At 45.2% G+C, this 57,671-nt stretch carries 54 protein-coding genes and 1 pseudogene (2 of these 55 running past the window's edge); 18 read left to right on the top strand and 37 right to left on the bottom strand.

Annotation, left to right across the window (positions count from 1 at the left end; translation table 11 throughout):
• Both NDI42_RS01125 and NDI42_RS01120 read right to left on the bottom strand, forming a co-directional pair.
• Positions 1-796 carry the 5' portion of a tetratricopeptide repeat protein gene (locus NDI42_RS01125; RefSeq protein WP_242017611.1) on the bottom strand. The gene continues 8 nt to the left of window position 1, outside the view, so only the first 796 of its 804 coding nucleotides appear in the window; the start codon lies at positions 794-796; its stop codon lies beyond the left edge, outside the window.
• Positions 797-992: 196 nt separating this feature from the next.
• Positions 993-2,126, bottom strand: coding sequence for a geranylgeranyl reductase family protein (locus NDI42_RS01120; protein WP_190437170.1), 1,134 nt, complete (start codon positions 2,124-2,126; stop codon positions 993-995).
• Positions 2,127-2,696: 570 nt separating this feature from the next.
• Between NDI42_RS01120 and NDI42_RS01115 the strand changes: the two genes are divergently transcribed.
• A complete protein-coding gene (locus NDI42_RS01115) occupies positions 2,697-2,873 on the top strand; it encodes a family 2 glycosyl transferase (RefSeq protein WP_190454277.1) in 177 nt (58 codons plus the stop codon).
• A 98-nt stretch (positions 2,874-2,971) separates the two neighbouring features.
• Here NDI42_RS01115 and frr read toward each other — a convergent pair whose 3' ends face one another.
• From frr to NDI42_RS01090, 5 genes and pseudogenes are all read right to left on the bottom strand, one after another.
• Positions 2,972-3,520: a ribosome recycling factor gene (frr, locus tag NDI42_RS01110; RefSeq protein WP_190419021.1), complete on the bottom strand. Its 549-nt coding sequence runs from the start codon at positions 3,518-3,520 to the stop codon at positions 2,972-2,974.
• The gene (gene pyrH / locus NDI42_RS01105; RefSeq protein ID WP_190419023.1) at positions 3,507-4,235 is read right to left on the bottom strand and encodes a UMP kinase; all 729 of its coding nucleotides are present in this window, start codon (positions 4,233-4,235) and stop codon (positions 3,507-3,509) included. The genes frr and pyrH overlap by 14 nt, the downstream gene beginning before the upstream one ends.
• A 122-nt stretch (positions 4,236-4,357) precedes the next feature.
• Positions 4,358-4,909 (bottom strand): thioredoxin family protein, encoded by a 552-nt coding sequence (locus NDI42_RS01100; RefSeq protein ID WP_190454273.1) that lies wholly within the window; start codon positions 4,907-4,909, stop codon positions 4,358-4,360.
• Between the two features lie 138 nt (positions 4,910-5,047).
• Positions 5,048-5,392, bottom strand: a pseudogene (locus NDI42_RS01095) (arginase family protein); the annotation flags it as partial.
• 327 nt (positions 5,393-5,719) lie between these two features.
• Positions 5,720-6,925, bottom strand: a complete 1,206-nt coding sequence (locus NDI42_RS01090; RefSeq protein WP_190454270.1) for an RNA-guided endonuclease InsQ/TnpB family protein — start codon at positions 6,923-6,925, stop codon at positions 5,720-5,722.
• A 159-nt stretch (positions 6,926-7,084) separates the two neighbouring features.
• Here NDI42_RS01090 and NDI42_RS01085 point away from each other — a divergent pair, with 159 nt between their 5' ends.
• Positions 7,085-8,002: an alpha/beta fold hydrolase gene (locus NDI42_RS01085; protein ID WP_190454267.1), complete on the top strand. Its 918-nt coding sequence runs from the start codon at positions 7,085-7,087 to the stop codon at positions 8,000-8,002.
• Between the two features lie 93 nt (positions 8,003-8,095).
• Here NDI42_RS01085 and NDI42_RS01080 read toward each other — a convergent pair whose 3' ends face one another.
• The 4 genes from NDI42_RS01080 to NDI42_RS01065 form a co-directional block, all read right to left on the bottom strand.
• A complete protein-coding gene (locus NDI42_RS01080) occupies positions 8,096-9,502 on the bottom strand; it encodes an LCP family protein (protein WP_313930989.1) in 1,407 nt (468 codons plus the stop codon).
• A gap of 341 nt (positions 9,503-9,843) precedes the next feature.
• Positions 9,844-10,242, bottom strand: coding sequence for a hypothetical protein (locus NDI42_RS01075; protein WP_190419031.1), 399 nt, complete (start codon positions 10,240-10,242; stop codon positions 9,844-9,846).
• The gene (locus tag NDI42_RS01070; protein ID WP_190454263.1) at positions 10,239-11,507 is read right to left on the bottom strand and encodes a serpin family protein; all 1,269 of its coding nucleotides are present in this window, start codon (positions 11,505-11,507) and stop codon (positions 10,239-10,241) included. The genes NDI42_RS01075 and NDI42_RS01070 overlap by 4 nt, the downstream gene beginning before the upstream one ends.
• 270 nt (positions 11,508-11,777) lie before the next feature.
• A complete protein-coding gene (locus NDI42_RS01065) occupies positions 11,778-13,370 on the bottom strand; it encodes a S8 family serine peptidase (protein WP_190454431.1) in 1,593 nt (530 codons plus the stop codon).
• A gap of 419 nt (positions 13,371-13,789) precedes the next feature.
• Here NDI42_RS01065 and rpe point away from each other — a divergent pair, with 419 nt between their 5' ends.
• The 3 genes from rpe to NDI42_RS01050 all read left to right on the top strand — a co-directional run bounded on the left by rpe (position 13,790) and on the right by NDI42_RS01050 (position 16,784).
• Positions 13,790-14,485 carry a ribulose-phosphate 3-epimerase gene (gene rpe / locus NDI42_RS01060; RefSeq protein WP_190437181.1) on the top strand — a complete coding sequence of 232 codons (696 nt, stop codon included), beginning with the start codon at positions 13,790-13,792 and terminating at the stop codon, positions 14,483-14,485.
• Between the two features lie 191 nt (positions 14,486-14,676).
• A complete protein-coding gene (locus tag NDI42_RS01055) occupies positions 14,677-16,086 on the top strand; it encodes a WD40 domain-containing protein (protein WP_190454261.1) in 1,410 nt (469 codons plus the stop codon).
• A 458-nt stretch (positions 16,087-16,544) separates the two neighbouring features.
• Positions 16,545-16,784 carry a DUF2283 domain-containing protein gene (locus NDI42_RS01050; protein ID WP_190454257.1) on the top strand — a complete coding sequence of 80 codons (240 nt, stop codon included), beginning with the start codon at positions 16,545-16,547 and terminating at the stop codon, positions 16,782-16,784.
• An 85-nt stretch (positions 16,785-16,869) separates the two neighbouring features.
• Here NDI42_RS01050 and NDI42_RS01045 read toward each other — a convergent pair whose 3' ends face one another.
• The 4 genes from NDI42_RS01045 to NDI42_RS01030 form a co-directional block, all read right to left on the bottom strand.
• Positions 16,870-17,394 carry a hypothetical protein gene (locus tag NDI42_RS01045; protein WP_190454254.1) on the bottom strand — a complete coding sequence of 175 codons (525 nt, stop codon included), beginning with the start codon at positions 17,392-17,394 and terminating at the stop codon, positions 16,870-16,872.
• A 100-nt stretch (positions 17,395-17,494) separates the two neighbouring features.
• Positions 17,495-17,935: a hypothetical protein gene (locus NDI42_RS01040; protein WP_190454251.1), complete on the bottom strand. Its 441-nt coding sequence runs from the start codon at positions 17,933-17,935 to the stop codon at positions 17,495-17,497.
• A gap of 118 nt (positions 17,936-18,053) precedes the next feature.
• Positions 18,054-18,242, bottom strand: a complete 189-nt coding sequence (locus NDI42_RS01035; protein WP_190454249.1) for a CsbD family protein — start codon at positions 18,240-18,242, stop codon at positions 18,054-18,056.
• A 311-nt stretch (positions 18,243-18,553) separates the two neighbouring features.
• Positions 18,554-19,021 carry a hypothetical protein gene (locus tag NDI42_RS01030; protein ID WP_190454247.1) on the bottom strand — a complete coding sequence of 156 codons (468 nt, stop codon included), beginning with the start codon at positions 19,019-19,021 and terminating at the stop codon, positions 18,554-18,556.
• 346 nt (positions 19,022-19,367) lie between these two features.
• Here NDI42_RS01030 and uvrB point away from each other — a divergent pair, with 346 nt between their 5' ends.
• Positions 19,368-21,365, top strand: coding sequence for an excinuclease ABC subunit UvrB (uvrB, locus tag NDI42_RS01025; protein WP_190454243.1), 1,998 nt, complete (start codon positions 19,368-19,370; stop codon positions 21,363-21,365).
• 245 nt (positions 21,366-21,610) lie between these two features.
• Complete coding sequence (locus NDI42_RS01020; protein WP_190454240.1) at positions 21,611-22,177, top strand: Uma2 family endonuclease; 567 nt, start codon at positions 21,611-21,613, stop codon at positions 22,175-22,177.
• A 65-nt stretch (positions 22,178-22,242) separates the two neighbouring features.
• Here the strand turns inward: NDI42_RS01020 and NDI42_RS01015 are convergent, their stop codons facing one another.
• Positions 22,243-23,184, bottom strand: coding sequence for an aspartate carbamoyltransferase (locus NDI42_RS01015; protein WP_190454238.1), 942 nt, complete (start codon positions 23,182-23,184; stop codon positions 22,243-22,245).
• 18 nt (positions 23,185-23,202) lie between these two features.
• Positions 23,203-23,364, bottom strand: a complete 162-nt coding sequence (locus NDI42_RS01010; RefSeq protein WP_190454234.1) for a hypothetical protein — start codon at positions 23,362-23,364, stop codon at positions 23,203-23,205.
• Positions 23,365-23,774: 410 nt separating this feature from the next.
• On the opposite strand from NDI42_RS01010, the gene hpsE reads away from it, so the two are divergent.
• From hpsE to NDI42_RS00980, 6 genes are all read left to right on the top strand, one after another.
• On the top strand, positions 23,775-24,743 hold the full coding sequence (gene hpsE / locus NDI42_RS01005) for a hormogonium polysaccharide biosynthesis glycosyltransferase HpsE (protein WP_190454232.1): 969 nt from the start codon (positions 23,775-23,777) through the stop codon (positions 24,741-24,743).
• A gap of 258 nt (positions 24,744-25,001) precedes the next feature.
• Positions 25,002-26,141 carry a DegT/DnrJ/EryC1/StrS family aminotransferase gene (locus NDI42_RS01000; protein WP_190454229.1) on the top strand — a complete coding sequence of 380 codons (1,140 nt, stop codon included), beginning with the start codon at positions 25,002-25,004 and terminating at the stop codon, positions 26,139-26,141.
• Positions 26,142-26,242: 101 nt separating this feature from the next.
• Complete coding sequence (gene crtB / locus NDI42_RS00995) at positions 26,243-27,127, top strand: cyanoexosortase B (RefSeq protein ID WP_190454225.1); 885 nt, start codon at positions 26,243-26,245, stop codon at positions 27,125-27,127.
• Entirely contained in the window at positions 27,124-27,897 is a 774-nt protein-coding gene (locus NDI42_RS00990; protein WP_190454222.1) for a cyanoexosortase B system-associated protein, read from the top strand. Before crtB ends, NDI42_RS00990 begins: the two co-directional genes overlap by 4 nt.
• A gap of 55 nt (positions 27,898-27,952) precedes the next feature.
• Positions 27,953-29,467: a polysaccharide biosynthesis/export family protein gene (locus NDI42_RS00985; RefSeq protein WP_199311107.1), complete on the top strand. Its 1,515-nt coding sequence runs from the start codon at positions 27,953-27,955 to the stop codon at positions 29,465-29,467.
• A gap of 155 nt (positions 29,468-29,622) precedes the next feature.
• Complete coding sequence (locus tag NDI42_RS00980; RefSeq protein ID WP_190454220.1) at positions 29,623-31,797, top strand: GumC family protein; 2,175 nt, start codon at positions 29,623-29,625, stop codon at positions 31,795-31,797.
• A 63-nt stretch (positions 31,798-31,860) separates the two neighbouring features.
• On the opposite strand, the gene NDI42_RS00975 is transcribed toward NDI42_RS00980, so the two are convergent.
• The 12 genes from NDI42_RS00975 to NDI42_RS00920 all read right to left on the bottom strand — a co-directional run bounded on the left by NDI42_RS00975 (position 31,861) and on the right by NDI42_RS00920 (position 40,521).
• Positions 31,861-32,574, bottom strand: a complete 714-nt coding sequence (locus tag NDI42_RS00975; RefSeq protein ID WP_190454218.1) for a rhomboid family intramembrane serine protease — start codon at positions 32,572-32,574, stop codon at positions 31,861-31,863.
• 200 nt (positions 32,575-32,774) lie between these two features.
• Positions 32,775-33,101 carry a cytochrome c6 PetJ gene (gene petJ / locus NDI42_RS00970; RefSeq protein WP_190437235.1) on the bottom strand — a complete coding sequence of 109 codons (327 nt, stop codon included), beginning with the start codon at positions 33,099-33,101 and terminating at the stop codon, positions 32,775-32,777.
• A gap of 159 nt (positions 33,102-33,260) precedes the next feature.
• On the bottom strand, positions 33,261-33,680 hold the full coding sequence (petE, locus tag NDI42_RS00965) for a plastocyanin (protein ID WP_190454215.1): 420 nt from the start codon (positions 33,678-33,680) through the stop codon (positions 33,261-33,263).
• 127 nt (positions 33,681-33,807) lie between these two features.
• Complete coding sequence (psbV2, locus tag NDI42_RS00960) at positions 33,808-34,299, bottom strand: photosystem II cytochrome PsbV2 (RefSeq protein WP_190454212.1); 492 nt, start codon at positions 34,297-34,299, stop codon at positions 33,808-33,810.
• Positions 34,300-34,432: 133 nt separating this feature from the next.
• Positions 34,433-34,924 (bottom strand): photosystem II cytochrome c-550, encoded by a 492-nt coding sequence (gene psbV, locus NDI42_RS00955; RefSeq protein ID WP_190427971.1) that lies wholly within the window; start codon positions 34,922-34,924, stop codon positions 34,433-34,435.
• A 185-nt stretch (positions 34,925-35,109) separates the two neighbouring features.
• Positions 35,110-35,304, bottom strand: a complete 195-nt coding sequence (locus NDI42_RS00950) for a translation initiation factor IF-2 (RefSeq protein ID WP_190427969.1) — start codon at positions 35,302-35,304, stop codon at positions 35,110-35,112.
• Positions 35,305-35,409: 105 nt separating this feature from the next.
• On the bottom strand, positions 35,410-36,321 hold the full coding sequence (accD, locus tag NDI42_RS00945) for an acetyl-CoA carboxylase, carboxyltransferase subunit beta (RefSeq protein WP_190427966.1): 912 nt from the start codon (positions 36,319-36,321) through the stop codon (positions 35,410-35,412).
• A gap of 43 nt (positions 36,322-36,364) precedes the next feature.
• Complete coding sequence (locus NDI42_RS00940) at positions 36,365-36,574, bottom strand: hypothetical protein (protein WP_190427963.1); 210 nt, start codon at positions 36,572-36,574, stop codon at positions 36,365-36,367.
• 4 nt (positions 36,575-36,578) lie between these two features.
• Positions 36,579-36,830, bottom strand: coding sequence for a hypothetical protein (locus NDI42_RS00935; protein WP_190454209.1), 252 nt, complete (start codon positions 36,828-36,830; stop codon positions 36,579-36,581).
• Between the two features lie 209 nt (positions 36,831-37,039).
• Positions 37,040-37,504, bottom strand: a complete 465-nt coding sequence (locus tag NDI42_RS00930) for a hypothetical protein (RefSeq protein ID WP_190454206.1) — start codon at positions 37,502-37,504, stop codon at positions 37,040-37,042.
• Positions 37,505-37,592: 88 nt separating this feature from the next.
• The gene (locus NDI42_RS00925) at positions 37,593-39,803 is read right to left on the bottom strand and encodes a phosphoketolase family protein (protein WP_190454204.1); all 2,211 of its coding nucleotides are present in this window, start codon (positions 39,801-39,803) and stop codon (positions 37,593-37,595) included.
• A 277-nt stretch (positions 39,804-40,080) separates the two neighbouring features.
• Entirely contained in the window at positions 40,081-40,521 is a 441-nt protein-coding gene (locus NDI42_RS00920) for an ATP-binding protein (RefSeq protein WP_190454200.1), read from the bottom strand.
• A 738-nt stretch (positions 40,522-41,259) separates the two neighbouring features.
• On the opposite strand from NDI42_RS00920, the gene NDI42_RS00915 reads away from it, so the two are divergent.
• Positions 41,260-42,399, top strand: coding sequence for a PP2C family protein-serine/threonine phosphatase (locus tag NDI42_RS00915; RefSeq protein ID WP_190454197.1), 1,140 nt, complete (start codon positions 41,260-41,262; stop codon positions 42,397-42,399).
• A 78-nt stretch (positions 42,400-42,477) separates the two neighbouring features.
• Here NDI42_RS00915 and NDI42_RS00910 read toward each other — a convergent pair whose 3' ends face one another.
• Positions 42,478-42,798 carry an STAS domain-containing protein gene (locus NDI42_RS00910; RefSeq protein ID WP_190454194.1) on the bottom strand — a complete coding sequence of 107 codons (321 nt, stop codon included), beginning with the start codon at positions 42,796-42,798 and terminating at the stop codon, positions 42,478-42,480.
• A gap of 366 nt (positions 42,799-43,164) precedes the next feature.
• Between NDI42_RS00910 and crtO the strand changes: the two genes are divergently transcribed.
• Positions 43,165-44,868: a beta-carotene ketolase CrtO gene (gene crtO, locus NDI42_RS00905; RefSeq protein ID WP_190454191.1), complete on the top strand. Its 1,704-nt coding sequence runs from the start codon at positions 43,165-43,167 to the stop codon at positions 44,866-44,868.
• A gap of 345 nt (positions 44,869-45,213) precedes the next feature.
• Here crtO and NDI42_RS00900 read toward each other — a convergent pair whose 3' ends face one another.
• The 4 genes from NDI42_RS00900 to NDI42_RS00885 all read right to left on the bottom strand — a co-directional run bounded on the left by NDI42_RS00900 (position 45,214) and on the right by NDI42_RS00885 (position 50,370).
• On the bottom strand, positions 45,214-47,730 hold the full coding sequence (locus NDI42_RS00900) for an EAL domain-containing protein (RefSeq protein ID WP_190454189.1): 2,517 nt from the start codon (positions 47,728-47,730) through the stop codon (positions 45,214-45,216).
• A 140-nt stretch (positions 47,731-47,870) separates the two neighbouring features.
• Entirely contained in the window at positions 47,871-48,059 is a 189-nt protein-coding gene (locus tag NDI42_RS00895) for a hypothetical protein (protein ID WP_348231351.1), read from the bottom strand.
• Between the two features lie 56 nt (positions 48,060-48,115).
• Positions 48,116-50,050: a GAF domain-containing protein gene (locus NDI42_RS00890; protein WP_190454186.1), complete on the bottom strand. Its 1,935-nt coding sequence runs from the start codon at positions 50,048-50,050 to the stop codon at positions 48,116-48,118.
• A 197-nt stretch (positions 50,051-50,247) separates the two neighbouring features.
• A complete protein-coding gene (locus NDI42_RS00885; protein ID WP_277874037.1) occupies positions 50,248-50,370 on the bottom strand; it encodes a hypothetical protein in 123 nt (40 codons plus the stop codon).
• Positions 50,371-51,002: 632 nt separating this feature from the next.
• Here NDI42_RS00885 and NDI42_RS00880 point away from each other — a divergent pair.
• Together NDI42_RS00880 and NDI42_RS00875 are read left to right on the top strand one after the other, a co-directional pair.
• Complete coding sequence (locus NDI42_RS00880; RefSeq protein ID WP_190454183.1) at positions 51,003-52,115, top strand: saccharopine dehydrogenase family protein; 1,113 nt, start codon at positions 51,003-51,005, stop codon at positions 52,113-52,115.
• Between the two features lie 133 nt (positions 52,116-52,248).
• Positions 52,249-52,605 (top strand): hypothetical protein, encoded by a 357-nt coding sequence (locus tag NDI42_RS00875; RefSeq protein ID WP_190454180.1) that lies wholly within the window; start codon positions 52,249-52,251, stop codon positions 52,603-52,605.
• A gap of 84 nt (positions 52,606-52,689) precedes the next feature.
• Here NDI42_RS00875 and NDI42_RS00870 read toward each other — a convergent pair whose 3' ends face one another.
• Entirely contained in the window at positions 52,690-53,151 is a 462-nt protein-coding gene (locus NDI42_RS00870; RefSeq protein ID WP_190454177.1) for a hypothetical protein, read from the bottom strand.
• A gap of 28 nt (positions 53,152-53,179) precedes the next feature.
• Positions 53,180-56,332, bottom strand: coding sequence for an efflux RND transporter permease subunit (locus NDI42_RS00865; protein ID WP_190454174.1), 3,153 nt, complete (start codon positions 56,330-56,332; stop codon positions 53,180-53,182).
• Between the two features lie 91 nt (positions 56,333-56,423).
• On the opposite strand from NDI42_RS00865, the gene NDI42_RS00860 reads away from it, so the two are divergent.
• Positions 56,424-57,209, top strand: coding sequence for a GUN4 domain-containing protein (locus tag NDI42_RS00860; RefSeq protein ID WP_190454171.1), 786 nt, complete (start codon positions 56,424-56,426; stop codon positions 57,207-57,209).
• A 42-nt stretch (positions 57,210-57,251) separates the two neighbouring features.
• Here NDI42_RS00860 and NDI42_RS00855 read toward each other — a convergent pair whose 3' ends face one another.
• Positions 57,252-57,671, bottom strand: partial view of a Uma2 family endonuclease gene (locus NDI42_RS00855; protein WP_190454168.1) — the 3' portion only. The gene runs 279 nt beyond the window's last position; the window shows 420 of its 699 coding nt (coding positions 280-699); the start codon falls outside the window, past its right edge; the stop codon is at positions 57,252-57,254.

Below are 57,671 nucleotides of genomic sequence, written 5' to 3'. Positions count from 1 at the left end.
GTCCCATCGCCTTCAATCCTTCATCGATCTTGTCAGCGTCCTGAGTTCTGCCTTGCTCTCTGAGTAAATCTCTAGCCTTTTTAATAGCTGCTATTGACTCAGATTTCTTACCTTGTTGATCTAAAGCCACCCCTAAGTTAAAGTAAGCTTGTGCTGCTTTAGGCTCAATTTCCGTCGCCTTTTTCAGAGACGCAACTCCCTCAGGCAAATTTCCTTGTTTGACTAAAGCAATCCCCAAAAAGTAGTGTGCATCCGCACTTTTTGGGTCAAGTTCAATTGATTTTTTAAAAGCAGCAGTTGCTTCCTTTAAATTGTTTTGCACACCTAAAGCAACTCCCAAGTCTTTGTGAGTTTTGGCATTATTCGGGTCAATTGCTAGGGATTTTTTGAAAGAATCAGTTGCTTCAGGTATTTTTTTTTGGTTGACTTGAATAAATCCTAAATTATTATAAAGTTTTGCATTTTTAGGGTCAACTTCAATGGCTTTTTGAAAAGTGTCCGATGCCTCATCTAATTTCTTTTGATTGACCTGAATCAATGCCAATTTACTATACAATTCTATTTTTTTTGGATTTGCTTCAATAGCTTTTTTGAAAGCTTCTGTAGCTTCTGGTAACTTATTTTCTTGAACCAAAGCAGTTCCCAATTTATCGTAAGTTTCTGCATCTTTGGGATTAATTTCGACTGCTTTATTGTAGTCAGCGATCGCTTCCGATAATTTGCCTTGCTCAACAAGAGCATTTCCTGAGTCTACATACTTTTTGGCATCAGCCTGTGGGTTGCCACAACCCACCATCAGGAAGCCTACGAATCCGGCTACCGCAATCGAAAGCCCAAACCTGGATAAATTTGCAGTCCTAGAAGACATAACTATCGAGTTTCTAGAGGAAAGCCCCAATATAACACAAGAACAAATTGAAATTATTCATGGTTTATGGCTGATAGTTCCTAGCAAACCATCAGCCATAAAAAATACGACCGCAAAAAAAAATTTAGCCGCCCATACCGGGGATCATACTTTTACTCAGTCGCTTAATGGCACGATCAGCCACTTCTGAGTAACGGCTTTCCCCGCATAGCAGTTGACCCATTTTTTCAGCAGCTCCAGGGCGCTTAACACCAACTTTATAAGCGATACCAGGAATTCTGTAGAAAATTCCTGCTAAACGTTGCGCCCACACCATGTCAGATCCCCATTCTTGAGCGATCGCATTGGTGTATCCTTCCAAAGCATTGCGATCGCCTCCCACAGCTTTGTCAATTGCTTCTGCTGCCTTCAAACCGCTAAACATCGAGGGACGAATTCCCTCAGCCGTAAACGGATCGACGACACAAGCAGCTTCTCCAGCTAAAACTGCATTTTGGGTATGCAGCTTTTGATCGCCGTCCCACAAGCACAAAGGATGACCGTACTGCTTGCTGGTTTTGACATCAACATTAAACAGTGTGGCATACTCAGCTAGGAGGCTCTTAAAGTCTTGCGGGTCGCTGCCTCGGAAGTTGCCAATCCCGATAGAATAGCCGTCGGCTTTGGGAAAATTCCAGATATAGCCATTTTTGACCATCCCAAATTCAAAATGAGCGATGTGACCGTTTTCTACTTGTGCCTTTGGTTCTGCCTCCAAAGCGCCAGCCAGACGGCGTTTGCGCTCTTTAAAGCCCAGCCACTTAGCCATTGGCCCTTTGGCTCCATCGGCAGCAATTAAATAACGACCTTGTACCGGGCCGTTTGCCGTGTTGACTTGCCAAGCGTCGTTCTTAAACTCAATTCCCGTCACTTCCGTATTGTCTCTAAGTTCTGCGCCCTGTTGCTGCGCCTGCTGGATAAGAAAGTGGTCGAAAACGTCTCGCCGCACCATCCATATTGGTTCTGGTGTATTCAGTTCTGTTTCCACCGGATCTTTCATATTCCATGTGCAGCGAATCGTGTTCACCTTCAGGGAAATGGCGGGGGAGAAGTCAAAATCAAACCACTCGGCAACTGCTGGCGAAACGCCACCTCCACAAGGTTTGTATCGAGGCAGAGATTCTTTTTCTATAACTAAAACTGAGCGTCCCCGCTTCGCTAAGTGATAAGCTGCGGTTCCGCCTGCTGGGCCAGCGCCGACAATAATACAGTCAAACATCGTATTAATTTTTGCTCCTGAACGCACTTAAATTTGAGGCTGGAAGGAGAATTTAGATTCTCATAGGTGCATCCCACTTTTGGACACTCTAAAGAGCCGATGCGAGGCAAGCAAATATCGCCTGCACGGTCTTAAGAATTTTAGCCTGCCTAAGCAGACTTGGTTAGCGTAGCCCGTAGGAGTATATTGGCACGCAATGGAATTTCCATCCTCACTCTTGTACTCACTGGTTTAAAGCTTAGTTGCTTTGGGTGCTAACTGGCTATTTGCGTAATTTCCCCGTTCCAGTTAAAAGCCTACAATCTAATGCTTTCAAGCTTTTTAGCATAGCGATCGCTGTTCGGATATTATATTGTGCTTTTATTTGCCCAATCAATTCCGTGTTTTCAACTACGTAAGCGATTAATTGCTCTTAAACTTGCCAATAGGCAACGCGATCGCCATCTTTAATAAATTCATCAATTTCACTGAGTGCAAAATTGCCTATAATTTATAGGATTGGTTCATGAAAGCTTCATAAAATTAAAAACAAGATAAAGCTGTGCATTTACTACTGTGAGGTCAAGACTTATGTGGGAAGTACGCATCCAATACGCCAACGGTAACGAGAAAATTTTACGCGCCTGCACGAACCGAGAAACTGCCCTGCGGTACGTGGATGCGATTTATTCCCAAGGCTACCCCATGCACGTTGCCTACCTTGTCCGTCCGAGGAGTGTAGATGGACAAGTGTTTGTGCCTGCATAAGTTTTAGTCTTTAGTCCTTAGTTTTTTGCTAGAACTTTTGACTAATTAAATTTAGTCTTTAGTCCTTCACTATAACTAATGACTAATGACTAATAACTTTAAACAGTGGTGATATCTTTCTCTTTTTCTGCTAGCAGTTCGTCAACTCTGGCGATGTACTTGTCAGTCAACTTCTGAACGCTTTCTTGCAAATCTCGCGCTTCATCCTTGGGAAGTTCACTATTTTTTTCCTGTTTGCGAATCGAGTCAACGGCATCGCGGCGGATGTTGCGAATAGAGACTTTGCCTTCTTCGGCATACTTTGCTGCTATTTTCACCAATTCTTTGCGGCGATCGCTTGTCAATGGGGGAATATTCAGCCGAATCATGGAGCCATCGTTGTTTGGCGTTAAGCCTACATCCGACAGCGAAATGGCTTTTTCAATTAAGTTTAGGCTACTACGGTCAAAAGGTTGAATTGTAATCGTAGTCGCATCCGGCGTACTAATGTTGGCCAAGGATTTGATAGGAGTTGGGGAACCGTAGTATTCCACAATTACTTTGTCGAGGAGACTAGCATTGGCTCGTCCCGTCCGAATGGTATTAAAAGACCGTTGAGTTGATTCAACTGCCTTTTTCATGTTGCTTTCAGCGTCAGATAACTTCACAAAAACCTCCGACAATTGTTCCGACAGATTCTCCCATAACGGCTCGGCGAATATTTCCCGGAACCGATAAATCAAACACCATAATCGGGATATTGTTTTCTTTACATAAGGCGATCGCTGTACTATCCATCACCCGCAGATCGTTAGCTAAAACGTGTCCGTAGGTAATGCTCTGATAGCGATGAGCTTGCGGGTTCAGCTTGGGGTCAGAATCATAAATCCCGTCTACTTTAGTCGCCTTAAAAATTACATTCGCATCAATTTCCGCTGCTCGCAAGGCAGCTGTGGTGTCGGTGGTGAAAAAGGGGTTTCCCGATCCAGCCCCAAAAATCACCACCCGTCCTTTTTCGAGATGGCGAATAGCACGCCGCCGGATGTAAGGCTCTGCGACTTCTTGCATAGCGATCGCGGTTTGCACTCGCGTTGGCACCCCAATTTGCTCTAGAGAGTCCTGCAAGGTCATCGCATTCATCACTGTGGCAATCATGCCAATGTAGTCTGCTGTCGCCCGATCCATCCCCGCCGATGCTGCTTTCACGCCGCGAAAGATATTGCCGCCACCCACGACAATAGCTACCTGAACGCCACTTGCCACCACTTCTGCGACTTGGGTCGCGATTTCCTGAACCACCATCGGATCGATTCCGTAGCCCAGGTTGCCCATCAAAGCTTCACCGGAAAGCTTGAGTAAAATTCGTCGATAAGTTATCCCCATGCACACACTATTTTCTCACTCCAATTACCTCCACCATAAGATAGCAGTAGCGGAGTAGTTTGGGATATGATTCGGCAAATTTAACTCTTGTTAGCTACTACCACCAATCCGGCGGCGGGGGGTTAATTACGCCACTTTACCGAGCAACCCACGGCATCAGTGGACTCTGGAGTAATTGTATTGCCTTGCAGCAAACAGGCGATCGCATCTCGCAAATAATGCACCCGTACCGCTTCTGGCTTTTGGGGATTATCATCAATTCCCCCGCTGTAGCGGAGTATACCTGCATTGTCTATCAGGTAAACTTCCGGTGTTTTTGTTGCTCCGAAGCAACGAGCAACATCCTGCGTTGTATCGCGCAGATAGGGGAAATTCAGCCGATCTGCTGCTAAATTTTTCATGTTTTCAAAGCTGTCTTCAGGATACTGGAAAGCATCATTAGCATTGATGCCAATTAGCGTAAATCCTCGCTCTTGAAACTCGGCTTGAATCTCTATTAGCCTATCGAGATACAACTGCACGTAAGGACAGTGATTGCACATGAAAACGACACCTATAGCCCGATATCTCTCTAAATAACGGGATAAATGGTGTACTTTATCATCGATCCCTGGCAGTTCAAAATCCGGAGCATAACTACCAATGGGAGTGCCAGTTTTTTCCATCACACTCATTTGCACAAGCCTTAATGAATCAACAATTGGAACACAACAGATTAGAAAAGGAATGTAGCTAGTTAGCAGTAGCTTCTAGCCGGTTTGCAATGCCTTATAACCTATAAGTTTATAGACCAATTTGGCTGCCGTAAATTGGGATATGACAAACTTACCATCCCCAATCAGCTTAGACACAGTATCACGGTTGACTTTTAGCATTGCCTCGGATGAAACCGAGCTACCATTGCGTGTGTCCGCGATAGATTCGTAAGTGTAAATTCCAATGTCTCGGCAAGTTTCCGCATCTAGCTCCTCATCGTAGTATTCCACTTGTTGAGAAGCTTCCAGAATGGAATCTGTCCCGTTTTCGCATCCCCGGTGATAGGTTGTTGTCGCCTCGTAGGGGATTGGGAGAATGACCACCCGCGCAGCATCATAGGTTGTTGCTACATCAGGGCCCAGGAATGGCAGAACAGAGGTAGAAGTTTGCACCATATTCATCAACAAAATAGATTGCGTCAACGATTCCCCAATCTAGATACTGACATACTCCCCGCTTTAACTGCATCCACAGCGAAAAAATTGGGGACTAGGGGATCGGGGATTGGGGATTGGGGATTGGAGACAAGACAAAAGAGTAAAAGCCTTGTTCCCTCTACCTTGTTTCCCCTTTGCTTTCTTACACGGCATAATTATCAGTTGTGTCTACACATAGCATCAGAGTTTTTACGGATCTTTTTTATTTATTTGCTAAAAAGTGCGTAAGTACATAGAAGAGTTGAAGAAATTGACATCCTCCCTGGCGTAAACGCGCAGGGATTCCAAGAATCACTTCTTGGGCTTCCTCTTTCTGCGACTCGGCTTACTTGAAGGAGTTTCCTCACTCAAGCAGAGGTCGATATCTCCAGAGGCGTTAGAGGTTCCCGCGTGTCCCACGGTACGCAGTCCAAGTTCTAATATGTTCCTCGCCGCGTTCCAATCCCGGTCTAAGACAAAACCACAATGAGGACATTGATGAGTTCTTTGACTTAGTGATTTCTTGGCAACCTGACCACAATTAGAGCAGTTCTGGCTGGTGTAGCGAGGAGGTACTGCAACTGTCACCACCCCAAATACTTTACCGAAGTATTCTACCCAGTTCCTAAAAGCTGTCCAAGCCGCATCTGATATCGACTTGGAGAGCTTTTTGTTTTTAACCATGTTCAACACCTGCAAGTCTTCATAGGCTACCAAGTCGTTAGACTGGACTACGCACCTTGCCAATTTCACAGCAAAGTCTTTACGCTGCCTAGTTACCTTGAGGTGTTTTCTACTCAGGCGATTCCTCGCTTTAGCTCTATTCTTAGAGCCTTTTTGGGTTCTGGAAAGCCTGCGGTTAAGCTTCTTGAGTGCTTTTTGGGACTTTCTCAGATAACGTGGATTCTCAACGGAAGACCCGTCAGAATCAGTATAGAAGTGGGTTAGTCCCACATCTATACCAATAGTTTTGCCTGTCGGCTCTCTGTTCTCAATTCGCTCAACATCAAGACAGAACTGCACGTAGTACCCATCGGCTCGACGAATTACTCGTACCCGCTTGATTTGGCTCAACTGATAGAAATGTAAGTCGCGGGTTCCCCACAACTTAAAACTTCCTGCTTTGAATCCATCACTGAAGTTAATACTCCTTCTGTCTTCTGAAAGCTTCCACCCACAGGTCTTGTACTCAACAGAACCGTGTGTCTTATGCTTCTTGAAACGAGGAAATCCCCTTTTTCCGGGTTTTCCCTTCTTGCAGAAGTCGTAGAACCGAGCGATGGATGACCAAGCTCTCTCGGCAGAGGCTTGTCGTGCCATTGAGTTGAGTTTGTTCGCCCAAGGGAACTCCTTGGCAAGAATTGCACAATAAGCACTTAACTCGTATCGCCCAACTCCTTTATTATCCATCCAGTATCTGACGCAGCTATTTCTAATAAAAAGAGCAGTACGAATGGCTTCGTCTAGCCGCTCGTACTGCTCTTTTTTTCCTTCTAGCTTGGCTTCAAATACCAACATTTACGTTAGTGCGCTCGATATAAAAAAATATATCGTAGTTCTAAGCACAATAAATAAAAAGCCGCCCTGAAGTGCGGGGCTTTAAACCCACTAATTTCGGTAAAATAAAGGAAGCCGATAAATCCCGATCGGGGATGGAAATTTAAAGATACGCCTCCCATGACCTTATCTTCCGATCCTAGCGCGATCGCACCCACCACAGCCAAAATCGTCACGAAAACTTGGACTTGGCGGGGCTTTCCCATTTGCTACCAAACCCAAGGAACCCAAGGGCCGCCAGTTGTGCTAGTGCATGGCTTTGGGGCATCTTGGGGACACTGGCGCAAAAACATCCCCGTCCTAGCGCAAACGTGCCGCGTCTATGCTATTGACTTAATTGGCTTTGGCGGTTCAGCTAAACCCACACCAGGAAATCCGATTTCCTACACCTTTGAAACCTGGGGACAGCAACTCGCTGATTTTTGCCGCGAGGTTGTGGGAGGAGAGGCTTATTTAATCGGTAACTCCATCGGCTGTATTGTTGTCATGCAAGCAGCAGTGGATAACCCGGATATTGCCTTAAAAATTGCTTTACTTAACTGTTCCCTGCGACTGCTACACGATCGTAAACGCGCTCAACTGCCCTGGTATCGCAGCTTTGGCGCACCGATAGTTCAACAACTACTGTCAGTAAAGTGGATTGGGAAACTGTTCTTTAGTCAACTTGCCAAACCGAAGGTAGTGCGTAAGGTTCTCCTGCAAGCCTATAAGCATCCGGAAGCCGTCACAGATGAACTGGTAGATATGCTCATGGCTCCTGCCTTTGATGAGGGCGCTGTGGACGTTTTTGTAGCCTTTACGCGCTATTCCCAAGGGCCCCTACCTGAAGATTTACTGCCGCTTTTGCCTTGTCCGGCAATCATGCTCTGGGGAACGGAAGACCCTTGGGAGCCTATAGAATTGGGGCGAGAGTTGGCTAATTATCCCAAAGTGGAAAAATTTATTCCTATCGAAGGTGTCGGGCATTGTCCACAAGATGAAGCCCCTGAGTTGGTTAATCCGATTTTGCTGGATTGGATAATGGGGGCTGGGGACTAGAGGCTGGGAATTGGGGACTGGGTACTGGGTACTAGGGACTGGCTAAGAGTCCTTCCAATTCCCAATCCCCAATCCCCAATCCCCAGTCCCCAATTAATATGAATCTCGACGAGATTGCCTTTGTAACCAGTCTTCACCCAGCTGGATAGTGATATCGGAAACTAAGTTGCCTGTGCTTTCTACGCGCACTTCTCCGAATCCAAGCGATCGCTTGATAGCTTGAGCGCTGTCGCCATCTCCTTGCTGCGCCACTAGGTGCGTCACCCGCAACGGTTCCGGCCAAGGATCGTCCACATAAACGTTCTGGTAGCCAGCTTCCCGGAGCTTTTCGATCAAGGATTGGACGGCCCTCATATTACCAGTGCTATCTTGAATCGCTACCCGCATATAAGCAGGGTCATTTGCTTCGCCGCCGTCCAAACCCTGATCGAAGTGCTGCGCCATCATCGTCTGAATGCGACGGCGATTTGGCAACCAGTAACTTACCTCACGCTGTCCGTTCCCACTGAAATCACCAGGAACCATTAACATTTGCACCTGGGAACGTTCTGTCTTCACGCCAAAACCAACTAGCGCCAGCAACTCCTCCACAGTCAAATTGGTGTCAATATGCGACTGAATAACTGAGAGAATTTTTGGCATCCGGGCGAGAGTGGTGGGATTGAGTGCTTGTTCCATCAGCGCCCTCATCACCATTTGCTGTCGCTGAATCCTACCAATATCCCCATACTTGTCATAGCGAAAGCGCAGAAATTGCTGCAACTGATTGCCATTGAGATGTTGTTTTCCCGCCTTCAAGTTGATGTAAAGGTGCTGGGAGTCATCCTGATACTTCATGTCTCTGGGAACGTAAACGGTGACACCACCCAAGGCATCTACCAGTTTTTCTACCCCTTGAACGTTAATTCGGATGTAGCGATCAATTCCGACTCCGCTAAGGAGTTCGCTGGCTGTCTTAGCGCTCAGTGCTGGCCCCCCTTCAACATTAGCAGCATTAATCTTGGTCATGCCGACACCTTCCACGTAGGTGCGGGTATCCCGTGGGATGGAGAGAACAGCTATTTTTTGCGCCTCCGGATTAAACCGCAACAGCAGCATGGTATCCGACAGACCCTCGAAAGAGTTTACTAAGGCGTGGTATCCCAAATTTTGGGTTTCTGGGGGAGGGTTATCCAGGTCTGAAGAGATAACCTTTATTCCCATAACTAAGATATTGACAGGGCGGGTTAGTTCTGGTAATCGCATACTGGTGCGGGAGATGCGATCGCCATCAAATACAGCCGCTTCATCAGGACTCAGTTGACTTTGCAGCAAAGGCGTACTTGAAAGCGACACTGCAAGCATTGCTCCCGCAGTCGCTGACAACATTGCTACCCCACTCAAACCCAACCCCAGCCAAAGCCAGCTCACCTGATTCCCTTTGGGAGCTGGCTTTCTTGGGCTTTGTTGACCGTTTTTTTGCCCCCAAGGGCGGTTTTCAGGAATTTTTCGAGCTGACACTGACTTCCTCACACACGCTAAAAAATTAGCACAAATCTGCCATAAATACAGGGGCGCATAATCGAGCAATCTGGGGGGCGGACATTTAGGTAAAAAAAATACCGTTCCTACGCAAATTGCACTAGAACACTCATAGCAGTTTTTCCACCGATTTGTTGATAAATCAGGCAAAGGTTGGCAAGAGTTTCAAATTTGTCCCCTTGAGATACTTAGGCTACCAGAATAACCCGATTCCAAGTTAATAATAAGCAGGCGATCGCTTCTACTTTTTTCATCCCCAGTCTCTGGTTGGAAACGAAAACAGGGAGGTGGCTTGATTCCAAAATGAGGCTAAAAGCTATTTAGGATAAGCGTTTGCGAACAACACCCTCAGCGATTTGACTAATACCCGGAAGACGCACCGATTTACGTTGCCATAGACGCACCATCAACCATAAACTGACTAAAAAGTAACCCGATGTCAGCAGGCTATTGATAAATAATAAGCGCAAGGTCAAAAACTCGGAAGTTTGGGCAACTCCAGCACCCACCAAAATGTATGCCATCAGCCAAGCCATAGCCAGCGTCACGGAAAGTCGGCTCACGGTTTGTTGTTGTCGATTACCCTCCCGTCGGTAAAGCGTCCACAGCGCCGGGAAAAAGCCAACCACAGGCATCAAATAAATAAATAGTTGGTATAGTGGGGTTTCCAGCTCGTCCCTACTGATGTTTTTATTGTCCAACAAGTCAATTTCTTTCATTGCGGTTCCACAATAGACCCCATAAATAGAACGGTTCCAGTTTGATTATCTCTAATGCAAGAGAAGAACGGGCGGTCTACAATCATTCGGAACGGTTCTTCTGGCCTGCGCGCCAATGAGGTCACTACGCCTACGGCAGTTACTGCTGCTGCTTCGGTGCCTTCTTCGTTTACTTCTACAAAGGTTTTATGCTTGACTTGGTTAAGCTGGAGTGGAATAGAACTCATTTGAGTAAAATTGGCTTTTGAGTCAAAAGCAGACTCCATACCTAACGCTTTTAGGGACTCTGCTAAGGAAGTTTCGTACTCCATTTTAAAGCGAGGCATTTGAATCAATCCTGGTCGCATTGTGAACTTGTTCATCCATTGCTCCCAGTTTTCAGTGTTGAGTTGTTGATATAAAGCTGTCAGATTAGAATTTTGTTTTGGCAGAAAAATATAAAAACTCAGCCTTTCTTGACCATAGGGAATACTTATTGCCTGAAACTGGTCTGTCTCATAGTATCTATATTTTCCGTTTCGCGACATCATTGGATGTTGTTTCTGAGCGCCATTTGTTAAGTAAAAGGGTTTATTAACTGTATTTGCTTTATCAAATTCATTTGTCCAGATGCCTTTAAAATAAATAGCATTGATTAAGAAAAGCACGTGATCTGAACTTAGACCATTGACAATCTGATTGATTTTGCCGCGAGTATTCTCCTTTACCCAATTATTCATAACAGATGGGGAATCAGGGTTATTAAAATCTAAATCGGTAATTTTTGCTTGATAAAATTGCCGATTCCTCTGGAGAAAGTCTGGATTAAAAGAAACTCCTTGTCTTGCCCAAAGGGAGTTCGCGATAGTCAATTGTACTTGGGGGTCTGGATTTTCTAGGATTGCTTTTAAAGCTTCATTGGAGCTGTTTACTTCCTGTAAACTCATTCCTTGGATTTCCAGGGTGTTCGCCATTGCTTGTTGAGTTTTGCCGCTGGCACCGTTGTAGGTCATGGCAAGAGCGATCGCTACACTAGAAGGCGAAATAAAAACGTTCTTGCCGCTGTCTTTTTTCAGAATTTGCTTGAACAGCTTGAAACCAAATTTAGTATTAGCAGCAACCAGCTTTTGATCTACAGAACTATTCTTAGACACTTGTGCCTGCACTTGATTGGGACGAGCGATCGCTATATTAGGATTTTTTAGTGATGACCATCCAACTAAACCCAAAACGATGATACTTGCAGATGCGATCGCTTTTACTTGATTTAATATTTGCGGATTCATTTTGTTGCTTTTTTGCCATAACATTCTTTATATCTAGAATGACGGACAAAAAACACAAACGTTCCATCTGTTACAGTTTTAGTAACTGATTGAGAAGCATGATCACCCGGCGATTAAAAATTGCGGCTACACAAACGAAGCATTATTACCCGGAGATTGGACGCGGCTACACAAACGAAGTCCGGATGGTGCGCGGACTATAATAAAATCCGCACACCATCCGGGCTTTGTTTGCGTAGCGCCATTTAGACTGAGCGCAATTTTTTCTTTTTATTTTTTCGGTACAGTCCACCAAGCCAAAGCGTAAGGCTGGGTATCTTCATTAACTTTCTGACGATACTGGACGCGGATTTTGTAGCGACCAGTGGCGGGAATTTCGTGAAAAATGTGTTCTACACTGTCAACATCGCTTTGTGAAGACCAGATACTTTTGCTGATGTCATCGTCTTCGACGCGCATCAAGTAAATGTCAAGGTTGTTTAAACCGCGATCGCTAAAACTTTCCCCAACATCATACCGCTGGTTCTTATTTTTATCTTGCAACTCCACCAGGCGATCCCAAGCAAGCGTAACTGAGACAAAACTGCCTTGTTGCAGCGGTTGTTCTAACACATAATCTTGAAACGATGACTCTTTTACAGTCTGGTAATCCCAACCTATCGGCGGGAGTGCAGCATCAGGTTTCCACTGGCCAGGACTAAATTGCTGGTAAGCTCGAAAAGCATTCAATTGTCCCGTACCCATTTGGAAATCTAACGGTATTTTTTGGTCTTTGTAGGCATCAGATTCTAACCAATTGCGATTATCTTTGGTCAAAATATCGCGGCTCATTCCCAAGCGTAAACCATCGCCACTATCTTTGATTTTCTCCGCCGAGTTCAACAGCACCGCTTTCATCACTTCGTGGCGGCGGGAATCTAAACTCCAGTTAGACTGTTTTGCTCGCAGCTGGCGATCGCCATATTCTTGTAACAAAGCCACAGAAGCTGTAACATGTGGAGCGGCAAAACTCGTCCCCGTGACACTATCAACCTTTCCTTCCAGATTCAATAAATCAATATTGCTCCCCGGCGCTGCTAAATTAATCGAACGGCGGGGCCCGACATTAATTTCGCGGTTAATCAAACGCCTGCCAATACCAACGGGTGCAGCACTCAAATTGCCAAAGTCCACTTTAGTAAAAACATCCTGGCGGCGCGTTGTGTAAGCAATATTCACACCATTAAAATTGTCAGTGGGAATGGGAATGCCGCCATTGCCTTGATTACCAGCAATTACATAAATCACGTCGTGAACCCGCGAAGACCAGTCAATACATTGTGTTAACAAAGCATTGCCATCCAAAACCGGATCGGTTCGCGAGTCTCGTTCCAAAGATTCGCCAAAACTAAAATTAATCGCTCGGACATCGCCCCCATTTTGCAGTGCTACGTGTTGAGCAGATAAACACTCCTCCGGTTGTCCTGCTTTTTGGGGTGAGCCAACAGCAGAAGAATATAGCCGTGCCTCCGGTGCCACTCCCGGTAAAGCTTTATCCGAGCTAATCATCACAGCCGCTACCATTGCCGCATGAGCATCGACATTGCTATCAGCTTTAGCTGGGGTATCGCGATAAAAGACTCGCATTAGAGAGAATGTTCGCTTCTTGGACGCAGTTTTATCTAACCCAAATTGCCCCGGTCTGCCAATTTCCACCTGACCAATAGCAATCTTTCGTCCCAATAAATTATAAGGAGGGGCGTGCAGCTTGCGGACATCAATGCCAGATTCTCCGAGTGATGACGTATCTTTAGCCAGTGAGGAAGGTGCAGTAATCAGTGGAATACTGATTCCCCAAACAAGCCATGCCAGTTTTTTGACAATTTGCTGCTGCGTCAAGGAAACTTCTCCAATGAATGTGTGAAGGGTTGATTGATACTTACGCTTCGGTGCAATTTTTTCTTAGCCTCCCTTAAAAAGGGGGGTTGGGGGGATCAATACGTGATGGAACTCAGTTTTTGATCCCCCCAACCCTAATTTATGGGGAGTTCTAATCTGTAAAAACGTGATGGAACTTAGGTTTTGATCCCCCTGCCCCCTTAAAAAGGGGGTTCTGATGTGGGGGGATATAACATGATGGAACTTAGGTTTTGATCCCCACTGCCCCCGTTTTTTAGGGAGGTTCTGAATCTGCGTTCTAATCTATAAAATTACGCATTGCATTACTTCACAATTTTTTAAGACTTGCGACATCTTTTGTTAAACTTATTACAACCCAAGGACGCAAAAGAGTATTAATAGCCATGAGCCAGAAGCCGATTGTTGTAGCTCCATCAATCCTATCAGCTGATTTCAGTAGGCTGGGAGAGGAAATCCGGGCGGTAGATGCCGCTGGTGCAGATTGGATTCACATTGATGTGATGGATGGTCGCTTTGTCCCCAATATCACCATTGGCCCGCTGATTGTAGAAGCTATTCGTCCTGTTACACAAAAGCCGCTGGATGTCCACCTGATGATCGTGGAACCAGAAAAGTATGTCGCAGATTTTGCTAAGGCGGGGGCCGATCATATCTACGTTCATGCGGAACACAACGCCTCACCGCATCTGCACCGGACTCTAGGACAAATTAAGGAACTGGGCAAAAAGGCTGGTGTCGTTCTCAATCCTTCTACTCCTTTGGATTTGATTGAGTATGTGCTGGAGCTTTGCGATCTGGTATTAATTATGAGCGTTAACCCCGGTTTCGGCGGTCAAAGTTTTATCCCAGAGATGGTGCCAAAAATCCGGAAGCTGCGCCAGATGTGCGATGAACGCGGTTTAGATCCCTGGATTGAAGTGGATGGGGGTTTGAAAGGTAACAATACTTGGCAGGTTTTGGAAGCTGGCGCTAATGCAATTGTGGCGGGTTCTGCTGTGTTTAAGGCGAAGGATTACGCTGAAGCAATTGAAGGTATTCGTAATAGTAAGCGTCCGACTCCTGAGTTGGCTAAGGTTTAATTTAATTAATTATGCCTGCATCCTCGAAGGGTGCGGCTACGCTAACGAAGCCTGCGATCGCAGGCTTTTTTTGTTGTTAGATGGGGGAGAATGCGATCGCCTTCTTCTCCTGTATGCCAAAAGGTATCTTGTAAGTTAAGACAGAGATGATCACAATCAATCCCCGCCGATCGTAATTTTAGGTGAAGCTAATGCCACGCAGTGAAGACGAGTTACCGGATTTAAAGGCTGCGGTAGAGAACCTTACAGAACAGATTAGTAATCCCCAAAGCTTTGTAGTTTCGTTACACAGGGACAGTTCCGACATCAAGGAGTTCCACACCAAAATGGCTCATGTAGCTGATGCGCTTGAGAGTCGGCTGGGTGAGATGGAAAAAAATATCAGCGGCGCAATTCGTGACGAAATGGGTGATTGGGCTGATAGGCTTGAGAGTCGGCTGGATAATATGGAAAAAAATATCATCCGCGAGGTCGGCGATCTGCGTACCACAGTAACGGAAGTAAATGACAAACTTGATGAACTAATTGCCAAGTTAGACAAATCGCTGGAGCCTGCCAAGTTAGACAAATCGCTGGAGCCGCATCAATCTTGGCGATGCGTACAGATGCTCAGTCATTCCGATCGTGTTTGCTCCGTCGCCTTTAGCCCAGATGGGCAGCTACTCGCTAGTGGCAGTTGGGACACTATCAAACTTTGGCATCCGGGTACAGGCGAAGAAATCTGTACTCTCACTTGTCATTCTGACTCGGTTTCTGGCTTCGCCTTTAGCCCAGATGGGCAGCTACTCGCTAGTGGCAGTGGGGACGACACTATCAAGATTTGGCATCCGGGTACGGGCGAAGAAATCTGCACTTTCACTGGTCATTCCGACTGGGTTTCTTGCATTGCCTTTAGCCCGGATGGGCAGCTACTCGCGAGTGGCAGTGCTGACAAGACTATCAAACTTTGGCATCCGGGTACAGGCGAACAAATCCGCACTCTCCTCACTGGTCATTCCAATTATGTTTCTTCCGTCGCCTTTAGCCCGGACGGGCAGATACTTGCTAGTAGTGGCAGGGGTGACAAGACTATCAAGATTTGGCATCCGGGTACAGGCGAAGAAATCCGCACTCTCACTGGTCATTCTGACTCGGTTGCTTCCGTCGCCTTTAGCCCAGATGGGCAGCTACTCGCTAGTCGCAGTGGGGACGACACTATCAAGATTTGGCATCCGGGTACAGGCGAAGAAATCTGCACTTTCACTGGTCATTGCGACTGGGTTTCTTGCATTGCCTTTAGCCCGGATGGGCAGCTACTCGCTAGTGGCAGTGGGGACGACACTATCAAGATTTGGCATCCGGGTACGGGCGAAGAAATCTGCACTTTCACTGGTCATTCCGACTGGGTTTCTTGCATTGCCTTTAGCCCGGATGGGCAGCTACTCGCTAGTGGCAGTAACGACAAGACTATCAAACTTTGGCATCCGGGTACGGGCGAAGAAATCCGCACTCTCACTGGTCATTCCAACTGTGTTAATTCCGTCGCCTTTAGCCCGGATGGGCAGCTACTCGCTAGTGGTGGCAGTGAGGACAACACTATCAAGATTTGGCGGCGGGATTGAGGAAGGTAAAAGAAGGAGAAAAGAGCTTGTTTTAAGTTGGGGTTGAGATTGTGGGTTAAGTGTGTAAGGCATAATAATCTAACCTAAGTTGCTAGTGATGCGCTCATACTTTTTCTCTCCTCCTGGCATCCCCTTTAAAAAGATAGGACTGTTTCATTCCCAGAAAATCCGCCAGCGATTGAAATCGCTGTCTCATAGCGAAAGTCGTCTGAAGACGACTCAAATATACTCTTTATAGTCGTCTTGAGACGACTTGGGCTATTAGCCAGGGACTTAAGTCCCTGGCGGGTGAGGGCAGAATAAAACAGCCCTACCCTTAAAAAGGGGGATTTTGAATCTTCCCACCGTCTTGATGCTTCCTAATAAAGGAGATTCCCTCCGAGTTCCAGCATCGCTTTTTCAGGGGGTTAGGAGGAATAAAACTGTCTATATTTAGAACTAACAACTTGCGTTATTTTATGAAACTTACTTACGATCCAAGATACAACATTGCTTATATCTACCTACAAGAAAAAATAGTACAGGTAGAAACCATCCAGGTAAGTGATGAAATGAATGTGGATATAGCGCCAGACGGCACTATTTATGGAATTGAACTACTTAATGCAAATCAACAATTAGGAGCCGATAATCAGGGAAAGTTGATTGTAGTAAATGAAGCTTTGGGAGAATCTTCCGAGATTAAACTGGCACTATGAAAGATTTATAATAAACAAAAAAAGGCGATCGCTTCCGGATCGCCTAAGTTTCAACAACCAACGTTTAATTCAGTTTTAGATTGCTTTAGTGCTTGCGATCGCTTAGCCACTTAGCAGCCACAATACCAAAGACGGCTGCAACCATTGGATTGCTCAAAAACTTGACAACCGCAGGCTGATCTGCTAACACTTCTTGGAAGATATCCGGGTGGCTGTGATAGGTAAAGGAAGCCAGTTTGCTGACATCATCAGCACTCATGTGCTTGGGGTTATGGGTAGAGAGTCCCAACTGTTGCTCAAGTTGGCGATCGCTTAATCCCCTTTGCTTCAAATGCTTGAAGAATTCCTTGGCTACATCATCGCGTTCGTTGGGTTTAATTTGCGCGATCGCTTTTTGCAGTTCGGGTTCCATCTGCGCTGGTGGAATGCTGTTTGGATGCAGGGAACGTCCGAACAGTTGACGACGCTCATCTCTTGAGGAACGTTGAGCAAAATCATCAAAACTTTGGTAATCCTTTGTTGGATCGCTAGGAGCATCTTCAAGAGATTCGCTGTTACCCCCAGCTAAATCGTTCATTACTTGACGCTTATATTGTTCGCTGCTGGTCATTTTTGTTATCTCCTGGTTCAATCACGAAAAAACTTATTAAATTTTGAGTCGAGACGCGGTTTATAGCGTCTATAAGGATGGTTTTTGATGTCCTGTTAGACTATGCGCCTTGATACTGAATCTGCTTTGACTGAACGTCATATTTTGCAGTCAAAATCAGTTTTTTATCAGGGGCATACATCAACACAGTTAAATCTTGGTTTGGGAAATTCTTGTGGAATCCTTGAACTAAAGACTTGGATAAATCCTTAACTTCATTTGGACGCACTTGCGGCGAAATTACAACTCCTAATTTGTTGTTATCTCGCACGTAAGCATCATTAACCAATCCTTTAGCAGTCTGCACAACCCAATTTCCGAAATCTTGGCCTGCTGCTGTGCTACCGCGTTCTAACAGTTGATAACTGGCTTGGCTATTAGCAGCAGATGGTAAAGTTGGTTGCTTAGCCTGAGTTGCACCAGCACAAGAAGTGGTAATGGTAAGAACCAATACCAAGGCTAATGCAGTCAAAAAATTTCGGCTTTTTTGAAATAAATTCATAGGCTTGTCCTCAAAAAAAATGGCTGTTTTAAAAGAATTATCGGTTGTTTTCTTGGCGGTAATCCTGTTGCAGGGCTTAGATAATTTTGCAGCTACCTAAACCCTGCATCAGTAAGACTTACGCCCGGTCGATCAGATCTTTAGCTTTATCTTTGAGGTCTTCACCAGTGTGGCGAACTTCAGCCTCAGCTTGCTTAGATTTACCTTCGGCTTTATCTTCTGGATCGCCAGTGATATTGCCTAGTGCTTCTTGGGCTTTCCCTTCAATATTTTTGCCAGTTGCTTTTGCTCTATCTTCTACACTCATTTTCCTTCTCCCTATTTTTTTTTACAGCTTTTATTTGAAGATGCGTTGATTTTACACCGCTATCTTTTTGCTTATGTATTAAATGTATCTGAAAATTTTTACATAGCCTTCTGTCGCCAGACATACTAGGTGGGGATCAATATTTCTTACTCTTTATATATGCTCAAAGGCTGATTAATTAATATTTCCCAAGATAGATGTCAGCTCAATTCTCACACAGCAGCGTCTGCATAATTATTCAATTGTAGATATTAAAAACCCGGTTTCTTTAGCAAACCGGGTTTTTAAAGAGGTAACTATTACTTTCTGGTTTAATCCAGATAACCAATAAGAATGTCATCCTCGCTATAGTTTGAAGCGATTGGACGAAGACCAGACATTAAAATCGTTTCAGAAACTTGCAGGTTACTGGAGGTAATTGGACGTCCCATCAAGGAGATGGTTTCAGAAACTTGCAGGTTACTTGACGCAATTGGACGAACTCCCGCCAGATTGACTGTTTCAAGAACTCGCAAATCGCTGGAAGCAATTGGACGAATACCCGCCAGATTAATTGTGTCAGAAATTTGAAAGTTACCTGGAATTGTTAGGTGATTGGAATCTGAGGATTCGCCTGACGCGGGTAAAGGAATGACTTTCGTCTTATTGTCTCTATTCAGATTTTGGCTTTCCTGAATTTTAACATTATCGACTTGAACTGTGGTTTCTTCGTTAAGTTTAGGATTGGCAATCTTAGGTTGGGTAGGATTTTTCACTTTAGCAGTGCTGGTAATGCTCATGATTCCACGCCTCTCAATTGTTAAGTGACTGCGCCAATAATGTAGAAAAATTCCGAAGTTTGGATTCATCCTGTTAATCTGAGTTTAATTTAAAAAAACATAGAAAACTATAGATATTTTGATGGTTGTACATAGAAAATATCAATGGTAAAAAATTATTAAAAAAGGACTGAGGATGAGGAATTGGTGAGGAAGTAAGGCTTTTTCCCAATCCCCAGTCCCCAGTTCCTAATCCCCAGTCCCTTCCACTTCCCAGCATCGACTGAGCAAATAGCTACCATAAGAGAGTGGTGTCTAGCGATCGCTAAGACTCCCTTTGCACAAAAAGTGATTTTTTTAACACTGTATGGCGCAATTTTGTCTGGAAGCTCCCTTTAAACCGACAGGCGATCAGCCGCAAGCGATCGCGCAACTGACTCAAGGCGTACAAAGAGGCGATCGCTTCCAAACCCTACTGGGAGCGACGGGAACCGGAAAAACATTCTCAGTAGCAGCGGTTATTGACAAAGTAGCCAAGCCAACGCTAGTGCTGGCGCACAACAAAACCTTAGCCGCACAACTGTGTAATGAGTTGCGGGAATTCTTTCCCCATAACGCGGTGGAGTATTTCGTCAGTTACTACGACTACTATCAGCCAGAAGCATATATTCCCGTAACCGACACATATATAGAGAAGAGTGCGGCGATCAACGACGAGATTGATATGCTGCGACATTCGGCGACGCGATCGCTTTTTGAACGCCGAGATGTTATCGTCGTTGCTTCCATCAGCTGTATTTATGGTTTGGGGATTCCCTCGGAATACCTGAAAGCCGCGATTCCCCTAAAAATGGGAATGGAAGTCAATCAACGCGAGTTGTTGCGAGACTTAGCCTCAGTGCAATACAGTCGCAACGACATGGAAATCGGACGAGGACGTTTCCGCGTTCGGGGTGATGTCTTGGAAATTGGCCCCGCTTACGAAGACCGAATTATCCGGGTAGAATTTTTTGGGGATGAGATTGATGCGATTCGCTACGTTGACCCGGTGACAGGCGAAATTCTTCAGAGCATGGATGCTTTGAATGTATATCCAGCGCGTCACTTTGTCACCCCAGAAGACAGACTCGAAGCAGCTTGCAACGATATTGAACAAGAACTCAAGGATCGGCTGGAAGAATTAGAAAAAGCCGGGAAATTACTAGAGGCGCAACGATTAGATCAGCGCACTCGCTACGATTTGGAAATGTTACGGGAAGTAGGATATTGCAACGGCGTTGAGAACTACTCCCGACATTTAGCAGGTCGTCGTGCGGGAGAACCGCCAGAGTCTTTGATTGATTATTTTCCCAAAGACTGGCTGTTGGTGGTGGATGAATCTCACGTTAGCGTCCCGCAAATCCGGGGGATGTACAATGGCGACCAAGCACGAAAAAAGGTGCTGATTGAGCATGGTTTTCGCCTCCCCAGCGCTGCTGATAACCGTCCCCTGAAGTCAGAGGAGTTCTGGGAGAAGGTGAATCAGTGTATTTTTGTTTCTGCGACTCCCGGTAACTGGGAGATGGAACAGTCAGAGGATCGGGTAGTACAACAGGTGATCCGTCCGACTGGCGTACTCGATCCAGAAATTTTTGTGCGTCCAACGGAAGGACAAATTGACGATTTGCTGGGTGAGATTAAAGATCGGATTGACAAGCGCGAACGGGTGTTAGTCACCACTTTAACTAAGCGGATGGCGGAAGATTTGACGGAGTATCTGCAAGATCGGGGGATTCGGGTAAGATATTTGCACTCGGAGATTAACTCAATTGAGCGGATCGAAATCTTGCAGGATTTGCGAGAGGGTAAGTTTGATGTGCTGATTGGGGTTAACTTGCTGCGAGAGGGTTTGGATTTGCCAGAAGTCTCTCTGGTAGCGATTTTGGATGCTGATAAAGAGGGTTTCTTACGCGCAGAGCGATCGCTTATTCAAACTATTGGTCGTGCGGCGCGTCACGTCCGGGGTCAAGCTATTCTCTATGCTGATAATTTCACCGATAGCATGATGAAAGCCATTGACGAAACTGATCGGCGGCGGGGAATTCAGAGTGCGTACAATCGAATGCACAATATTACACCCCAACCGATTATCAAAAAAGTCAATAACTCAATTCTGGCTTACCTAGATGTCTCGCGGCGGCTGAATTCTCAACAGTTGGAAGAAATTTACGAACAGGCGGACGATTTGCCTTTAGAGAATATTCCAGAGTTGATTACTCAACTGGAAGCACAGATGAAAGATGCGGCAAAAAATTTGCAATTTGAGGAAGCGGCGAAATATCGCGATCGCATCAAGCATCTGCGAGATAAACTGCTAGGTCATTAAAAACGCGATCGCACTGAACTCTTCCTCAAACTGTGCGGGATAAGTTGCAGATGTGATCGCGCCTCTTTTTTCTTTCTGCCTTGTCCTTTGCATCTAAAGAGCGGTTCAAAAATTCAAAGTGCGATCGCACTTTTGCTTGATGAATGAAGTGAAAATGCGATCGCATCTCCCTGGCGAGACTGTTATCTGAAATTGTGCAACCTTTATAATTGAGTTCACAGACTCAGGCATAACCCGGAAAGCCTATGAACGCCATCACGCTGAATATTCCCCACCTGACATCTGAGGGGTTTGTTGAACTTTGTCAAGCGAATCAAGACTTGCGAATGGAACGCGCAGCTACTGGAGAAGTCATTTTCATGCCCCCAACAACTCCCTGGACAGGCAAGCGGAACGGCGACCTTTATGGCGAACTTTGGCTGTGGAATCGAGAGACGGGCTTGGGTGTAACTTTTGAGTCCTCAACCGGGTTTACCCTGCTTAATGGAGCTGTCAAGTCGCCGGATGCCAGCTGGGTGAGTAATGAGCGGTGGGAAGCTCTGACTGAAGAGGAGCAGCGAGAGTTTTCCCACCTTTCCCCTGATTTTGTGGTGGAATTGCGCTCTAGTAGTGATTCTCTCAAAAAGCTGCAAGAAAAGATGCAGGAATATATTGACAACGGCGTTCGCTTAGGATGGCTGATTGACCCGAAAACTAAGCAAGTGGAAATTTATCGTCCAGGGCAAAATGTACAGGTGTTCCACTCTCCCACAACTGTATCTGGCGAGGATGTGTTGCCAGGATTTGAGTTGAATTTGAATAAAGTTTGGTGAAGTGCTTTCGGCGCGCGGGTGAGCCATCCAAATCACGCAATTCAATTCTCTTCAATGCGATTTTTTTATGGCATCGCGCCCAGCAAATTAGCAAGAATCGCTTTGCGAACCGCAAGCCCGTGGCGTACCTGATCGAATATGCCTACTCGCCTGTCATTATCTACATCACTTGACAACTCACACCCACGAGGTAAAGGGTGAAGGATCGTTGCTTGGGGTGACAAATCCTTGAGAAATGCCAATGGGAAGGTAAACCATTGATGATAGCGTTCATATTCTGAAATATCGGTGAAATCCTCTAAGAATGTACCGCCAGTAAAATATAGTACGTCATCATTTAGTGCATCTGACAGGCTAAGGCTGTGCTGAAATGTAGCACCGCGATTTTGGGCAATGGATTGATATTCTTGCTTCAGTGCTAACTCACTGGGACAAATCATCAAAATTCTAGGTTGCAATGGTGCTAACAATAAAGCAAGTGAATTAGCACAACGGCTTGTTTGTAAGCAACCAATCAAAGATATTTTTAAATTTTTGAGGTCAGGACAATTCTTCTGGATTACGGAAAAATCTGCTATAGCCTGAGTCGGATGTTCGTTATGGCCATTTCCAGCATTGATGACCGGAATTTTTACCAGTTCGTTGATTTGGGTAATTAATTCCGAGTTGGAAGAACGAACCACTAAACAATCGACATAACATTCAGCTGTATGGCAAAAATCACTGAGAGATTCACCCCTTAAGCGGCTATCTCTGTAGCTGTCGGATAAATCAAGAATATTAGCACCCAGCCACATAGCTGCTGAAGAAAAGGAATTTTTAGTTCGATGACTAGGCTGTTCAAAGATTAAGCCAACAATTCGCTTAGGCTGTAGGTTAAATTGCTGAGGAAGCAAATTATTTTCTAGAATCCTATGTGCAAGGGCAACAATTTCTTCTACCTGCTGCATCGGAAGCTGCAAAACGGAGAGAATACTATTTACAGTCGTTTCCACCTGAATGCTCATGGTTTAGTTTTAGGGTTTTCAACAGACACCCTCACCCAGATGATTAGCTGATGCTGCCCGCTTTACTGAGTTTAATGGTGCGATTATCTCGCCATAAGTTGCCATAGAGGGATTGTGATGAATCGTACTGCGATCGCTTGTGCAGTTCTGGCGATCGCAATCTGGAATTTCCGCCGCCATCAGTCCAGTTACACTCGGTTAAACGTGTCGCGTCCGAAGCATACCCTAAGCTTACCTAACGCCTCTAGGTGAATAACAAGACTCAGTTTAATCGTGGCATCAATTTCCTTCAACCTCCCAGCCACATTTTGAGGGTCGATTTGCGACCGATGGCGATCGCGATTGATCTTTGAAATTGAGAAGTGCTGTCTAAAGATATTTAAGATTTGTTTTAAGTTACTGCGGTTTCCTGGGCGGGGGGCAGCAATTGTCTACAATGTTGGCAATTTGCATTGCTAGATTTTTACTCATCGGGTTGCTACTTTAACCATTATTTTCGGGCATACTTAGAGACATAGAGGAACATCACCCAGCAGAGGGATGTAATACCTCTGAAGGAAGACCCCTTATATGAGATTTTCTGAAAGAGGATGTTAGTTGATTTTACAGTCGCCATCCCGACCTATAACGGGGAAACCCGCTTACCGGAAGTTCTGGACAGATTGCGATCGCAAACTCACACCCAGAACTTTATCTGGGAAATTCTGGTTATTGACAATAACAGCACTGACAATACAGCAAAAGTCGTTAAAGACTACCAATCCAACTGGATAGAAGTTTTTCCTTTGAAGTATTGTTTTGAACCCCGCCAAGGATTAGCTTTTGCCCGCCAACGTGCAGTCCAAGAAGCCAAAGGCACATTTGTTGGGTTTCTGGATGACGATAACTTACCGACACCGACATGGGTTTGGGGAGCCTACAATTTTGGGCGTGATCGCCCGAAAGTTGGCGGTTATGGCAGCCGCATTTATGGCGAATTTGAAATTACACCCCCAGAAAACTTTGAGAGAATTGCGCCACTACTGGCAGTAACTGACAGAGGTGCAAATGCTCTGCTATACGAACCACACAAAAAGTTATTGCCGCCTGGGGCTGGATTAGTTGTACGTCGCCAAGCTTGGCTGGAAAATGTTCCCCAGGAGTTTATTCTTCATGGGCGAATTGGAGATAGTATGCTTGCCGGAGAAGATTTGGAAGCGCTGTTACATATTCAACAAGCTGGATGGGAAATTTGGTATAACCCCCAAATGTGTCTTTACCATCGCATACCTCACTGGCGTTTAGAGAAAGAATATCTCATCAAACTATGTCGCGGCATTGGTTTGAGTCGCCACCGGACTCGGATGCTCAGCGTTAAACCTTGGCAAAGACCTCTAGCTTTTTTTGCCTATATGCTTAACGATATTCGTAAAATATTATTCCATTCAATAAAATACAAAATGGCAATAAAAGACGATCTTATAGCAGCTTGTCAGATGGAGCTTCTTACTAATAGTCTAATTAGCCCTTTTTATATTTGGAAAATATCTTTAAATACCTCGAAAATAAATATTGATTAAAATTAGTTGAGATGATTTAATGCTGATTTGGTTAATCTTGTCAATGTAAAAAGCTTTACTTTATCTTCATTTATGAAGTAGGAGTATGGCTTAAACTGGTATTTAGCTGAGCAAACAGTAAAAAACTTACTCTAAAAAAGTAAGCCTTCCGCTCAACAAGCGCTATAGATACAGCCAAACGCATTAGTATGGCAGATTATCAGGGATCTTCAGGAAAATTGTTTCTAGAACTACCCCTAACATTAATTCCCCAACGCCATGAACATTACAACTACAACAATTCCCTTTGTGGATCTTCAGCTTCAGCACCAGCCAATTCAAACTCAGATGGAAGAGGCAGTGCGGGGTGTAATCCAGCGGGGAGATTTTATACTAGGTAAGGCTGTAGCTGAGTTTGAGGCGGCGTTTGCGTCACACAGCGGAGTATCTTATGGTATTGGGGTAGCTTCGGGAACAGATGCGATCGCTCTCGGATTAGAAGCCTGTGGCATTGGTACTGGTGACGAAGTAATCTTACCTACCAACACCTTCATCGCCACCTTGATTGGCGTTATCCGCGCTGGTGCCAAACCGATTTTAGTTGATTGCGACCCCCAAACCGCCTTAATTGACCTCAAAGCCGCAGAAAAAGCCATTACTCCCCAAACCAAGGCAATAATTCCTGTACATCTCTACGGACAAATGGTATCGCCGCGCCAATTGCTAGACTTTGCCGATGCCCATAACCTAATCGTATTTGAAGACGCAGCCCAAGCACACCTAGCTGAAAGAGAAGGTTATCGCGGTGGTTCCGTTGGCAAAGCAGCAGCCTTTAGCTTCTACCCCAGTAAAAACTTAGGCGCATTGGGGGATGGAGGCATGGTTATTACTAACGATGAAGCAGTGGCGCAGAAAATGCGAAGTCTCCGCAACTACGGTTCCCCCCGCAAATATTATCACACCGAACCGGGAACCAATAGCCGGCTCGATACCCTACAAGCAGCCGTACTCAACATCAAACTCCCCCATCTTGCCGACTGGAACTCCTCACGCAACCAAGCTGCTGCCAAATACGACACCTTACTGGAACCACTGCGTAGCATGGGAATTTTCCCCATGCAAAACCAAAGCGGCAAAGGTCACATTTATCACCTTTACGTCGTCCGGATTACCGAACCCTGCCCCCTCGACAGGCAAACCATCCAAGACAAACTAGCAGCCATCGGCATTCAAACTGGAATCCACTACCCCATACCCTGCCATCTTCAACCAGCCTTTGAGAATTTGGGTTATCGCATGGGAGACTTCCCCCAAGCCGAAACCCTAGCCCAAGAAATTTTATCCTTACCCATGTATCCCGGCATAAGCGACACCCAAATCCATCAAGTCGTTGATGCCTTGCACAGCCTCTGTGTTTAGAAAAAATCATGAATTTTAACGCAAAAAATGCAAAGGTAGGCAGAGAATAACTTTGCATTTTTTGCGTTAAAAAAAAAGAAAATAACTAACAAAGTAAAATCATGCACATTGAACGAAAAAATCCCATTGCCATCGAACGCTACTTAGTAGAGACAGCCATCATCGGTCTACTGGTGATATTGTACGCTCCCCTAATCTGGTACTGGTACGATGGCTGGCTGCACAAAAACATCAGCATTGAACATGAATATTACAGCCACGGTCTAATCGGTTTACCTTTCGCCGCCTATATTATCTGGACGCAACGACAGCAGTGGCAACAATTGCCAGACAAAAATAATCTCTTCGGTGCCGCATTGCTGGGATTGGGAGGAGCATTGTATCTCAGTAGGATACCTGACCTGGTAAATTTATCTTTTCCGGCTGTATTAACCGGGCTTTGCCTGTGGCTGAAAGGAGTACCAGGCTTGAAACTTCAAAGTTTCCCACTGTTGTTCATCTTTCTAGCAACACCAACCCAAATTCCCTACCTGCTTGCTCCCTATACCTTGCCCTTACAGGAATTTATTGCTGGGACAGCTGGCTTTATTCTGAATCAATTTGGGATGAATGTCACCGTCGAGCAAATTTACTTGTACGTCGGTGGACGAATTGTGGAAGTTGCGCCTTTTTGTGCGGGGCTTAAGATGTTGTTCACCAGTCTTTATGTAGCTATGTTGTTGCTGTACTGGACTGGTGCATGGATTTCTCGCCGGACGACAATGTTGTTGTTAGTTGGTGCGATCGCCATCAGCGTCAGTGGTAATATCGTCCGCAATACCCTGCTGACTTTCTTTCATGGCACAGGTCAAGACCACGCTTTTGAGTGGCTGCACGAAGGGTGGGGCGGTGACGTTTATTCTGCCTGTATGTTGGGTTTAATCGTGCTTCTACTAAATGCCATCGAAAAATTTATCCCAGATGAACCTCTCAAGGATGAAGCATGAGACTGCCCAAGTTATTGCACCTTCCAGTTTCCCAAGTCGTCTTGCTGTGTTTTCTCATCGTGCTGATTGCAATTGGAGCAGTTCCCAGTTACTTGAGCGGAAATTGGGCTTGGGTAAATCCTCCACAAGTTACCAACTTCAAACAACTCAAAAGCTTACGACAGAATGGGCTAGCGCTTCCCGGATGGCAAACTAAACAACAGCAGGTCGAAACCATTGGCGGCCATAAATGGTCTATTCAGGAACTCCAGGGGGATGAAAAGAGTCAGGTAACTTTACTGCTTTTACCTCAAATCAGTCAAAAGGATCAGCCAGAGGTAGAGTGGATGGATGTTAACGGCTTTATGGCAAGGGAGTTTCAGTATAGGAAGCTTTCGCAAACAGATAAGAATTCTAATCGTCGGTTTCAGTTTAGCTGGGATACAGACTCATACCGCCAGTTGCCGTTTACTGTAAAATCCAGTTCTACGTCGTCAGCAGATGCCAAAGTGGAAGCCCGTTTCTTTCGCGGTTGGACTCAGCAGCAAACCTTCGCTGTTCTACAGTGGTACGCTTGGCCTGGAGGGGGTAACCCTGCACCCAGTACTTGGTTCTGGGCGGATCAAATGGCTCAGTTGCAACGCCACCGCTTGCCTTGGACTGCTGTTAGCATCCTGATTCCAATGGAACCTTTGGCTGACTTAGAAACCGCTAAGCCTCTAGCTGAATCACTCGGTCAAACGGTTCAAGCTGCCTTAATGGCAGACGTTTTACATCCAGCTAATCGCTAATGGCAATTGACAATTAGCAATTAGCCATTAGCAATTAAGTACTGGCTACTGATTAATGACTAAAATTCCGTTGCGCCGCTTTACAGCCCTCTCCCTACTCAGTCTCCAAACGAGTGCTTACACGCTGTTGGGTGGTGTCTTCCTATGGACTCGACAGGCATCGGCAACACCTGTGACTGCACACCCTAACGCTCAGGCGCAGCTGCCGCAGGTTCCTGTGGTAGTGCCTCCTGCTCCCGTTGATCCCACGAGTCCGCAGCTGCCGCAGGTTCCTGTGGTAGTGCCTCCTGCTCCCGTTGATCCCACGAGTCCGCCACCCCCTGTAGGCTATCCTACCCAGCAACCCCTCTTAGAGGGAACTCCGTCGCCGCAGTTTAGCCGCTACCAGTTAGGGATTGGAGATGTAATTAACGTTGTAGTTCAGCGCCCTCCAGGTGCCTACCGCTTGGGAACAGGAGATGTAGTTAGCCTTTTAGTTCAGCGTTTTCCAGATTTGAATGTTCAAACCGCTATTGATCTAGACGGCAACATAATAGTGCCGCTACTGGGAAGAGTATCGCTCAAAGGTTTAACTGTGCAACAAGCACAAGAAAAAATTCGCTTGGGCTTAAACCGCTTTGTGGTAGATCCGGCTGTGACCCTCTCACTCTCTACGCCTCGTCCGGAATTGAATTTTCAAGCCCAAGTTAATCAACAAGGCGATATTGTAGTGCCGCAAGTGGGAAGGGTGTCAGTACAAGGTCTTACCTTGGAAGAAGCACAAGAAAAAATTCGCTTGGGCTTCAACCGTTTTTATATTGATCCTGATGTAACTTTAACTTTAGCTTCTGCACGTCCAACCCAAGTCACAATTAGCGGCGAGGTAGTGAAACCTGGTTACTACACACTAGGCCCAGGTTCTGTACTGACGGCAGCGTTGCTGACTGCCGGGGGAAGCACTAATCAAGCAGATTTGCGTTCGGTTTTGGTGCGGCGATCGCTCTTTGATGGCTCGATTATTGAGCAAAGGGTTGATTTGTTTACACCACTGGCTAATGGACAGGCTTTACCGAATTTGCGCCTACAGGATGGCGATGCTGTAATTGTACCGAGAATAGAAGTCGGCACCGAGCAAACCTATGACCGCACGCTGGTTTCTCGCTCCACAATATCCCAGCAGCAGATCAACATCCGAGTTTTGAGCTACGCTGGTAGGGGAATTGGGAATATTACCTTGGCTAATGGTAGTAACTTTGTTGATGCTTTAAGCGCACTCGTCCCAAATCCAGACAATGCGAATTTGCGAGAAATCGCCTTGATTCGCTTCGATCAGGAACGCGGCAAAGCTGTCACCCAGAAAATAGACGGGAAAGCAGCTTTAATGGGAGATGTTTCTCAAAATGTCCCCCTCCAGAATAACGATGTTATCGTCGTAGGTCGCAGCCTTTTAGGTAAAATTTCCTATGCTTTAACTACCTATACTGCACCCTTCCGAGATATATTGCAATTTTTCTTGTTTCTAAGGCAATTTGGAGAAGAAACCACTATCCTATTTGGTCCGGGTGGGAACAATTCGGACTCAGGAAATTAGGTGAAAAATTGCAACTTTATTAAGAAAGGAGAAGGGAAAATGCTTAACTAATAAAGGTAAAGGTACTAAAAATTATTGAGGTTGATTCTTAATTTCTACTTCATAGATTCTATTTCTTAATCCCTATTTCCTAAATAGCTTCTTCTAAAACGATTATGACTCCTCCCATTGTCAAACGTTATTTGATTGCTCTCGATCAACATAAATTGATTGGATTAACTAGCTTTTCGATCATTGTAGCTGCCTCGGCTGTAGTGGGTATGCAGCCACCACCACCTACCCTTTACAGGGCTACAGGGGTTCTAGCATATAACGGGCCGATTGCACCGTTTTCGACGACCACGCAAACGATTCAGCAGCAGGGGAAGGAACTGACTGCGGAGATGCTGCTAGCTGAGAATGTTGTCAAAGGGGCAGCAGCGCGAGTGAAGGTCGATCCGAACCAAATTGCTAAAAATGTAGAGGTCAAACTACCCAAGGAAGATGGGCCAAACGTAATTCAAGTTGTTTATGTCGATAATGACGAGAAGCGAGCAGGGGAAACGGTAGAAGCGCTGAGGCAGAAAATGGTGGAGCAGAGCCGTGCGATTAATAGCGCACGGTTACTAGAAATTATTAAATCTATAGAGGCGCGGTTGCCGAAGGTTAAGCAGGAACTCCGGGAAGCTGAACAGGAACTAGAGCGGTATGTCCGAGTTGAAGGTCCAGCGATCTTGGCGGCTCAGGATGGCACTACATTAGGGGGGATTACTGGATCTGAAGGGCAGCAACGTCAGATTCAGATGACGTTGGAGGGGGTGGACACCCAAATTCGTAGCATCCAAAACAAGTTGGGGTTAACGCCAGAGCAAGCTTACACGTCTTCTGCCCTGAGCGCCGATCCGATTATTGGCAACTTGCGATCGCAAATTTATCAAACTGAGACGCAGCTAAAAATTCTCCAGGGGGATTTGCGAGCAGAACACCCACAAATAATTCAGCTCAGACAACAGCTACAAGCCTACGAGCAACTGCTATCGTCAAGAGCAGCTGAAGTAATGGGTGGAAACGGTGTGGTAGCACCTCTACCTAGTGCCAGAATTCGCCAAGACAGCAGCCTCGACCCAGCACGGCAACAGCTGGCCAACACTTTGGTAAATTTACAAACTCAGCGCGAAACCCTCACACAGCAACTCTTGGCTAGCCGCAAAACAGAGCAGCAACTGCGTGCTGAGTATGTGAAAATTCCCAATAAGCAGCTGGAGCAAGCGCGGCTACAACAGCAGGTGGCGCTGAAACAAGGTCTATTTGATAAGATGCAGGCGGCTTTAGTAGATGCTAGGGCAGCAGAAGCTGAGACTGTACCCAGTCTCAGCATTGCCGGATCGCCAAAAGTCCTTGCTGGCGAAGGGGGAAGCCAAGGCTTACCGATAACGATGTTAATAGGAGCTTTGGTGGGCGTGTTGGTCAGCGGTGGCTTGATTTTCCTGCTGGCTATGCTAGATGGTACATTCTACACGGTCGAGGAAGTGCGCGCAGCCTTGAAAAACCGGGATGTGCCGCTGCTGGGCGAATTGCCTTTTGTGGCTATCCTCGATCCGCAGCTGGGCGAAACCCCAATTTTGCTCAAGCAAGATTCTGTTTATCACGAGTATTACGAGCGGTTCCGCAGTAATCTGCGGCGGGCGAGTGAAAAACCAGCCAAAGTGGTGTTGTTGACCAGCACGATCGCTGTTGAAGGTAAAACGGTGAGTGCTTATAATTTGGGAATCGCGTCAGCTTGTGCTGGCAAGCGTACCTTGATTATAGAAACGGATTTGCGATCGCCTTCTAGCTCCAAGTTTCTTAAGGTCTCGCCCGATCCCGCCGCCAGCGCCGAACCTCTCCGCTACTATGCCCAACTAAGCGAGTGCATCCGTTTGGTTCCAGACATTGAGAATCTGTACATCGTACCTACTCCCGGCCCCGTGCGTAACCCTGCGGCTATTCTTGAATCTAGCGAACTTAGACGGCTGATCGAAGATGCGCGGGGTCGTTTTGACATGGTGATTCTCGACTCTCCTCCTCTTACCCAGTGTAATGATGCCCTAATACTAGAACCTTATGTAGATGGCATGGTTCTGGTGACTAGACCAGGATTTACTCAGGAAAGTATCCTAGCAGAGGCAATCGATCAGTTGAGCGAAGACGAACTGCCGCTGTTGGGAGCGATTATCAATGGTGTAGATAAGCCAATTGAGGTTGCAGATGTGACGCCGGAGGAGGATGAAAGCGAGATCGAACAAGAAGAAGAATTAGAGTCTCCTACCCCTGCGCGAGAAAAAGTACCACCCCAGGTTATAAAGCGTTAACTACATAAAAGCTAAAAGGCAATAAGAAAGACTCTTGTTGCCTTTTGCCTAATGTAAGCGTCGTTAGTAAGAATTTGTTTCTGGATCTGAGGAAAACAATCCCAGCAGTGGCCCTAAGATTGCCCCAAAAACAAAACCCCCAGCGTGCGCCCAGTAAGCAATTCCACCACTTTCCATGCCGATGTTAGTTGGTGCATTTAAGCTGGCAACGCCATATAAAGCTTGCTGCAAAAACCAAAAACCCAGGAAGAAAAGAGCGGGGATGCGAAAAGTGGTTATGAAAATGCCGAGGGGAACTAAGGTCAGAACTTTTGCTTGAGGAAATCTGAGAACGTAGGCTCCTAGAACGCCTGCGATCGCGCCACTCGCCCCCAAGGAAGGAATAGCAGAGTTAGCGGAAAAAAACCACTGACTTAAAGATGCCAAAACGCCGCAAGTAATGTAAAAAATTAAGTATTTAACGTGACCGAGTTTGTCTTCAACGTTGTTACCAAAAATCCACAAAAACAACATATTTCCCGCCAAGTGTAAAAAACCACCGTGCAGGAACTGGGACGTTACAAGCGTCAGCCACTCTGGTATTTGCTGATACCCTACTGTATTGGGACAGGTGCTTGAGAGTTGGCAGGGAACGACAGCGGCGACGCGGAAAAATCCCTCCAACTGTTGCGGTTCTAAAGTCAGCTCATATAAAAAAACCAAAATATTCGCAGCAATCAGTCCATAAGTAACATATGGAGTGATGCGTGTGGGATTATCATCGCGTAAAGGAACCACAAGCGTTTTTCCTAACTATCCAAAGACTGGAAATAACATAACTTAATTTCTTTGTTGCTGTCTTTTGACCTCTGGATAGATATCTAGGATTAAACTCCATCTCTAGGGATATGGATCGCTGATGAACTCCTGAAAACAAAAGACCCCTCGCACTTTCTAAAGGGGTCTAGTTATGGGGTTACGATGAAAGCCTGGGAAGATTACCAGCCTTTTTCTGCCTTTTCCATAACATAGCTGGCAACGTCCTCAATTTGTTTTTTGTTTAGACGCCCCTTGAAGGCTGGCATAGCATTTTTGCCATTCGTTACTTGGGTTACAATCGCCTCCATTGAGTTCATACTGTACTTATCTAGGGCATCTTTTTTCAAAGTTTTATTAGCCATAATAACGTTGCCGCCGCCCATGTGACAAGCAGAACAGTTGGCGCTGAAGATTTTTGCACCATCTACTGTATCAGCTGCTACTGGACGAGTCAAGGCAATCAACACAAGCGTAACCATCAGTACAACCGATAACAGTTTCCTCAACTTGGTTCTCCTATTTTTAATGGAGCAAGTCAATACAAAAAAGCCTTGCAAAACTATTCTAAGATTCTGCAAGGCTTTTTTGTTACCAAGGAGGAGAAGAAAACTTAAACCTCAGCGGCAATTCTGAATAACGAGCATCACGTGGATGGTAAGGCTATCTTACCCAGCAACTGTGATTTTACCAACCATTCCAGCGCCACGGTGAGGTTGGCAATAGTACGTATAAGTACCTGGTGGTGTATCTGCTGGGAAAGTTGCCTCGTAGGACTCACCAGGAGAGTAGAGTAACTTGGTGTGAGTCAGTTTAGTTGCTAGTGCCTTATCTCCAGTTGGCACTCCCTTGTCATCAAAAACAGCATTGTGGGGAGCAAGTTTATTATTAACAAACTTAACTGTGTCACCGGGCTTAATCGTAATATTAGCCGGATCAAACTTCAGCAGCCCTTGGTCAGTACCCATTTTCACGGTGTAGCTGTCTGCTGATGCAGGAGAAACTGACATCACAAAGCTAGAGATTACTAGCATAACTGTGCAAATTAGTAAACCTATGCTTCGTGAAAATGTCATTTTCAATTTCATCGTTTCCTCCCAAAATTAACAATTTAATTTCTTTATCAATATTTTACCTTTATCTTTGACAAGCTGTCATACTATTTTTTTTTCATAATTGTGCAATAGATGGCTGCATCCTTAAAGGAAGCGGGGGTCAAAAATTATTTGTACCCCATCCCGGTGCCTTCTGCGCTGCCCTGAGTATAAATCCGGCTATATTTTCCACATCCTGACGCGGCATCCAGCTTTCCGGCACTTGACGACACCAAAAGGTTTCTTCGCTGCCGTCATAGGTCATTGGTTCCCGCAGAAAGGCAACTAAACTGTTGATATTGTCGCGGGGTGGAGTGGCACCATGCAAGTCTGCTAGGGACAGAGACACTGTGGGATCTGGTAAGGTAGCGCCGCCGACGTGACAATTTAGACAGTGCTGCTCAAACAGTCGCTTACCTGCGGATAAATCTTCAGGGGAGAATTGGCGAGTCTGACCTTGCTCATCTAAGTCTAACGAGATTGACTCAGTAACGCGCAGATACTGCCGAATGTAGGTGTCTGCGGCAAACGCTGGTAAGCTGACCGTGAAGACCAAAAGGCAGATACCCAAAATCAAAAATAGACGGCGAAGTGAGAGTAATTGACGCAGCATGATAGGAGCGTGGAGTTGAGAGGCTTTTGAGTTGAGAAGAGTTGGGAGTTGAGAGTTAATTTAAAATTTATAACTCATAACTCCTAACTCTTAACTCAAGACGCGATAAATCGTGTCTTGAACAAATTTTCTCTTAGCGCACGGCTTTACCGCCGCCCCACTGTTCGCCTAAAATTTTCGGCTGGAGGAGGATGTGACCAGCGATCGCATACAGGTCATCTTCCGTGAGATTTCTCATCACTGTGTAAATATCGGAGCTTTCTGTGCTGGGGTGCAGCTCAGAGATCGGTGTTTCTCCGTCGTAGGTCGTGGGATGGTGCATATAATCCACCAGAGCGGCAATATTGTCACGTGGTGGGGTTGCACCAGCTAGGTCGTCTGGTGACAGACCGATGTTAAAATCGGTCTTCGTGACACCTCCAGCATGGCACTGAGCGCAGGCATAGTTAAATAAACGTTTGCCTTCTGCAACTTGTTTCAGGCTCAATGTCACCTGTTCCCCTTGACCATTCAAGGGTATGGTGCGAACGTCTGGGTTCAGTTCTACTGCCATCGCTCGACCGACAAGTAGCACAAAAGTGCAAAATACAGTGGTTATAGCCAGACTTATGTATCGCTTAAGCATGGTTCTCCTTAAAAAGTTTTGCGCGAGTTTTTGTTCCACAACACAAGCTAAGGACTCAACCTTATAAACCGCTCTTAAGAAGGGTGCATAAGTGCTGACCCATCAAAAAGGGCGATTAGAAGCTTTGTCCGTTGTCAAAAAGAAAATCGACAGTAGAGGCTTAGGGTGGTTGGTCGGGATTAATTTTACCCTTCGTCAGCACCCGATCCCCGTTTTTGAGACAGAATCTTAGAAATAATAGCCTTGGCATCCTCCAGAGCTAGACGAGTCTGGGGGGTTTTATAGGCGATTCCCAACTGTTGGCACAGATTACAGACCTCCTCTACTGGGAAGCTGTAGTCTGCGGCGATTTCTGCAATTGACAGGTCTGCAAACCCCATGATGGTGCTTAGATGAGCCGATCTAATATCAATATCATCCCATCTGGCGCGATCGCTTTCCTCTCAAAAGGAAAAACTGGTTCTGTTGAGAATCGCTTCGCTTACCTAGAAACCCACTCTGAGTGCTTCTGGTACTGGCATCATCGACGGTACAGGGGAGATGGGTTGGTGCAGGCTAATTAGCTGCGCCAGAGTTTTCTTTAACCCGGTGCGAGGCACAATTGCGTCTACAAAGCCGTGCTGTAGTAAATATTCCGATGTCTGAAAATCATCTGGTAGCTTTTCGCGCAGGGTTTGCTCAATCACTCGCCGCCCTGCAAAGCCGATGGTTGCTTTTGGCTCTGCCAGTATGATGTCTCCCAACATCGCAAAAGAAGCTGTAACGCCGCCTGTGGTGGGGTGGGTGAGAACGGGGATATAGAGCAGTCTGGCTTCTCGATGACGCTCCAGTGCGCCAGAGATTTTCGCCATCTGCATCAGACTTAACATTCCTTCTTGCATCCTGGCACCGCCGGAAGCACAGACTATCACTACTGGCTTACTTTCCCAAGTCGCTCGTTCAATTAGGCGGGTGAGTTTTTCCCCTACTACAGAACCCATGCTACCGCCCATAAAGCGAAAGTCCATGACACCAAGGGCGATGGGCAAGCCTTCTAGTTGCCCCATCCCTGTTTGCACGGCATCCAGCAGACCGATTTTTTCTTGCATTTCGCGGATGCGATCGCTATATTGTTTGCGATCGCGGAACTTCAGCGGATCGCTGGGAGACAGATGATCGTCAATTGCCATCCAGGTATTAGCATCAATTAGCTGGCGGATGCGCTCATCGCTGAATACACGGCTGTGATGGTTGCACTCTAGGCAAACCATTTGGTTAGCGCGCAAGTCTTTGGTATAAGCCAGTACACCACAAGCCTCGCACTTCGTCCACAGCCCATCCGCAATTTCTCGCTCTTGTGGTTGTTGACTAATTGGCTCTGATTTTCGTCGATTTGCAAACCAATCAAATAAAGACATGAAGACCGTTAAATCCTTATTAAAAAATTAATTCTCTTGCGCCTTAAGGCTGTTCCTCAACTGGACTTAATATTAGCAGGGCTTCCCACTGATCTTGCGATCGCACTTGTAAGGCAGTAGGACACCCAGCACCAAAATAAGGTGCCACACCGAGGTCGATAATCCGACTAGGGATTTGATGACCGAGCAGCATTTGCTGCATTAATTCGGCTTCCCAGCGGGCGCAGTTGGTTCTCAGAGTAATCCAAGACACTGTTTCATCCCATTTTGCTATCTTTTGGTGTATGGAATGCTTTAATGATATCCAAAGATTTTACCACCACTGTTCTGTAGTTGCTGGGGATCGCCAGGGCAGGTAAGCTGGCAATTCCCTGACCCCTCTGCAAGGGTTCCATCAATGCGGAAGGCGAATCCCCTACAGAAACTCTTTTCTCGCTTCCAGTCTTGAGGGGATTAAAACACAGCGCACCAGCAAATCTAAATTTAATTGTAATAGAATGCGATCGCATTCTCCCCAACCCTTCTCTTTACGCATTTAAGAGGGTATAGAAGGGATGCGATCGCTCCAATGACTTTAACGACTATTTTGTAACTTTCTCATTTCCTCTTGTACGTTTACTGCAATCTGTAATTCTTCATCAATTAACCGCCCTTCCTGACTTGATTGGGCGCTAATTTTCATTTCTGTCAGCGATAGGAGGTTATTGGTAAACAGGTCTTAATTACTAGCAATAAAATCCTTATTTAGCCGCAAAATTTTTTCTGTTTTCAGCGCTCGGACTACATCTGCTCTCGTGATTTTCAAGGCATTTATTAGTTTTCTTCGGTTATCTATTTTTATTTCTAGATTTCCTGCTTCTTCTAGCTCATCACTAACATTTATAGCTTTAATAACTGCATTATATTTATTAACTTCGTTGAGCAAATTTATCAGCTTTTTTCTATCTTCGTTCTCAATAGACTTAATTGCCCATGTAATACTACCTATAGCAGTTGTAATTTTTACAACTGGTATTATTTTGGGAAACTCAATAAAGTAGCCGAGAATAACAAAAGGAATATATACAGCAACGCTTGTAAGTAAGTTACCAAGTAAGCAACATACATCAAGATCGAAGTCTACGCCAGTTAGCCTTTTGAGTTCTCCTTGGCTAATTTCCAAAGCTTCTAAATCAGGCCGCATAGCTGCAAAATATTTTAGTTTTAAGTTGACCCCTACCTAGCTGATAGAAAACTAGGCAGGGATATCACGTCACATTCAGCTACAGAGTTTAATGCAGCAACTCCTGAGCGCGTTTTGTCAACGCTTGGGCGGTTAAACCATTAAACGCCATCAATTCACCAGCACTGGCTGTAGTTTCTCCACGCTTCCAGGCGAAAGTGTCGCGCTTGCAGTTACTCCGCAACATGATCGGTTCCAGCATCCCGGAAGCGCCCCCCGTGACACCAACCAGTGCATCGCCATCAAATAGCTTGGCAAATGCAGCATCATCTAAGAAACCGTCATCAGCTTGAGAACAGGTATCCCATAACACATCAGAGGGACGGTACAAACGGCGAGGATTGATAACGGAGACAATTCGCACGCCAATTTGTTCGGTTTCTAGGAAGGCGGCGGCTTCAAAAACAGGCATTAGCGTCATGTCGCCAATTACGGCAAAGACTACCATCTTGTCACCGGGGATTTCATGCAGCACAATGGCACCATCGCGCAAAGCTTGACGGGTTTGTTCAAAGGTGGTGCGAATTGGTAGTGGCGACTTACTAGCAGTAATGACAACTCCCTTATTCTTAGTTGTTAGCGCCCAGTCATAGCAAACTTGGATGCTGTTAGCGTCGGGGGGAAACAGGGGGAAAACGTTGCCATTCCGCATCATGGCGGCGAAATAAGCTTCAATTTCTGGACGTTGGTGCGTCCATCCGTTGCGCCCTTGCTCTAATGCTCCGGCGGTGTATAAGGTAATAGTAGAGGGAGTCGGACGGCGCAATTCTGCGATCGCTTGCGTCACGGTTTGCCAAATCGGTACACCGTTGATGGCGAAGGATTCGTAGGAACACCACAGGGTACGTCCTCCCATCAAAGCTATACCAGCAGCTAAGCCTGCACAAGCATCTTCACTTAGGGGTTCGTAAACTTGTCCGCCTGGTGCTTGGTTATACAAGTCGTCAACTGTGGGGTGGATAATTTTCAGCGCTTGGTTGATGTTGGCGATACCAGAAGCTTCGTTACCGTCGGCGTTGGTGACAAGATAGTTTTTGTCTATTTCTCCGACTTTTCCCACTAAACGTCCCATTGCGGTTGTGGAAACTTTAGCATCTCCACCCACGGGATATTCTTCTAAGGGAAGTTCGCCTAAGTCTGGTAAAGGTAATTCAAATTCTGTCACGGCTGTTTTCGCCGCCGGGCCACCGCCGGCGTTGACGCAATTTGTCCTTACTAATTCCCATGCAGCAGGTGACAAAGCGCGCGTTTTTAAGGCACTGATAATATGGGGAGCATCCAGGGTATCTTTGGGATAGAGGTTGTGAGATTTTGCCCCTAGTGCGTGGACACCTGCACCTTTTAGCTGTTTGATGATAAATACTGTAAGTTTGCCGCCAAGGGCAGATTTTGCAGCTTTATCCACGCCGACGAGAACAGCTTTGGTAAATTCCAAGCGCTTCTCGAAGGAGAAGGCGGTACTATCGACGTAATCTCCCGGTTGATTTTGATCGTCGTAGTCTTTAGCGTTGACTAAGATAACTTCTTCAAACCCGTTACCGCGCCAGTAGTTAATCATCTGTTCGTTGGATTTGGTGGACACCATGCTATGGTGTTCCTGGCTGTAGCCGTTCCAAACCAACACGGGTAAAAAGTTGGTGACATCCGGATAAGCGGTGTGGAAGTGTCCCATCCCACTCATAATGTATGGTTCACCTAAACCGCCGTCACCGAGAGTAAAGGGGAAAAGTTTGTCGCGGTGGAGTAAAGCTGCTGCCATTGCAAAGTGTTGCCCTTGTCCGAGGGGACCTGCGGGGGCTAAAATGCCGGGAATGTAGCCGGAAAGGTGTCCCAGGAGTCCGTGTTTTTCTCGGAAGCGATCGCGCAATTGTTGTACTGTTTCTATCCCCATGTCTTCTAGCGACCGATCGAGAAACATGGCACTATAAAATCCAGGGGCGTGATGTCCAACTTCGGTGATGATATTCTTGTGACCCAGCATCACCAAAGAGGCATAAGCTTCCGCTTGAGAAGCGAAACCTCCAGGGTGTCCTGATGCTTTAGAGGCTGTAACTTGCAGGATAAGATACCGCAAAGCGTCGGCATAAAGTAAAGTTTGGAAGACAGCAGCCGGATCTGTGGTGGATGCGATCGCATCTTTCCCCTCTTCTATTGCAGGGGATTTCCCAAATTTCTCAAATTCTGGCATTTCTTCACCAAAATATTGAATTCCATCGCAAAAAGCAGGCTTATTAACAATTGCCTCTTGAATTGCTGTCATAATTACAGATACCTTTGCTAAATTAACTGCGCTTGAAGTTCTAAACGCAATGTACTACGCAACACGCGATCGCGTCGCGCACATCGAATCTCTGGGCTTGTTTTGATTTAACTTAAACCAAAAACAACTTTCTTTCGTAAGCTATACGAAGTCTCTGCTTCATTAGTCACTTAACCTTTGATCCTACAGCCTTATAGGCATATAAAATCCTCGGCAACTTTTAATTTTAAATATTAAACCCTTGTTAGAAATACAACTTATACTTATTGGTTAATTTTCACTTAGGCTCAAAACAACTGGAGAAATGTTTAATAATAAACAGACAGTTCCGATTATCTATAGTGCGGCTGTAACTCAAAGAATCCGCTATTTTATGCAAAATTGCGATTCCCCGCCCACCGCCAGATTCTTTATTCGCTACTTCGGGTAGAGTCTTGAGTCGTTTTTCTAAATCAAATGGCGGCCCTTCATCCCAAATCCGGATCTCTAAACGTTCTGCAAACAGAGTAACTTCGATATCAATAGGCACGTCTGAAGGTTTACCTTTGTGGGCGTGGCGAACAGCGTTAGTAAACCCTTCTGCTAGTGCTAATTGGCACTGCAACCAAACTTTTTTGGGAATAAATGGTTGATTTATACTCTCAAACCCTGACAAAACACTGTCTAAAGCCTTGAGGTCTGTGGTAACTTGTAAACAGATTTTCTTGATTTCGTTCAACTGTTCAAAGTCCTTTAAATTAACAACATTTTAACTGATTATTTCAAACTAATGGCTTTTCAAATTTTTTTTAAACTGGATTAATCGCTAGATATTATACAACCACTAATATAATTAAATACATAATTTATCTTTTCTTTTAAAGCAATGTTTTAGAAGCAGCAACACACCATTTTTTCTAATAAAGTTAAATTTCGATATAACAGTTGCTGTAGCCATAAAATTTATTGCTGGTGGGCTGCATTTCCCTTTCTCTCTATACTAAGGAATACATGACAAGTTGATGTAAAGGGTGGTGGGAGCGTAAGTGTTGTTGTGCGGCAAGCGATCGCGCATTGCGTCAGACAAGCTAAATAGGTTATAACGGCGTACAGCACAGCCTTTCTGTAAACAAACCTTTACTTAGATAATGCTGTATGTGCTTAGTTCTTACACAAGGTTATTAAACTGGAAACAGAAGGCATTGCTTTGTTGGTATAACTTGTTAGATTTAGTGATGATGTGTCTCTTTCTTACCTGCATGGACATTTTTGAGTCTAATAGTGATGTTAATTATCATAATGCGAGTCAGTCACTTGTGGAAAGCAAAGGAAGACTTTGGTAGCCAATGACTATACTTGTTTATGATTGTCCATGTTTTTGGTTAAGTTTATTAAAACTCAACTGAGTTTCAGGTGTCATCTTTGAAGTTTAATCTGCCTGATGTCCATCTTAATCGACCTTTAGTCTCTCTGTCTCATGGTTCAAGTTTTGATTATTGATGATGACCCTGCGATTCAGCTATTGCTGAAAAGAACACTCAAAAGCGAAGGGTACGATTTGACGGTAGCAAGCGATGGCGAAGCCGGGTTAATTCAAGCCCAAGAGTTAAGCCCCGCTTTGGTAATTTGCGACTGGATCATGCCGCGCATGAACGGACTGGAGGTGTGCCGTCGAATCAAGGCAACGCCAGAACTTTCTACCACCTTCTTTATTTTGCTGACATCGATGGGTTCCGTCGATGATCGCGTTAAAGGGTTGGATGCTGGCGCGGATGATTTCTTGTGCAAACCCATTGAAATGAATGAATTGAAGGCGCGAGTGAGGTCGGGCTTGAGGCTGCACCAACTCAGCCGGGATTTGAAGCACCAAAAACAGTTGCTGGAAGACGAATTAGCCGAAGCTGCCGAGTATGTGTGTTCCATTTTGCCCTCGCCCCTGTGTGATCCACCTGTAACCATCGACTCGCGGTTTATTCCCTCGCGACAGCTGGGAGGCGATGGATTTGATTACTATTGGCTAGATAAGGATCATTTAGTCATTTATTTGCTGGATGTAGCTGGACATGGATTGCGGGCTGCCTTACCCTCTCTTTCGGTGATGAATCTGCTGAAGAACCAAGTGATGGCTAAGATTAATTACTATCAGCCCAGCGATGTTCTCAAGGGGTTAAATGAAACTTTCCAGATGACTCAGCGCAATGATAAATACTTTACCATTTGGTACGGTGTTTATAACAGAATAAAGCGCACCCTGGTTTACGCTAGTGCTGGACATCCACCAGCAGTTTTAATCTCCGCCAAAGCTCCATTCTTTACCCAAGTAAAACGTCTGAAAACCCCAGGCTTACCAGTTGGGATGTTTCCGGATGTAGAATTTACCGATGATTTCTGCGAAGTGGAAAAATCCAGCACCCTGTACATTTTTAGCGATGGAATTTATGAAATTAACCAGCCAGACGGCAACATTTGGGGGCTTGATGCGTTTGTCCAACTGCTTACAAACTGCCGCGACAAGAGCGAGAGTAATTTAGACCGGGTATTGCGTTCCGTTCAAGTTGTAAACCCTAAAGACTATTTTGATGATGATTTGTCTTTGTTGCAAATCAATTTTCCTTAGTCCTTAGTCGTTGGCTAATGGCTAATCGCTAATGGCTCGTTGATTATTAGCAATTAGCAATTAGCAATTAGCAAATCACTATGAAGTAACTTGGTTAGAAAAGTCGTCTCGATTAGCAAAGATTTCAAACACACGATCCATACTGGTGAGTTCAAACAACATTTTTACTTGCTCATTGATAGAGCAAATAAAGAGTTTTCCACCAGAAGCTCGAACAGTTTTGAGAGCTAGAACCAGCGCCCCTAACCCAGAACTATCCATAAAGGTAACATCCTTAAAATCAATTAGCACAATATCGGCTCCATTTTCCACAATATCGCTAATTTCTTGACGAAACTGACCCGCTTTCATACCGTCTAAAATTCCAGAGGGTTGAACAATTTTAACAACAGGACTCATATTCTGTAGCGCGGACCCTTTGAACGACGAGCTAGACCTAGACAGTATAACTGTGAAGGTAGATTTCAGCTAGGCTTTAGCGGGTAAGATTTAAGAAAATCTCTCCAATTAAGGGAGCAAGGCTAGGTTTAGTTGCGATCGCTGCTGTCTGAGGACAAGTAAACCGCCAATTCCAGCTACCCCGCTTCTACGGAAGTGAAAGATTTCTGCCTGTATAGGACAGCTTCCCCCACGCCCTGCTAACTCCCTCCTCTACAAGCTTTGTTGTCTGTAGGAGAAGCAATCTCTTTCGAGTGATAGACCCTTTAAACTTCTTAACTTTTTTAGAATCGGGGAATATATATACGGGTTTCGCGAGAATTGTCCATGCAAGAGTACGATGTCGTTATTATTGGTGCTGGTCACAATGGGTTAGTGTGTGCTGCATATCTTCTAAAAGCAGGGTACAGCGTCCTGCTGTTGGAGAAGCGTTCAATTCCCGGTGGCGGCGCGACAACTGAAGAAATTTTACCTGAAGAGGCACCAGGTTTTAAGTTCAATCTCTGCTCAATTGACCACGAGTTCATTCACTTGGGGCCAGTAGTTGAAGAGTTAGAACTTACTAAATATGGCTTGGAATATCTTTATTGCGATCCAGTAGTTTTTTGTCCCCACCCGGACGGCAAATACTTTTTAGGCCACAAGTCAGTAGAAAAAACTTGTGCGGAAATTGCCCGGTATAATGAGCGCGATGCCAAAAAATACGCCGAATACACGGATTACTGGCAACGGCTAATTGGTGCAATGATTCCGATGTTCAATGCACCGCCAAAATCTATCATTGACATCGCTGGCAACTACGACCTAAAAAAAATTAAAGATTTATTCTCAGTGCTAGGTGGCCCGAATAAGACCCTGGATCTAATTCGGAATATGATCACTAGCCCAGAAGATATTCTCAATGAGTGGTTTGATTCGGAATTTCTCAAAGCCCCCCTTGCTAGACTAGCCGCAGAACTTGGCGCACCGCCTTCCCAAAAAACAATTTCTGTGGGAGCGATTATGATGGCAATGCGCCACGATCCTGGTATGGCACGGCCCAAAGGTGGTAGCGGCGCACTTGTGGATGCTTTGCTAAAGTTAGTGCATAGTAAGGGCGGGGTGGTGCTGACTGACCAGACCGTTGAGCGCGTTTTAGTGGATGATGGTCGTGCGGTGGGCGTTAGGGTGGCAGGTGGCACCGAATACCGAGCAAAACGTGGGGTAATCTCCAATATTGACGCTAGACGCTTGTTCCTGCGCTTAATGGACGAGGCAGATGTTGATGATGCTGACCCAAATTTGCGCGATCGCTTGGAGCGTAAAATCGTCAACAACAACGAAACTATTCTCAAAATTGACTGCGCTTTATCTGAACCTCTGCGCTTTGAACACCACAACCACCAAGATGAATACCTCATCGGTTCTGTTCTCATCGCTGACTCAGTGCGCCAAGTGGAAATCGCCCACAGCCAAGCATCTATCGGCAATATTCCCGATTCTGACCCCTCAATGTATGTCGTTGTACCAACCGTGCGCGATCCGTCGATGGCACCAGAAGGCAAGCATACCTTATGGATTGAGTTTTTCGCCCCCTATCAGATTGCTGGTGCCGAGGGAACAGGTCACAATGGCACTGGCTGGACTGACGATCTGAAAAACAAGGTCGCCGACCGGGTGCTGGACAAGCTGGCAGAGTATTCCCCAAATCTCAAGCACTCAATCATCGCCCGTGCTGTGGAAAGTCCGGCAGAACTGGGAGAGAGACTGGGCGCTTATAAAGGGAACTACTACCACATCGACATGACCCTCGACCAGATGATCTTCTTCCGTCCCTTACCGGAATTAGCTAACTACAAAACTCCCATAGAAGGGCTATTCTTGAGCGGTGCTGGAACCCATCCAGGCGGTTCCGTTTCCGGGATGCCTGGACGCAACTGCGCTCGTGTTTTCCTGCACACGCAGCAGCCATTTACCCAAACTCTGAAGGATGCGGGGAATTCTATCAGATCAACTGTCGAGTCTGTCTTTAAAATCTCCTCTGACACCTAGCCGTAAATTCGTCTCATATCATGTCTGGTTAATTACCCATAATTAAAAGGAACCCCAACCCATAGAGAGCAAGCGGTGGCTCTCCTCCCCCGCTTGCTATGGTGGGGTTCTATATTTATGGGCAATCAACCAGATTTGATATCGCTAATACCCAGATTACTTACCAAGGAAAGCTGGCTCATGTATTGGGCGAGTTTATATTAAATAATCTTGTTTTAAGTTATACAGACTGCTACCTTTTAGAGACTGGAGATAGTCCGGCTGAGTTTAACCTTGATAGACCTATCTATAAATAAATCGAGAATGCGATCGCTCCGACGCTTCCATCTCCATCAGGGATAGAAATTATGCACAACAGTTCAGGTATTGGCAAGCTGCATTTTCAGATTTTTTTTTATTATCCCCATGCCCTGGAAGTTTGGATTTCATCCTATAGGTATTCAGGAAGTTTGTGGCATCGTCCACCTCTAGGGGCATACTGAACCAGTAACCTTGCATTTCCTCGCACTGGAGACTTTGCAATAATTCCATTTGCTGATGAGTTTCCACACCTTCAGCCACTACCCGGAGATTCAAACCACGTCCTAATGCAATCACAGCTGAAATAATCGCTGTATCCTCCGGTTCATCACGCAAATCGCGCACAAAAGATTGATCGATTTTGAGCGTATGGAACGGAAATTTCTTTAAATAACCCAGAGAAGAATAGCCTGTCCCAAAATCATCCATACTGATGTGAACTCCCATCGCGTACAGATCGCGCACCCATTCCCGCCCTTTGTCCACATTCTGCATGATAGTGCTTTCTGTAATTTCCAACTCCAGAAAGTGAGGCGAAAGTCCTGTTTCTGCTAACACCTGCCTCACCATTGCTACTAGATTTGGTTGTTGGAACTGTCTAGCTGAGAGGTTAACTGCCATCCTTAGCGGTGAGAAACCTACTTTTTGCCAAGCTTTATTTTGAGCGCAAGCAGTCCGCAATACCCATTCACCAATGGGTATGATTAATCCGTTTTCTTCAGCCAGGGGAATAAATTTTTTCGGAGAGACGAGTCCTAGAGTCGGGTGATTCCAACGCAAAAGAGCTTCCATCGCGATAATCTCTCCCGTCTTGATATTTACTTGAGGTTGGTAGTAAATAACAAACTCTCCCTCTCTGAGAGCATGGTGCAGCCGATTTTCCAGCGTTAATAATTCACAAGCTTGAGAATTCATTGCTGGGACATAAAATCGGTAGTTATTTCTGCCCTGTTCCTTGGCGCGGTATAAGGAAATATCGGCGTTTCTTAAGAGAGTTTCGGGATCTTCTCCATCCTGGGGATAAAGAGCGATGCCGATGCTGCTGCTCATATGAAGTTGGTGTCCCTCCAGGCTAAAAGCAGGTTTCAAAGCATCTAAAATGCGTTGGGCAATCTTGGCGGCATCTTTTGGATCGTTGATGTGGGGCAGTAGCAGGGTGAATTCATCGCCTCCCCAACGGGCAACAGTGTCATTATCCCGCAGACAGTTTGCCATTCGTTCTGCAAAGAGTTGTAATAAGCGATCGCCCACAGCGTGTCCCAGTGTATCGTTAATGGTCTTAAAGCGATCCATATCGATAAACATGACAGCCAAACTGTATTGCCGATAACGTGCATCTGCTAGTGCCTGAAGAAGTTTTTTATTAAATAGCGTTCGGTTTGGCAAACCTGTGAGGAGGTCATGAAAAGCTTGATATTGGATCATTGCCTCAGCAGCTTTGCGTTCAGTAATGTCTTCTTGGACGCAAACCCAATATTTCTTATCCCCGATTTCTAAGGTGCTGATCCGGGCATAGGTGGTGAACACAGAGCCGTCCTTCCTGCGGTTAAAAAACTCTCCAAATCCAGAACTTTGAGCCTGTAATTGTTCGACGAAATCGCCATATATTTGAGTATTGTCTTCCGGTGGATGGGCGCTTAAAATCGATACAGGTTTGCCAATCAACTCCCCTCGCTCATATCCGAACATTGCTTCAAATGCTGGATTAGTAAAGAAGATAATGCCATTTTCGTCAGAGACGTTGACACCTTCTGCCATGCTCTCAAGCACTAAAGCCTGCGTTTTTAATACTTCCTCTGCCCCCTTGCGCTCAGTGATATCAAAAACGTAACTTCTAATTAGCTCGTTTTCAGCAATGTAGTGTACATATTGTTCAAATACTTCACTACCAATTTGCAGTTCCCGAACAAAAACTTTCCCTTTACTTTTTTGAAGCTTTGCTATTAAATCTCCGATCAGCGGATGCTGTTTTGTAGCCTCTTGAATATCGGGAAATTTTATTAGTGCCGCTGGATTTATATATGTAATTATCCCTGATAAATTAATTTCTACAATAGGATTGGGTAGTAGTTCCGGAAAAGAAGCTAATCTAACTAGAGCCGATTCACTTAATTTGGCAACCTTGAGATTTGATGCTGATATCGGTTGAAAGAGAGTGCTTGAGCAGGCTGGAAAAGTAGAAAAATCTACTTGTTTGCCATAATTTAGTAATTCTGCCTTTGATAATTTAGGTACTATCCGATAGCTTGCCTTAATAATCCCTCCAAATATGATCATATCCTCATGCTTTAATTCGTGAGCAAAGCAACGTCGCCCATTGACAACTAGCCCATTTGTGCTAAGATTACCTTGTAAGTCTCCGTCTATTATCCAATATAAATAATCGCCATTTACTGGATTTTTAACTCGGAACAAAGTAGCATGATGGCGAGAAATTAGTCGAGAGTTCAAAACTACCGAGTTGCTGCGATCGCGACCTATTGAATAGGTACTAGCTTCAAAGGAAACTGTACGTCTACCTTTTGGATCTTCAATTACCAAAACATGACAAAATTGTTCCAATTTCCTTATCCTGTTTATTCTACCTAGGCTAGTTATTTTTACTAATTAAAAGAATACAGTATTCTTATAACTGTTACCTCCCAGATTATACGGAATTATACTGGGAAGTTTTTAAAGTAAATGTGAATTTCATGTATAAATTATTTAAACTCGGTTCGGGAAATAATTATCAAGCTGTACTGATTTAGGCGGTAACTGTCGCTGGTAAGAGCAATAGTTGCGTAACCGTTGTGGCGGCGACAGCAGCATTGCAACTGAATACAAGCTAATGTCGAAGCCTGCGAAATAGCCAGATACAACCAAGTGCAACCATTATGCAGTAATAGCATCCGTTAATGGTTTGACGCATATCAACAGTATATTTTAGTTGTTTAAGAAATAATGATTAATTAAGATCATTAATGGGCAACTCTATGGTAAATGTGGTTTGACGATTTTTACTTTCTACTCGCAGGGTACCTCCCAAATGTGCTACTAATTTTTTTACTAGAGCTAGTCCTAATCCAGTTCCGCCTTGCTTCCAGGGATCGGAACTAGGAATGCGATAGAATTTCTCAAAAATCCGATTTAGTTCGCTTTGTGGAATCTCAACTCCAGAATTGATTACGCTCAACTGCATGAGATTTGAGTGGGCTGTTTCAACAGTTTGGACTGTGAGTGTAATTGTTTCTAATGGGGGGGTGTATTTGCAGGCATTTTCTAGCAATTCGGTCAATATTCTGGCTAGAGTAGTGGGATCGCAGGTGAATCGGGGCAAATTGGGGGGGATGTTAAGAAGCAAGGTTTGCTGGCGGTTTTCGGATCGTTCTTGAAATGGTTCTACAATTGGCGGTAGCCATTCCTGTAGCTGAATTGATGTTAGTAATAAAGGTTGAGCTTCTGTATACAGTCGCTGCAAGTCCAAAAGGTCATCAATGAGGCGAATTTCGCGATTGCATTCGTTTTGCAATATCTGAAAGTAGCGAGCCACTTTGCTTTGTTCTGCTTTTGGTTTGCTGAGTTCCGCTAAAAATGGCGAGTCTCGATTAAGGGCGATGGAAAGCATTTGAATCGCCATTTTCATGTTGGCGACGGGGGTGCGTAATTCGTGAGAAACGGTGTTGAGAAAGTCATCTTTGAGGCGATTGAGATTTTGTAGAGCCTCGATTTGCGATCGCGCTGCTTGATACAATCTCGCTTGGCGAATAGCGATCGCGCACTGATTCGCCACTTGCTGCACCAGTCGGATTTCTTTTTCGTTAAAGGCTTCTTGGGGCGGCTTGAATAAGCATAAATCACCTAGCACACCTTGGTCATCGAAAATCGGGCAAATAAGTCTAGCGAAGGTACCGCGAATATCGGGGCCGAGTGGACAAAATTGGAAATACAGACCGTGCAGAAGCTGATTATAACCTTCGCGAAACTCTGCCATTTGCACCAAATGCCCCTGAGCGGTGGGCATTCCCAGAGTATACTCATAGCGAATGGTAGAGGTAGCGCGATCGCTATCATACAAAGCGGTATCGCAGCCTTCTATGTTCAACCCGACGGCTAATTCCCAAACGACTATTTGCAAAATTTGGTTTTCGTCGAGGCTATCGCGTACATCGTCAGTGATGCGTTTAAGCATCGCTTCAAAGTCGAGGGATTGTTGCAGTTGGGCGGTGCGTTCGCGTACTTGGAACTCCAGGTTAGCGTTGAGTTGCTGCACTTGCTGATAAAGCTCTGATTGCTGAATGGCAATTGACACTTGTGTTGCCAATTGCTTGAGCAGATCGATCTCAAACGGTTCCCAGTGACGTTGTGCGGAACATTGATGAGTTGCAAGTACCCCCCAAAACTTATTACCGTGCAGGATGGGAGCTACCAAGGCGGCTTTGACTTGCTGTTGCTGCACATACTCGTTAATAGCTATAGGAAAGGCTTCTTGTTGTATATCATCGATCGCTCTTACCTTTCCCTCGCGATAGACTGCTATCCGTTCTTGAAACGAGGTTGAGGCAATGTTAACGCCTAAAATAGAGGGCCAAGCCGCATCAACTGATTCAGCCACCACTACGGCTTGTTCATTTCCCTTAATTTGGTATATGACAGAGCGATCGCTCTCCAGAAATTGTCGGATTTCTGCCACCGTAGTATTAAGAACTTCCTCCAAGTTTAATGACCCGCGGATGCGCTCGGTAATGACTCGGATTACCCATTCTCCTTCAGCCCTTTGCGAGAGGGCTTTTTGGGCGCGTTGACGCTTGGCGATCTCCTGTTTTAGTTGTTCATTGGCTTTCTGAAGCTCGGCGGTTTGTTGTTCAACTTGCTTTTCCAAATTATTGCGATCGCTCTCCATAGCTGCTTCGTACCGCTTACGCTGTGTAATTTCTTCTAACAGCTCTTCGTTATTCCATCACCTGACCGCTAAAGTCTAGTGCTGCGCTAAACTTAAAGGCAGAAGGAAAGAACGTCCCCTGTTTTTGTCTGAATGTTAACCTCCCATTTCTGGGTTTCTAGGTTTTGGAGTACCTGACTTAAGTTTCTATAAAAGTTTTACCGAGCCGAACCTGCCACAAAGATAGCTAACGGTTTGCCCACCCAACTTTTCAGGGAAACCTTCAGCAAGCTTGCTGCTGCTTGGGTTGCTTCTATAATAACCCCAATGGGATTTGTCACCAAATACCCGTTTGCGGGTTATTGTCAAACCAAATCATAATAACGCTCTCCTCTCCACTTCCAGAGTATGACGGGTGGCGACTAGCAGTTTTGATGAGCGATCGCGTTTTTCGACGCTGTTTGCCATTCTTCTACGGCTGCCTGCATTCTTGCATACTCAGGTTCTGGAGTCGTCGTAAAGAAGCCTCAATCTGCTGGACGAACATTTTTTCTTCTACATCTGGGACAATTTCAAAGCGCGAATTTATGCCAAATTTAGATAATTATATTGTTCGCGCCCTCTTGAACAATGTACTCAGGTTATTTGGAGATTAAGAGGTTTTAAACAATTTCACACCCTATTGTATTTGCCCATAATATACTATTGTTTGGTATCAGAAGGTTAGGAGAATTATTCTATTAGCACAAATCAGCAGCGCATTGTCTGTATCTCATAGATCAAAATAGTTTTTCCTTATTATCCTGATAATTTTGTAGACTAAGTAGGGCTAGAGGTTAGGTAACGGATGCATAGAGATGGAGAGAATAAATTATTCTTCATCCTTTCTGAGGAGGCAAAGTATTCCTTGTAACCGATGAAGAAAAGCATTCTAAACTGATGAACTGAAGTTAGCGTTAATAAAACTTGATTAATGACACAGGTTTTAATTCTTGGAGGAAGCGGACGGATTGGCAGCAGCGTAGCAGCCGATCTGGTCGCACACACACAGGCGCAAGTTATACTTACTGGCAGACACGAAGCTGCTGGGATGTCGGTCACTCAAGAGCTGGGGTCGAAAGTGAAATTCCTGGCTCTAGATTTGGCAGACGACTCGGTACTCAGGGATGCGATCGCCTCTTGTAATCTGGTAATCCACTGTGCGGGGCCATTTCATTACCGGGATGATAGAGTCCTAAAACTCTGTATAAAAGAGGGTGTCAACTATCTGGATGTCAGCGATCACCCATCCTATACACGCAAAGCCTTAGATTGCCGGGAAGAAGCTGCCGCTGCGGGGGTGACAGCGATTGTTAATACGGGAATTTTCCCCGGTATCTCTAATAGTATGGTGCGCCAGTGCGTCGAGCAGCTAGATGAGACAGACAGGATTCACCTAAGTTATCTAGTATCGGGTTCCGGCGGGAGTGGGGTGACGGTGATGCGAACCACATTTCTAGGGTTGCAAAAACCCTTTGAAGTTTGGATAGATGGTCAATGGCAGGAGATAAAGCCGTATAGCGATCGCGAAGTCATTGAGTTTCCGCCGCCTTACGGTCGCACTGGCGTTTACTGGTTTGATATGCCAGAAGCCTTTACGCTACCGGAAACTTTCCCAGTCAAAACCGTAATCACCAAATTTGGCACAGTTCCCGATTTTTACAATTACCTTACCTGGAGCGTTGCCCACTGGTGGCCTTCCAGCTGGCTAAGAAATCGTTATGTCATCGAGTTTTTAGCCAGAGTCAGTCACCGCATGACCGATGTAAGCGATCGCTTTACCGGAGTTGGCGTAGCCATTCGTTCTGAAGCCAGCGGACGTAAAGATGGACAACCAGCCAAGTTTTGCTCAACTTTAGTGCATGAAAACACAGCAGTTGCAGCTGGTTATGGTACTGGCAGCCTTGCCGAATTATTGCTAACTGGGAAACTCAAAAAACCCGGTGTTTGGGCAGTAGAACAGGCACTCCCCACCGATTTATTTGAACATACCATGCAAAGCCGAGGGCTTAATATTCATCAAGAGTGGTTGCCTCAAAAAAATTAATGTGTCCTGCGGCAGAAGGCACAGTTGTAGCTGGACAAGTACGATTCATTTCGTACTAATAGATGACGTTAGTAGTTTTATCTACTCGCGTCTGCTCAAAGTATTGCGAAAACAAAATCAGGAGGTAATTTTCATGCAAAGAATTTTATTAGCTCTCAAGGAAGGAATGCAAAAGCGTATTTTTGTTTTAGGTTTGATGGCTTTAATCAGCTTGTCAGGTATATTTATTTTCGCCGCACCGAGTTATGCAGTTCTACATTCAAAAGACAAGCTGTCATCTCAAGAAAAAATTGATCGCGCCTACGAATATAGCGAAGCCACAGGTATTTTAGAAGAAGAAAAGCAGGCATCAGAAAATGCCAATAAAACCTTTGACTTCAATGAGAAGGCTAACGTCAAGACAGTAAAAAGCGCTACAGAAGAAAATTCCGAGCCAAATTTGATAGAAAAAGCACAAGATTTAATTCAAAAAGTGACAGGAAACGACTAAAAATATCTCTAATTTCTAGTTTCCAGACTTAGGGAAACTAGAAATTAGAGGCTCTGCCTCACCGCTTGGCTATCAACAAAATGTCTATCGATTAAAGGTAAAACGCCCATTTACCTTTTCGCCACTAATATCAGAGAGAATAACAACTTTATACTCCCCAGGTGCTTGCTCAGGTAGCAAAACAGCGTAGTGTTTACCCTGAGCGTCGTATTTCATATCTAGCGTTTTTTGACTACCATTAGGTAACTGAACCTGAGCCGTAACTTTGGCGTTAGGAATCGCTTCGTGAGTGTCACCTTTCTGGAGATACAAATCCAGATGAGTGCCTTTATCTTCCTTTTCAGGAACAAACTCTAAATGATAGTTTCCCGTCTCCACAACTTTACCTCCTTTGGCAGGTGTAGAGTGGTCGCCTTTTTGAGCCGTTTCTGAGGAAGAAACAGCAGGACTATTATCTGGAGTTGCTGCTTGTTGTCCGTTGCTACAGGAACCCAAAAGAAGTAATCCCATAGCAAAAACAGCCAAACTTACCTTAAATGATTTCATCTTTCCTTTGCGTCCTTGGCGCTTTATATCAAACCTTTTTAGGTATCAAAATTTTCCCAAACTGAGCATACAAAGCAGGTAATACTAACAGCGTTAAAGCTGTAGAAGTAAACAATCCCCCCAACACCACTACCGCTAAAGGTTGCAGAATTTCTTTACCAGCACCACCGCCAAATACCAGAGGTAACAAGCCTAAAGCCGAGGTAAAAGCCGTCATCAAAATAGCATTTAGCCGCTGCATGGAGCCTTCAATTATGACTTCACGGAAAGGCAAACCATCGGCAAATTTAGCATTGTAATTATCAACTAATAACAACCCGTTGCGAGTGGCGACACCAAACAGGGTGATAAAACCAACCAGAGAAGCCACAGAGATAACACCATCTGTGAGCGCAATTGAAAGCACTCCTCCCACTAATGCTAAGGGTAAATTAATCATAATCATCGCAGTTGAGGGAAAAGATTTAACTGAGAAATATATTAATATCGTAATTACTACAAAAGCTAGAGAGCTAAATAATAATATGTTTTGGGTAGCTCGTTGTTCCGACTCGAATTGACCGCCATATTGAATAAAGTAACCAGGAGGTAATTGCACTTGTTGCTTAACTTTGGCGCTAATTTCATCTACTACAGAGCGCAAATCTCTGCCACTGGCGTTGGCGGATACAACAATTAAACGGGAAACATTTTCACGGTTGATAGTATTTGGGCCTGTCCCGTAGTCAATTTTGGCAACTTGAGCGAGGGGAATTTTTTGATTGTTAGGAGTATCGACTAGCAAATTACTAATAGTATCCAAGTTGCGGCGAGCATCTTCTTTTAACCACACCACAAGGTCAAAGGTTTGTTGCTCCTCTAAGACTTGGGAAACGACTTTTCCATTGAGTGCTGTTTCAATAGTTTCTGACAGTTCGCCCACAGTTAAACCATAACGAGCAGCAGCTGACCTGTCAAACTGAATTTGGATCTGTCTAATTGGCAGTTGGGGTTCTAGTTGCAAGTCTACAATACCGGGGACAGTTTTCATGATGTCTTCGATTTGTCTACCAATTGTGCGGAGTTGCTGCAAGTCGGGGCCAAAAATTTTGAGCGCGATCGCACTCCTCACCCCTGATAGCACTTCATCCATCCGGTGAGAAATAAAACCGCCAATATTGGGCGCAACACCAGGTAATTTAGCAAATTCTTCCCGTAGCTTTTCAATACTTCCTTTGCGGTCTTTTATCCCAGCTTCGCTCAGTTCCACATCCAAATGGCCAAAGTTCACACCTGCTGCATCAGCATCTCCGGGGGCGCGTCCCGATCGTAACTGGATAAAATCAAAGCGGGGATCGTCCTTGAGAGCATCTTGAAGCGCTTCACCAGCACGGTTGGTATTATCCAGAGAAACACCGGGATAGAGAGTCAGGGTATTGACTAGCGATCGCTCTTGAAACTCCGGCAAAAATACCCGTCCCAACGAAGGCGCGATCGCAATTGCTGCTACAAGAGATGCGATCGCGATCGCAGAAATTAGCTTAGAACTACGCAGAGAAAACATTAAAAAGGGACGATAAAGCCCTTTAAAAAATCTCGCCACCCACGGTTCTTTTTCTGGAAAACTACCGTGAGGCAGTAAGATAGCACATAAAGCTGGAGTAACTGTAAGTGCTGTAACACTAGAAGCCAAAACTGCCACTAAATAAGCAATACCCATCGGTGCAAAAATGCGACCTTCTACACCAGCTAAAGCAAAAATTGGGGAAAATACAACCACCGTAATTAATGTGGCACCAAACAGAGAATCGCGCACCTCCTGACAGCCTTCAAAAACCACATCTAAAGGAGATTTTATATTTGGAATTTGGGATTCGGAATTGAGAAAATTCCTCTGTCCACTTTCCCCAGTCCCCAGTCCCTTGTTCTTATATTCCCGCAGAGAACGGTAGACATTTTCAGCATCCACAATCGCATCATCTACCGCTGAACCAATGGCTACAGCCAAGCCGCCCAAAGTCATCGTATTAAGTCCCTGTCCCAGCCAATTTAACGCCAGCAATCCTAACAGCAAAGACAAGGGAAGCGCCGTGAGGCTAACTACAAGAGTCCGCCAATTCATCAAAAACGGAATCAAAATTAGGGCAACAATAAAGCTACCTTCTACCAAAGCTTCCCTAACATTTTCAATCGAGGCGTCGATAAAGTCTTCCTGACGAAAAGTAACCTGCACTTGCACATCTTTGGGTAAGCCAGATTTAACCTCTGCCATTGCCGTTTCTATGGCACGAGTGACAGTCGGAGTATCAACAAGCGGCTGTTTATTAACCATTAAAACTATTGCCTTTTTGCCGTTCAAGCTGGCATCGCCACGCTTCAAGGCAGCACCAATTTTAACATCAGCAACATCTCCTAGCATAATGGGTGTACCATTGCGAGATTTAATTACCGATTGCTGTAAGTCTTCAATAGATTCAATTCGCCCAATGCCTCGGATTAATAATTCTTGGTCTGGATTAGTTAAATAACCACCAGGAGCATTAACATTAGCAGCAGCAGCAGCTTCTTGTACTTCGTGCAAAGAGATATTAAACGCTTTCAGCTTTTCTGAATCAACTAATACTTGATACTGGCGAATATCACCGCCATAAGCCACAACTTGCGAGACACCAGGAACAGCTAAGAGGCGATTTGTCACTTGCCAATCGACAATCCGCCGTAGCTCCATTAAGTCGATTTGGGATTGAGGTTTATCTTGGGTAATAGTAAAAGCATATTGGAGTACAGTACCGATAGAGGAACTAATAGGCGAAATTTGGGGTGAATCGACAGTTTCTGGTAGCTTTTCTTGAGCTTGCTGCAATCTTTCTGTCACTAACTGTCGGGCTTGATAAATATCAGTTTCCCAGTTGAAGATAACTTTCACAACTGAGAGTCCCACCGCTGAGGCGGAGCGTACTGTTGTTACCCCCGGAGTCCCATTAATTGCACTTTCAATAGGTAAAGTAACGAGGGATTCTACTTCCTCTGGTGCCAATCCTGGGGCTTCAGTTTGTATTTCTACTTGGGGTGGAGCAAAATTGGGAAAAACATCCACTGGCATTTGCGAAGCCACGCGAAAGATCCATACTGTAATTACCCCGGCGGCGAGGATAACTATCCAGCGTTGTTTAATAGACCATTTGATGATGGCACTGAGCATTTTTGGTTTGTCAGTCGTGAGAATCCCTTTTTAATAATTGACACAGCAAAATGAAATCAGGATGAAATTTTAGCTAAGAAGTAGAAGAGTTATGGGTAAAGTGGCAATTATTCGGGTGATGCTCGTAATCGTCGTAGTAGTAGCGGCGGGAGTGTCAGCCTGGGCTGCATGGAAGCAGCACCGACAAGAGGAGCAACGACGCGAACAAGACAAACGTCAGCGATTAGCTCAGCGTGAAGAAGCAAGAAAGTGGGAAAACTTAAATCAGCCGCCGCCGAAGAATCCAGAAACAAGCATCCAGTCACCGCCACTGGGAAGTTTGATCGGTGAGATTGAAGATGGTATGCGCGAGTTGAAAACATCTATCAATGACGTTTTCGCAAAGCCTGCAACTCAACAAAGTAAGCCAATATTAGCTTCAAAACTAGCTGTTCTCCTAGCATCAGGAAGATTGAAAGAAGCTGACGAAGAAACACTCAGGATTATGCTTCAAGTGGCAGATCGAGAAAAAGAAGGTTGGTTGGATGTAGCAGCCATCGAAAAATTACCTTGTGAAGACCTTCGCGCTATCGACCAACTTTGGTTAGAATCCTCTGATGGACGCTTTGGACTTAGTGTACAAAAGCAAATTTGGAAAAGCGTAGGCGGAAATTTCAACGCTGACGATCAAATTTATGAAGCTTTTAGCGATCGCATAAAATGGCGCGTGAATCAAAACTGGCTACAAGTCGATGACCTTACCTTCAATTCCTCGGCTCCCAATGGACATTTGCCTGCTGTTGCTGTCAGGTTGGGCGGGTTGAGTTGGGGTGTGACTGGGTTTTGGTGGGAAAAGAGACAAGCCTACGTTTTCCTTCTCTGTGACAAACACTGGTAACTTGTAAAATTCTCTCCATAGTCACTTACACAAATTAAACCTCTAACTGAGAGTTTCCGGGTCAATCCCCCTTTCCCGTAGTAACTCTACCAGCCGCTCAGCTCGTTGCCGCTCTTGCTCTGTTCGTTCATCTGGCGTTGGGAATCTATTACCTTGCTCGTCATACCAATAAAGCCATTCCCGATGACAGCGATCGTGAGTGCCATTTTCGCGCCCAATTCCTAAGCCAATTTCCGGCATCCAGACGGGTTCACCCGGTTGACGTACATATTCTCCGTTCACCAAGCGGTACACCTCCAAGACATTATGCTTGTCGCGCCGAGAATAATCGGGGTTGTAAACGCAATAGTACAACACCCCTAATCGGGCATAATCGGTAATTTTCTCGTCGTATTCTCCCCCGTAGGTTTTGGAAACGACTTCTAAGACCCAAATTGGAACAATGTTATTTTCTTCCCAAAC

Origin of the sequence: Funiculus sociatus GB2-C1, from assembly GCF_039962115.1 — a bacterium.
GTDB lineage: Bacteria > Cyanobacteriota > Cyanobacteriia > Cyanobacteriales > FACHB-T130 > Funiculus > Funiculus sociatus.
This window is presented reverse-complemented; position numbering and strand designations above follow the sequence as displayed.

Excerpts from the sequence above, each read along its gene's own strand:
- NDI42_RS01055 (WP_190454261.1), top strand. The coding sequence starts at position 14,677 with ATGCCACGCAGTGAAGACGAGTTACCGGATTTAAAGGCTGCGGTAGAG.
- NDI42_RS01045 (WP_190454254.1), bottom strand. The coding sequence starts at position 17,394 with ATGACCAGCAGCGAACAATATAAGCGTCAAGTAATGAACGATTTAGCT.
- NDI42_RS01040 (WP_190454251.1), bottom strand. The coding sequence starts at position 17,935 with ATGAATTTATTTCAAAAAAGCCGAAATTTTTTGACTGCATTAGCCTTG.
- NDI42_RS00895 (WP_348231351.1), bottom strand. The coding sequence starts at position 48,059 with ATGCTATTACTGCATAATGGTTGCACTTGGTTGTATCTGGCTATTTCG.
- NDI42_RS01115 (WP_190454277.1), top strand. The coding sequence starts at position 2,697 with ATGTGGGAAGTACGCATCCAATACGCCAACGGTAACGAGAAAATTTTA.
- NDI42_RS00935 (WP_190454209.1), bottom strand. The coding sequence starts at position 36,830 with ATGCGATCGCATTCTATTACAATTAAATTTAGATTTGCTGGTGCGCTG.
- NDI42_RS00910 (WP_190454194.1), bottom strand. The coding sequence starts at position 42,798 with ATGAGTCCTGTTGTTAAAATTGTTCAACCCTCTGGAATTTTAGACGGT.
- NDI42_RS00930 (WP_190454206.1), bottom strand. The coding sequence starts at position 37,504 with ATGCGGCCTGATTTAGAAGCTTTGGAAATTAGCCAAGGAGAACTCAAA.
- NDI42_RS00950 (WP_190427969.1), bottom strand. The coding sequence starts at position 35,304 with ATGGGGTTTGCAGACCTGTCAATTGCAGAAATCGCCGCAGACTACAGC.
- NDI42_RS01035 (WP_190454249.1), bottom strand. The coding sequence starts at position 18,242 with ATGAGTGTAGAAGATAGAGCAAAAGCAACTGGCAAAAATATTGAAGGG.
- NDI42_RS01015 (WP_190454238.1), bottom strand. The coding sequence starts at position 23,184 with ATGAGCATTCAGGTGGAAACGACTGTAAATAGTATTCTCTCCGTTTTG.
- NDI42_RS01085 (WP_190454267.1), top strand. The coding sequence starts at position 7,085 with ATGACCTTATCTTCCGATCCTAGCGCGATCGCACCCACCACAGCCAAA.
- crtO (WP_190454191.1), top strand. The coding sequence starts at position 43,165 with ATGCAAGAGTACGATGTCGTTATTATTGGTGCTGGTCACAATGGGTTA.
- NDI42_RS00875 (WP_190454180.1), top strand. The coding sequence starts at position 52,249 with ATGCAAAGAATTTTATTAGCTCTCAAGGAAGGAATGCAAAAGCGTATT.
- psbV (WP_190427971.1), bottom strand. The coding sequence starts at position 34,924 with ATGCTTAAGCGATACATAAGTCTGGCTATAACCACTGTATTTTGCACT.
- pyrH (WP_190419023.1), bottom strand. The coding sequence starts at position 4,235 with ATGGGGATAACTTATCGACGAATTTTACTCAAGCTTTCCGGTGAAGCT.
- psbV2 (WP_190454212.1), bottom strand. The coding sequence starts at position 34,299 with ATGCTGCGTCAATTACTCTCACTTCGCCGTCTATTTTTGATTTTGGGT.
- NDI42_RS00890 (WP_190454186.1), bottom strand. The coding sequence starts at position 50,050 with ATGGAGAGCGATCGCAATAATTTGGAAAAGCAAGTTGAACAACAAACC.
- NDI42_RS00925 (WP_190454204.1), bottom strand. The coding sequence starts at position 39,803 with ATGACAGCAATTCAAGAGGCAATTGTTAATAAGCCTGCTTTTTGCGAT.
- rpe (WP_190437181.1), top strand. The coding sequence starts at position 13,790 with ATGAGCCAGAAGCCGATTGTTGTAGCTCCATCAATCCTATCAGCTGAT.
- NDI42_RS01100 (WP_190454273.1), bottom strand. The coding sequence starts at position 4,909 with ATGAGTGTGATGGAAAAAACTGGCACTCCCATTGGTAGTTATGCTCCG.
- NDI42_RS01070 (WP_190454263.1), bottom strand. The coding sequence starts at position 11,507 with ATGAATCCGCAAATATTAAATCAAGTAAAAGCGATCGCATCTGCAAGT.
- NDI42_RS00860 (WP_190454171.1), top strand. The coding sequence starts at position 56,424 with ATGGGTAAAGTGGCAATTATTCGGGTGATGCTCGTAATCGTCGTAGTA.
- NDI42_RS00870 (WP_190454177.1), bottom strand. The coding sequence starts at position 53,151 with ATGAAATCATTTAAGGTAAGTTTGGCTGTTTTTGCTATGGGATTACTT.
- NDI42_RS00985 (WP_199311107.1), top strand. The coding sequence starts at position 27,953 with ATGACTAAAATTCCGTTGCGCCGCTTTACAGCCCTCTCCCTACTCAGT.
- NDI42_RS00865 (WP_190454174.1), bottom strand. The coding sequence starts at position 56,332 with ATGCTCAGTGCCATCATCAAATGGTCTATTAAACAACGCTGGATAGTT.
- NDI42_RS01010 (WP_190454234.1), bottom strand. The coding sequence starts at position 23,364 with ATGGCGGCGGAAATTCCAGATTGCGATCGCCAGAACTGCACAAGCGAT.
- NDI42_RS00915 (WP_190454197.1), top strand. The coding sequence starts at position 41,260 with ATGGTTCAAGTTTTGATTATTGATGATGACCCTGCGATTCAGCTATTG.
- uvrB (WP_190454243.1), top strand. The coding sequence starts at position 19,368 with ATGGCGCAATTTTGTCTGGAAGCTCCCTTTAAACCGACAGGCGATCAG.
- NDI42_RS00990 (WP_190454222.1), top strand. The coding sequence starts at position 27,124 with ATGAGACTGCCCAAGTTATTGCACCTTCCAGTTTCCCAAGTCGTCTTG.
- NDI42_RS01120 (WP_190437170.1), bottom strand. The coding sequence starts at position 2,126 with ATGTTTGACTGTATTATTGTCGGCGCTGGCCCAGCAGGCGGAACCGCA.
- NDI42_RS00980 (WP_190454220.1), top strand. The coding sequence starts at position 29,623 with ATGACTCCTCCCATTGTCAAACGTTATTTGATTGCTCTCGATCAACAT.
- NDI42_RS01000 (WP_190454229.1), top strand. The coding sequence starts at position 25,002 with ATGAACATTACAACTACAACAATTCCCTTTGTGGATCTTCAGCTTCAG.
- accD (WP_190427966.1), bottom strand. The coding sequence starts at position 36,321 with ATGTCTTTATTTGATTGGTTTGCAAATCGACGAAAATCAGAGCCAATT.
- crtB (WP_190454225.1), top strand. The coding sequence starts at position 26,243 with ATGCACATTGAACGAAAAAATCCCATTGCCATCGAACGCTACTTAGTA.
- NDI42_RS01090 (WP_190454270.1), bottom strand. The coding sequence starts at position 6,925 with ATGTTGGTATTTGAAGCCAAGCTAGAAGGAAAAAAAGAGCAGTACGAG.
- hpsE (WP_190454232.1), top strand. The coding sequence starts at position 23,775 with ATGTTAGTTGATTTTACAGTCGCCATCCCGACCTATAACGGGGAAACC.
- NDI42_RS01050 (WP_190454257.1), top strand. The coding sequence starts at position 16,545 with ATGAAACTTACTTACGATCCAAGATACAACATTGCTTATATCTACCTA.
- NDI42_RS01075 (WP_190419031.1), bottom strand. The coding sequence starts at position 10,242 with ATGAAAGAAATTGACTTGTTGGACAATAAAAACATCAGTAGGGACGAG.
- NDI42_RS00880 (WP_190454183.1), top strand. The coding sequence starts at position 51,003 with ATGACACAGGTTTTAATTCTTGGAGGAAGCGGACGGATTGGCAGCAGC.
- NDI42_RS01020 (WP_190454240.1), top strand. The coding sequence starts at position 21,611 with ATGAACGCCATCACGCTGAATATTCCCCACCTGACATCTGAGGGGTTT.
- NDI42_RS01030 (WP_190454247.1), bottom strand. The coding sequence starts at position 19,021 with ATGAGCATTACCAGCACTGCTAAAGTGAAAAATCCTACCCAACCTAAG.
- petE (WP_190454215.1), bottom strand. The coding sequence starts at position 33,680 with ATGAAATTGAAAATGACATTTTCACGAAGCATAGGTTTACTAATTTGC.